The following is a 47423-nucleotide window of genomic DNA, read 5'->3' on the forward strand; positions in this document are numbered from 1 at the left end:
CCGCCCGCCCCCGGCCGCGCCCGGCCCGGCCCTGGCGGCCCCCTCTCCCCCTGCCCCCCCCCCCCCCCCCCCCCCCCCCCCCCCACTACACAAAGCCACAAAAAAAGCCCCGGCAGTGCCGGGGCTTTTCGTATCAGCGGTCCTTCTGGATCGCGTGCACCTTGTGCTGTTCGATGTACTCCTTGGACTGCTCGTCCAACTTGTCACCGAGCATGCGCCGCACGCTGACGAAAAACAGCGGAATCAGCAGCACGCCGATCACGGTGGCGAACAACATGCCGCCGATCACGCCGGTACCCAACGAGTGACGCGCATTGGCGCCGGCGCCGGTGGAGATCGCCATCGGCAGCACGCCGAGGATGAAGGCGAACGAGGTCATCAGAATCGGGCGGAAACGCAGATGCGCCGCCTCGATGGTCGCTTCACGCAGGGTCTTGCCGGCGGCACGCTGTTCCACAGCGAACTCGACGATAAGAATCGCGTTTTTCGCCGCCAGACCAATCACCGTCACCATGCCGATCTTGAAGTACAGATCGTTCGGCAAGCCGCGCATCAGTGAGAACACCACCGCACCGAGGATGCCGACCGGCACCACCAGCAGCACCGAGACCGGGATCGACCAGCTCTCGTACAGTGCGGCCAGGCACAGGAACACCACCACGATCGACAACACCATCAACAGCGTTGCGGCGTTGCCGGCGAGGATTTCCTGGTAGGACATGCCCGACCAGTCGAAGCCGAAGCCCACCGGCAGGTCGTCATGCACCAGCCGTTCCATGGTGTTCATTGCCTGCCCGGAGCTGCCGCCCGGTGCCGGCGCGCCGACGATGTTGACTGCCGAATAGCCGTTGTAGCGGTTCAATGCCGGCGGGGCATAGATCCACTCGGACTTGACCACCGCGCTGAGCGGGATCATTGCCGGTTGACCGGTTGCGTCCTTGCTCAGGGAACTCGGCACGAAATAGCTGTTCAACGATTCCGGGCCGGTGCGGTATGCCGCGTCGGCCTGCATGTTGACGCGCTTGATGCGGCCGCCATAGAAGAAGTCATTGACGTAGACCGGTGCCAGCATCATCTGGATGGCGGTATACACGTCATTGACCGACACGCCCATGGCCTGGGCCTGCACGCGGTCAACCTTCAACTGCAGCTGCGGTGCGTTTTCCAGCGTATTGGGACGTACGCCAACCAGTGACTTGTCCTGGCTGGCTGCACCCAACAAGGTGTTGCGCGCATCCATCAAGGCATCCTGGCCCGCACCGGCGCGGTCCTGCAGCCACATGTCGAAGCCGCCGAACTGACCCAGGCCCTGCACGGTTGGCAGGTTGACGAAGAAGATCTGTGCATCCTTGATGCCGTAGGCCTTCTTGTTCATTTTCTGGATGAACTCGGGTGCGGTTTCCTTGCGCTCGCTCCAGTCCTTGAGGCGGACGAAGGCCATACCCACGTTCTCGCCGGCACCGATGAAGCTGAAGCCGGTGATCTGCATCAGGCCTTCGAAGGCCTCTTCATCCTGCAAGGTGCCCAGCAGCTGATCGAACACGGCGCTGGTACGGGTCTTGGTGGCACCCGGCGGCAACTGCACGATGGCCAGTGCATAGCCCTGGTCTTCTTCAGGCAGGAAGCTGCCCGGCAGGCGGGTGAACAGGAAGCCGCACAGCACCAGCAGCAGGGCGAACACCATCAACCAGCGCGGGGCGTGCCTGATGACGCCACCAACGGTGCCGACATAGCTCTTTTCCAGCTTGCCGTAGTACTTGTTGAAGGTGCGGTAGACCCAGTTCGGGTTGTCGTTGTGGGTGGGCTTGAGGAAGGCCGCACACAGCGCCGGGGTGAAGGTCAATGCCAGCAGTGCCGAGAACGCCATAGCCATGGCGATGGTCAAGGCGAACTGCTTGTAGATCTCACCGGATGCACCCGGCTGCAGCGCAGACGGAATGAATACCGCCGCCAGCACCACGGTGATGGCGACCACGGCGCCGGTGATCTGGCCCATGGCTTTCTGCGTGGCCGGCTTCGGATCGAGCTTTTCCTCGGTCATGATGCGTTCGACGTTTTCGATGACGACGATGGCGTCATCGACCACGATGCCGATGGCAAGCACCATCGCGAACAGGGTCAGCTGGTTGATGGTGAAGCCGATGGCCAGCATGCCCATGAAGGTGCCGAGCAGGGCGACCGGGATGACCAGGGTGGGGATGATGGTGGCGCGGAAGTTCTGCAGGAACACCAGCATCACCAGGAACACCAGGATGATGGCTTCGACCAGGGTATGGACCACTTCTTCAATCGAGATGGTCACGAAGGTGGTGCTGTCGTACGGCGTGAACCAGCTCACGCCGGGCGGGAAGCTCGGGGCCAGCTCGTCCATCTTCGCGCGCACGGCTTCGGATACATCAAGCGCGTTCGCACCCGGCAGCAGCTGGATGGCGAATACTGCCACCGGCTTGCCGTTGTACTTGGTGTCGAAGCCATAGTTCGATGCACCGAAGGAAACCTTGGCAACGTCCTTGAGCTTGACCACGCTGCCGTCGTTGTTGGCACGCAGGATGGTGTTCTCGAACTCTTCCGGCGAGCTGTAACGGCCCTCGGCGGCAACCGTGGCAGTGAACGCCTGGCCGTTGGGAGCGGGGTCTCCGCCCACCGAGCCGGCAGCGAACTGCAGGTTCTGGGTGCCGATGGCGTTGTACACGTCAGTTGCCGACAGGTGATAACCCTGCAGCTTTTCCGGATTCAGCCATACGCGCATGGCGTACTCGGAACCGAACTGCTGGGTGCTGCCGACGCCGGGAACACGCGAAACCTGTTCCAGCACGCGCGCACCGACGATGTCGTTCAGCGCGTCGCGGTCTACCGTGCCGTCATCTGAACGCACACCGATGGCCATCAGGAAGCCGGCGTTGGCCTTGGCCACCACCACGCCCTGCTTGGTCACTTCCGAGGGCAGGCGCGGCGTCGCCAGCGACACCTTGTTCTGCACCTGCACCTGGGCGATATCGGCATCGGTGCCGCTATCGAAGGTCAGGGTGATGGTGACGCGGCCGTTCGATGACGAAGACGAACTGAAGTACATCAGGTTGTCGATGCCAGTCAGCTGCTGCTCGATCACCTGGGTGACCGATTTTTCCGCGGTGGACGCACTGGCGCCCGGGTAGTTGGCAGTGACCGTCACCTGCGGTGGCGCCACGCTGGGGTAGGACTCGATACCCAGGTTGAGGATCGAGATCACGCCGCCAAGCGAGATCAGGATCGCCACCACCCAGGCGAAGACGGGATGCTCGATGAAGAATTTAGGCATGACGGAGTCCCGTTATTCCTTCTTTGCCGCGGCTGCCGCAGGCGCGCCAGCGGCGGGCTTGGCGGCTTCGGGCTGCCATGGCTTGGCCGTGGCAGCTGCGCCTTCCTTGACCTTCTGCAAGCCCGAAACAATGATCTGGTCGCCAGCAGCCAGGCCGGAGGAGACCAGCCAGTTGCCGCCTTGCTGGTTGTCCAGGGTGACGTTCTTGCGCACGACCTTGCCGTCCTTGCCCACGATCAGCACGTAGCCGCCCTGGGTATCACGCTGCACAGCCGCCTGCGGAACCAGGAAGGCATTGTGGCGCTCGCCCAGGTTGGCCTTGAAGCTGACGAACGAGCCCGGCAGCAGGATGTGGTCCGGGTTGGGCAGCTGCGCACGCAGCGACACCGTGCCGGTGGCCGGATCAACCGTGGTCGAGGAGAAGTCCAAGGTGCCTTCGTGCGCATAGGCACTGCCATCAGGCAGGTTGACCTGCACGGTGGTCTTGCCGTCGCCGGCCAACGCCACCGCGCCCTTGTCCTGGGCTGCACGTAGCAGACTCAGTTCGTCGGCGGTCATCGAGAAGTTCACATACAGCGGATCGATCTGGTCGACGGTGGTCAGCAGGGTCACATCACCCTGGCCGACCAGTGCACCCTCGGTGACCTGCTGCTTGCCGGCCTGGCCGGCAATCGGGGCTGTGACGCGGGCATAGCCAAGATTGATGCGGGCGGTGGTGACGGCCGCTTCTGCCTGCTGCACGGCGGCGGCAGAGGAGCGCTCGGCGGCCTCGGCACTGTCCAGGTCGGATTTGGACACGTAGCTCTGCGGTGCCAGCGAGCGGGCGCGGTTGGCAGTGGCGCGGGCATTGGCATACGTGGCGCGGGCCGACGCCAGGGCGCCCTCGGCCGATGCCAGCGCGGCCTGCAACGGTGCCGGGTCGATCAGGAACAGCACCTGGCCTTCCTTGACCGCGCTGCCTTCTTCATAGACGCGCTTCTGCAGCACGCCGGCCACGCGGGCGCGGACATCGGCAGAACGGTAAGGCGACAGGCGGCCCACCAGTTCACGCTGCAGCGGCAGGGTCTGCGGCTTGGCGTCGACTACGCCAACCTCCTGCGGGGGCGGTGCGGCTTGCTCCTGCGGCTTTTTACAGGCTGCAAGGCTCAGTGTCGCTGCACAGGTGAGAGCGAGGAGACGGAGTGGGGCGGTCATCGGGAGAAACTCCGGGTGTTGTTTTTATTTGGAGCTGCGGCGGCTTCATACGTAGAAGCAAAAGCGCGTAGAAAGCCGTCAGTAGCAAATTCGGCCCAGCGGCGACGCTGCTGTGGATCATCGCGGTAGGGGGTGTGAAAACGCTGTCGTTCAAAATCCTGCCCGGCAATCATGCTGATCAACAGTTCGGCCATGAACTGCGGGTCGTCATGCTTGAGGCGACCGCGCTGCATTTCGGTTTGCATCCATTCAGCAACATGGTTGCGGAGCGCTTCGTTGCTCCCCAGGTACATGAACTGTGCTTCGTCGCGGAACTCATGGACGCTGGCGCCGATCAGCTGTGCGGTGCGGCGGACATTGGGCTTGTTGCGATGTTCAAGATAGCCGATGGCAAAGTCGAGCACTGTTTCGTGCAACGGCTTGTTTTCACACACAGATAACGCTGCGGTCGCGGTCGATACATGGAGCTGCATCGCTTGTCGCAACAGCTCGCGCTTGCTGCCGTAGCGGCTGTAGAGCGTCTGCTTGGAGCAACCCGCCGCCGCCGCTATGGAATCCATACTCAGGCGTATGCCTTGTTTGGCCAATAGCTCACGCACCGCTTCGAGCACGCGCTGGTCACGCCCGTCGGTTGGCGCGGAGGTGGCAGAGGGGGTTTGCATAAGCGGTGGACTATACCGTCCAGTTCAGAAACACCGCAATGTAATTCGTCTTTCACAGCGTCCGGTGAGCAAATGAGATTCAGGTGGCGGACATTGTCTGCTGCTCGCCTACCAACAAATCCGTGGCTTTCGCTACCGTTCGGCAGCAACTTGCGATGCAGATAATGCGGCCCTGCAGCAAGGTTCTTTTTGTTACCAGCGATACAATCGCGGTTTCTCCAAACGAGCAACACCCAAAGCTCTGCCATGAAATCGCAAAACAGTGCTGCCAAGTCCGTAAAGACGAAATCCAAACCAGCCGTGAAGCAGAGCATCGCCGACGCTGGCCTCTCGCTAGAACCGGTATTTGCAGCCTTGCGGAAGCGTTATCCCGCTGCGGCCGCACAGGCGCAGGCAGTGGCTTTTGCTACGGCGTTCTACAAGCGCATGGAAGCCGATGAGTTCACCCTGCACTCGGCCGATGATTGGGCGGTGTTGGCTGCGGGCATGCTCGAGTTCGCTCGCGCCCGCAAGCCGGGCAAGGCCAATGTGCGCGTGTTCAACCCGACGCTGAAGGCGGACGGTTGGGAGTCGGCACATACCGTGCTGCAGATCGTCAACGACGACATGCCATTCCTGGTGGACACGGTGACGCTGGCATTGGCCGAGCAGGGCATCGGTGTGCATGTATTGGGTCATCCGGTGATCAGCATTGCGCGCGACAAGGCTGGCAAGCTCAGCAGCGTGGGTGATGGCAAGCTGGAATCGGTGATGTTGCTGGAGATCGACCGCCAGCCGGCCGATGCACTGGATGCCGTTGCCAAGCGCGTCAGCGGCGCAGTGGAAGACGTGCGCGCCATCGTCAACGATTGGCAGCCAATGACCGACAAGGCTTTGGCATTGGCTGATGACCTGGGCAAGCGCACCCTGCCAGTGAGCAAGGAGTCGCGTGCCGAGGCGCAGGAATTCCTGCGTTGGGCCGCCGACAACCATTTCACCTTCTTCGGCTACCGTGAGTACAAGGTCGAGAAGAAGGGCAAGGAAGAAGTGCTGGTCGCACAGAACGGCACCGGCCTGGGCCTGATGCGCGGCAAGGACACGATGGTCGCGCGCCCGGTCAAGGGTTTGGCCGCTGAAGGCCTGAATGCCACCAGCAGCCTGCACGATGCACTGATCCTGACCAAGACCAATGCCCGTTCGCATATCCACCGCGGCGGCTACATGGACTACATCGGCGTGCTGGAATTCGACGCCAAGGGCAAGATCATCGGCGAGCAGCGTTTCCTCGGCCTGTTCACCTCCAGCGCCTACAACCGCCGCCCGTGGGAGATCCCGCTGGTGCGCCAGCGCTATGAGAACGTGATGGCGCGTTCGGGCCTGAGCCTGTCCAGCCACAGCGGCAAGGCACTGCGTCACATCCTGGAGTCGCTGCCGCGCGAAGAGCTGTTCCAGTCCAGCGAGGACGAGCTGTTCCGCACCGCCATGGGCGTGCTCGGCCTGCAGGAGCGCGTGCGCAGCCGCCTGTTCCTGCGCCGTGACAAGTTCAGCCGCTTCATCTCGGCGCTGGTGTTCCTGCCGCGCGAACGCTTCAACACCGACGTGCGCCTGCGCGTTGAAAACATGCTCAAGGACGCGCTGCACGGTGAGTACGTCGATTCCAGCGTGGTGCTGGGTGATTCGCCGCTGGCCCAGGTACACCTGATCGTGCGTCCCAAGGCCGGCGAAAGCCTGGAGCTGGACGTGGAAGGCATGGAGAAGCGCCTGGCCCACGTACTGCGCAACTGGCAGGATGACCTGCGCGAAGCGCTGGTCGGCAGCCATGGCGAAGGCGAAGGCCTGCGCATCGCCTCGCGTATCGGCAAGGCATTGCCGGCCGGCTACATCGAGGACTCCAGCGCTGAAATCGCTGCGGCCGACGTGGCCCAGCTGGACGCGTTGACCGGTCCGGACGATCTGCGCCTGAGCCTGCAGGCGATCCGCCGCGACGACGTCGACGGCCTGCGCCTGAAGCTGTATCGCCAGCTCAAGGACATCCCGCTGTCCGATGTGCTGCCGATGATGGAAAACATGGGCCTGCGCGTGATGGCGGAGCGCCCGTACAAGCTGATGGTCGACGATGCACCGGTGTACGTGCAGGACTTCGAAGTCGAGTCGGCCATCGGCACGATCGACCCGGCCAATGCCAATGCCGCCTTCAGCGACGCGTTCGCACGCGTCTGGCACGGCGATGCCGAGAACGACGGCTTCAACCGTCTGGTGCTGGGCGCCGGCCTGGACTGGCGCCAGGTGTCGATGCTGCGTGGCTACTGCAAGTACCTGCTGCAGATCGGCGTGCCGTTCTCGCAGGCCTATGTGGAAGGCACCTTCAACCGCTACCCGCTGCTGGCGCGCCTGATCGTGGAACTGTTCGAAGCCCGCTTCGAGCCGACCCCGTCGGCCGACAAGGCAGTGCTGGACGCGCAGCTGGCCCAGTTCAAGCTGCTGGCCGGTGACGACGCTGCCACCCTCAAGCTGCTCGACGGCGTGGTCAAGGCGCGCAAGAGCGACCGTGCCGCGCGCATGGCGCTGGTGCACGAGGTGCTGGTCAAGCTGCTGGACGGCGTGTCCAGCCTGGACGAAGACCGCATCCTGCGCAGCTTCATCGGCGTGATCGAAGCCACCCTGCGTACCAGCTACTACCTGGTGCGCAAGGACGGTGTGCGCGCCGATGGCGGCCCGGCCGACTACATCAGCTTCAAGTTCGACGCTGCCAAGGTGCCGGACCTGCCCAAGCCGCGCCCGTACCGCGAAATCTTCGTGTGCGGCCCGCGCGTGGAAGGTACCCATCTGCGCTTCGGCCCGGTGGCCCGTGGCGGCCTGCGCTGGTCGGACCGTCGCGAAGACTTCCGCACCGAGGTGCTGGGCCTGGTCAAGGCACAGATGGTGAAGAACACCGTGATCGTGCCGGTTGGCTCCAAGGGCGGCTTCTTCGCCAAGCAGCTGCCGGATCCGTCGGTGGACCGTGACGCCTGGTTCGCCGAGGGCGTGGCCTGCTACAAGCGCTTCATCAACGGCCTGCTCGACATCACCGACAACATCGTCAACAACAAGATCGTGCCGCCGCAGGGCGTGGTGCGTCATGACATGGACGATCCGTACCTGGTCGTCGCCGCCGACAAGGGCACCGCCACGTTCTCCGACACCGCCAACGGCATCGCCCGTGCGCACGGTTTCTGGCTGGACGACGCGTTTGCTTCCGGCGGCTCGGTTGGTTACGACCACAAGGGCATGGGCATCACCGCACGTGGTGCGTGGGAGTCGGTCAAGCGCCACTTCCGTGCACTGGGCCGCGACTGCCAGAAGCAGGACTTCACCGTGGTCGGCGTCGGCGACATGTCCGGCGACGTGTTCGGCAACGGCATGCTGCTGTCCGAGCACATCCGCTTGGTCTGCGCCTTCGATCACCGCCACATCTTCCTCGACCCGAACCCGACCGCTGCCAGCTCGTTCAAGGAACGCGCGCGCATGTTCAAGGTGCCGCGTTCGAGCTGGGCGGACTACGACAGCAAGTTGATCAGCAAGGGCGGCGGCATTTACCCGCGTTCGCTCAAGTCGATCGAGATCACCCCGGAAGTGCGTGAAGCACTGGGCATCGACGCCAGCATCAAGGCGATGAACCCGACCGACCTGATCAATGCCGCGCTGAAGGCGCCGGTTGACCTGCTGTGGAACGGCGGCATCGGCACCTACGTCAAGTCGGCAACCGAGACCAATGCCGATGTCGGCGACCGCGCCAACAACGGCCTGCGCGTCAACGGCGGCGAGCTGCGCTGCAAGATCGTGGGCGAGGGCGGCAACCTGGGCATGACCCAGCTTGGCCGCATCGAGGCCGCGCAGGTTGGCGTGCTGCTCAACACCGACTTCATCGACAACTCGGCCGGTGTGGATACCTCCGACCACGAAGTCAACATCAAGATCCTGCTCAACGACGTGGTGCGTGCCAAGAAGCTCACCGTGGAGCAGCGCAACAAGCTGCTGGCCTCGATGACTGACGAGGTTGGCGAGCTGGTGCTGATGGACAACTACCGCCAGAACCAGGCACTGAGCCTGATGGAGCGGATGAGCAGCAAGCGTCTGGGTTCCAAGCAGCACTTCATCCGTACGCTGGAGAAGCAGGGCCTGCTCGATCGCCAGATCGAGTTCCTGCCGTCCGACGCCGAGCTGTCGGCACGCAAGCTGCGTGGCCAGGGCCTGACCCGTCCGGAACTGGCGGTGCTGCTGTCGTATTCCAAGATCGTCGCCTTCCAGCAGTTGCTGGAGTCTGACATCCCGGAAGATCCGTACCTGTCCAAGGAGCTGCTGCGTTACTTCCCGCAGCCGCTGCAGAAGAAGTACGCCGACGCGATGGAGCGTCACCGCCTGAAGCGCGAAATCATCGCCACGGCCGTGACCAACCAGACCATCAATCGCATGGGCGCCACCTTCCTGATGCGCATGCAGGAAGACACCGGCCGCACCGTGGCCGAGGTCGCCAAGGCCTACACCATCAGCCGTGAAACGCTGGATGCACGTGCACTGTGGACGCAGATCGACGCGCTCGACGGCACCTTGCCGGAAGCGGTGCAGGTGGATGCACTGGAAGTGATCTGGAAGCTGCAGCGTTCGTTCGTGCGTTGGCTGCTGACCCGTCCGGGCGTGATGCCGGGTATCACTGCCGCGGTGGAGCGCTACCAGGGCCCGTTCAACGACATCCGTGTTGCTTCTGGCGTGCTGCCGGATTCGCAGCGCCCGGCCTATGAGGCCAGCGTTGTGGCATGGAAGGAGAAGGGCTTGCCGGCGGCACTGGCACAGCAGCTGTCCGAACTGCAGTTCCTGGAGCCGGCGTTCGACATCATTGAACTGGCGCGTCCGCGCAAGCTCAAGCCGGTGGACGTGTCCAAGGTCCACTTCCGCCTGGGCGAAGCCCTGCAGATGCCGTGGCTGTTCGAGCAGATCGACGCGCTGGAGGTCAACGGCCGTTGGCATGCGGTTGCCCGTGGCGTACTGCGCGACGAGTTGGCTGCGCATCAGCGTGCCTTGACCGGCCAGGTGCTGTCGATGAAGGGTGCGACTGCCGAGGCCAAGGTGGCTGCGTGGTTGAGCCGTGATGACAGCGGCCTGCGCTTCACCCTGGCAATGCTGGCCGAGCTGGCCGAGCAGAAGACGCTGGACTACCCGACGGTGTCGGTGGCGGTGCAGCGTTTGGGCCAGTTGGCGGCGCACGGCGCTTAAAGCGTCTGGTGTTTTGGTTTGCAGAACGGGCCCTTTTGGGCCCGTTCTTTTTTGGTGAAATCAAGAGCTATCCCCTCTCCCCAACCCCCGCTTCGCGCCCCGGCCCTTGCGCTGGCGCAAGGGCGTTCGAGCAGCAGCGAACCAGTGGTTCGCAGCCTGCTGCTCTTACCCCGCAAGGGGAGAGGGGCTAGTGCACCGCGAGCGCAAGCATCCTGCGCAATTGCAGCGTTAGCCCCTCTCCCCTCGCGGGAGAGGGGTTGGGGAGAGGGGGGCTATCACTCCACCCATCAGTTACCAAGCCAACAAACGCACCCGCCGACACACCGGCAGGTTATCCTCGCTCTCCAAGCCGAACCGAAAGACGCGCCCGTGTCCCCCCGAATTGCTTTCCTCGCCAGTACCGTCGAGGCCGCACAGCAGGCTCGTACCGCCCTGGCAGCCCGTTACGGGGACCACAGCCCGGAAGAGGCCGATGTGATCTGCCCGCTGGGTGGCGACGGTTTCATGCTGCAGACCCTGCATCGCCATGGCAGCAAGGGCAAGCCGGTATTCGGCATGAAGCTGGGCACGGTTGGCTTCCTGATGAATCACCATCGCGAAGACGATCTGATCCAACGCCTGGCCTTGGCCGAACCGGCGCACCTGCGCCCGCTGGAAATGATCGCGCTGACCGAGTCCGGTACCACCACCGGCTCGTTGGCTTACAACGACGTGTCGATGCTGCGCCAGACCCGGCAGGCCGCGCATATCGGTATCGATCTGAACGGTCAGCAGCGGGTAGAAGAGTTGATCTGCGACGGCGTGCTGGTCTCCACACCTGCCGGCAGCACCGCCTACAACTACTCCGCGCACGGCCCAATCCTGCCGCTGGGCTCGAACACCATCGCGCTGACGCCGCTGGCCCCGTATCGCCCACGTCGCTGGCGTGGTGCCATCCTCAAGGCCGAGACCGAAGTGCGCTTCCGCGTGCTCGATCCCTATAAGCGTCCGGTCAGCGTCACCGCCGATTCGCACGAAACCCGCGATGTGGTGGAAGTAACCATCCGCGAATCGCGCGAGCGCCAGGTGACCTTGCTGTTCGACCCCGAGCACAACCTCGAAGAGCGCATCCTGAGCGAGCAGTTCATGGTGTGAGGGCGGGGATCGGGGCTGGCGCGATTCGGGATTGGGGGAAGCGCGCCGCTTCCGGGTAGACTGGGTCCCGTTCCTTGACCGTATTGGGTTCATCGTCCATGGGTGACAACACTCCCCGGCTGCTTACCGTCGCGGTTACTTCGCGCGCTTTGTTCGATCTGGAAGAAGGCCATGCCTTGTTCGAACGCGAGGGGCTGGAGGCTTACGCGGCCTACCAGCGGGCACACGAGGATGATGTGCTCAAGCCCGGTGTTGCCTTCCCTGTCGTGCGCAAGTTGCTGGCCTTGAATGACGGCGCGCCGCTGGAAACCCCGCGCGTCGAGGTGATCCTGCTGTCGCGCAACTCGGCCGATACCGGCCTGCGTATCTTCAATTCCATCCAGCACTACAAGCTGGATATCGTGCGCGCCACCTTTACTGCAGGTGAGCCGACCTGGCCTTACGTCAAGCCGTTCGGCACGGATCTGTTCCTGTCAGCCAATCCGGACTCGGTGCGGCGTGCCCTGGTCAATGGCATTGCTGCAGCCACCATCCTGCCGCAGTGCGCCCAGGACGTGGCCACCGCCTCGGCGGCGGCAACCGATACCGGTCGCTCCAAGACCCAACTGCGCATCGCCTTCGATGGTGATGCGGTGATCTTCGGTGATGAGAGCGAGCGCATCTCGCGCGAGCAGGGCGTGGAGGCTTTTGGCCGCCACGAGCGCGAGCGCGCGCATGAGCCGCTCAGTGGTGGCCCGTTCCGTAACTTCCTGTCCGCACTGCACGCCTTGCAGGCGGCGTTCCCGCCGGGCGAGTCGGCACCGATCCGCACCGCGCTGGTAACCGCGCGTTCGGCACCTGCGCACGAACGCGTGATCCGCACCCTGCGGGAGTGGGGCGTGCGGCTGGATGAAGCGCTGTTCCTCGGTGGCCGCCACAAGGGCCCGTTCCTTGAAGCCTTCGGTGCCGATATCTTCTTTGATGATTCGCAGCACAACATCGACAGTGCGCGTCAGCATGTGGCCGCTGGTCATGTGCCGCATGGTGTGGCCAATCCGGATTGAACCGGTTGTTTGTAGGAGCGGCGTGAGCCGCGAAGCTGGTGGCAAGACCGAATGTTTGCTGCCTGCAATTGCAGCCAATGCCGCTTCAGCAACATTTTTGGCTTCGCGGCTTACGCCGCTCCTACAAATGCGTCGCATGCTAGGATGAAGCCGCTTTCGCGGGTTCCAAGCTGAACCAGCGGTAATCCTGCCGCGCCCTGATCTGCACGAATGCAGCAGATCCCTCCCGCACAGCACCCACCCGGTGATCCAGGGGCGGGGCCTGTCCCCGACCGGTAGCGTCAACGTACCTGCCATTCCCTTTCGCGCTGCCTTGCGTGGCGGCCGGGTGTTTCGCGCGCCGCGCGGGACCGGACGCATTGTCTCTCCTGCACGGCGCATATCGCGCCCTTGCGCAGTGCCGTCGCGTTTACGCGATTGCAGCTACACAGGAGAAACAACCCGAATGACCATGCGTATCGCCATTCTTGGAGCCGGCCCGAGCGGCCTGGCGCAACTTCGTGCCTTTGAATCCGCCCGTCGAGGTGGGGCTGAAGTGCCAGAGATCGTCTGCTTTGAAAAGCAATCGGATCTCGGCGGGATGTGGAACTACACATGGCGTACCGGGCTGGATGCTTATGGCGAACCCGTGCATGGCAGCATGTACCGCTACCTCTGGTCGAACGGCCCAAAGGAAGCGCTGGAGTTTGCCGACTACAGTTTCGAAGAGCATTTTGGCCGCCCGATCGCCTCCTATCCGCCACGCGCCGTATTGCGCGACTACATCATGGGCCGCATCGAAAAGAGCGGCGTGCGTGATCAGATCCGCTTCAACATGGCCGTGCAATGGGTCGACTACTCGGAGGAGACCGAGCGCTTCACCGTTACTGTGCGTGACCTGAAGAAGGATGAGTTGCTTACCGAGGAATTTGATCGGGTCATTGTTGCCACGGGCCATTTCTCCACCCCGAATGCGCCGTTCTTCGAGGGCGTGGATCGCTTCCCGGGGCGCGTGCTGCATGCGCATGACTTCCGTGATGCCTGCGAGTTCGCCGACAAGGACCTGCTGCTGGTGGGTAGCAGTTACTCGGCCGAGGACATAGGTACGCAGTGCTACAAATATGGCGCAAGGTCGGTGACCTTCAGCTACCGCAGCGCCGCTACCGGTTATGACTGGCCGGCGGCGTTTGAAGAAAAGCCCTTGCTGCAGCGCGTGGAGGGCAACACCGCGCACTTCATCGATGGCAGCAGCAAGGACGTGGATGCGATCGTGCTGTGCACTGGGTACCAGCATCATTTCCCGTTCCTGCCCGATGCATTGACCTTGCGCACCCGCAACAGGCTGTACCCGGGTGATCTGTACAAGGGCGTGTTCTGGATCGACAACCCCAAGCTGATCTATCTGGGCATGCAGGACCAGTACTACACCTTCAACATGTTCGATGCGCAGGCCTGGTATGCGCGCGATGTGATCCTTGGCAGGATCACGCTGCCGGCGAGCAATGCAATGCGTGCAGACAGCGAAGCCTGGCTGGCGCGTGAGGAGGCGACGACTTCGGCGGCGCAGGACATCGACTTCCAGACAGAGTATGTGCGCGATCTGCTCGATGCCACCGACTATCCGGACTTCAACGTCGAGGCCGTGGCCACGCTGTTCAAACAGTGGAAGCACGACAAGAAGAAGGACATCCTTGGCTATCGCAACTACAGCTATCGATCGGTGCTGACCGGCACGCTGGCACCGCTGCATCACACCCCTTGGATGCAGGCGATGGATGATTCGCTGGAGGCTTTCCTTGCCGACAGCGTCATCGAGGAGCAGCCGCGCAGGATTGCCTGATGGAGATGGCGCCGGTCAGCCCGGCGCCTGTCCCAGTGGCAGCAGGATATTGGTCAGTCGCCAGCGCAGCCCCTGGCGACTGAGCACGAATACGACCTCACGCCCGTCTTCCAGATGGGTCGTGGCGGTGTAGCGCGACAGCGATTCGTAATGACCGGTGGTGTTGGCCAGCGGCTTGGCCGGCGAGGGCGGTGCCCAGGTGTCGCCGCCGACGGTATCGCCGATGGCTCGCTTCCACAGGCTGTCCCCCTGCAGCAGGGCGGCAATGCCCAGGGGGGTGACGAAGGTGTCGACACCTGCGCCGGTGAGGTTGCCGGCCACGCCAAGCGCGACCTGGCCGAACAGACTCGACTGCATGTCGCTGCCGGCGCGGCGCACGATGTAATCGTTGATCTGCGCCTTGATGTTGACCCGCACCGCGCCGAAGTCGACGTGTCGCGCCAGCTTGCCGGTGTCACGCTGTTCGATCGCCTGGCTGATGCCGCGGATCGCCAGATAGGGGCCGCCGATCACGTAGGCGGCCAGCAGCACTGCGATGGCGATGGCGGTGGCGAGTATCCACTTCTTCATTGCGTTGCTGTCCTCGATATCAGGAATGTGCGGGGATGCTGGCTTCGGCCCAGCGGCGCAGCATCACCAGGGTTTCGGCCCAGGCCTGGCTGCAGAAGCCCAGGTACTCGCTGTCGCCATTCCAGCCCAGGTGATGGAACTCGAGCACGGTCATCGGCTCGCCTTCGTGCGGCAGGCCGCGCCAGGCGCCAGGGCTGGCGCGGCGTGACAGGTCGAAGCGGATTTCGGTACCGGTCCAGGCCGAGGCCGGACTTTGCGGCGGGTGGCGGCTGATCACTTCCCAGCGGATGCAGCGCTCGGGAATGATCTCCAATACCTTCAGCGCGACCACGCCGTGGCCGGAGCCGGGGTTGTGGCTGATCACGGTGTCGCCATCGATCACGGACTGCTGGTGCGCAATCCACCATTGGCTCAGCCCCTCGGCCGTGGCCAGTCCGGCGTATACGGTGGCCAGCGGGGCATCGATCCAGACTTGCAGGTGGATGCTGGTCATGGCGGCTTCCTGTCGAAGGTTGCCGCCAAGCGTGCCGCAAACCAGGTTGGTTTGCGTGAAGCCCGCGCCAATCAGAATTCCAGGTCCAGCGCAGCGCACAGGTAGTCGACGAACGGGCCGAGTGCGGCAAGGTCCTTGGCCAGGGTCTGGCGCAGGCGCGGGCCGGTCATCACCTCGTCGTCCAGCGAACGCCACAGCACCCAGTTGCGGTGCTTGAGGTCGTCGATGAACTCGAAGTCGGCCGGGAAGCCGCGCGGTGGCCGTACCAGCTTCTCGCTGCTCTCGAACTCGTAACGCTTGCGCGTGGCCGGCGCATGCGCGGCGGCCTTCCAGCTGCCGGGGTTGTCGAGGATGAACTGGCGCAGACGGCGCTGCACGTCCGGTTCCGGGTGCCAGATGCCGGCGCCGACAAAGCTCTCGCCGGGCGCCAGATGGATGTAATACGACGGCGCTGGCACCTGCTTGCGGCGCTCATGGAACAGGCGTGCACCCTGCCAGGTCTTGTACGGTGCCTTGTCGTGGGAGAAGCGCGAATCACGGTAGATGCGGAACAGCGAGCCGCCAACCGTGCGCGGGTCAGCCTGGAAATGGGTGCTGACTTCGCTCAGGTCCGGCTGCAGGTCGGTGATCAGGCGCAGGAACGGCTGCCGTACATGATCCTCGTACTGCTGCTTGTGTTCGGCAAACCAGGTCTTGTCATTGTGGCGGGCCAGCCCGCGCAGGAACTTGAAGCTGGCATCGCTGAAATATTGGGTCATGGTGTGTCCTGCAGGGTATGGCGCCACTGGTCCAATGCATCCAGCAAGGCCAGTGAGGCCGGGTTGTCCTTGTGTTCTTCGCGCAATTGGGCGATCTGCGCGATGTACTCGGGCAAGGTCTGCTCGGCCAGGCCGGGGGTGGTGAAGCGTTGCTGACGATACGCATCCCAGCGTGAGCGCGCGGTGGCGTCCAGGGTTTGCGGGTGGTTGCGGGCGCGGTAGCGGAACAGCAGCTCGGGCAGGCGCGGGTCGCGGAAGCGCTGTTCCAGCTCGGCCAATGCGTCCGGCGGTGCAGTGCGCACCTTGCTGAGCAGGCCCTTGTCGCCTTCAGCCAGGAAGCCGTCATACAACGAGGCATCGGCGTCGATCGGACCGTCGTTTACGCGCTCACGCGCGAACACCTGGCGCGCCTTCTCGGCCAGTTGCGGGCCAAGTTCGCGCAGCTTTTCTGCCTTGGCTTCAATTGCCGCAGGATCAATCTGCAGGCGCTCGAAATCAGCCTCGCGCAGGTGATTCCAGGCAACCAGCGCCGGCACCTTGTTGAGGTGGACTTCCTTCAGCGGAATCCGTTGCTGGCCTTCGGGCAGGTCGGCCGCGCGGGTATACAGGCGTGCGGTGATTTCTTCGACCGACAGCTCCAGCAAGGGCTCGATATCGCCTTCCAGGTCGAACACGATCACCCGGTTGTTGATGTGCGGATGACGTGCCAGTGGCAGCACAGGTGCGGCGCACAGGCGGCTGGCCGGATAGCGCATCGAGATGTGCAGCACCGGCTCCATCGCCACCACGTCGAGCAGGCTGCCGACATAGCGCTTGTCGCGCAGGCGCAGTGCGTAGTCCCACATGCGCGGTTGCGCCTCACGGAAGCGCCGGGCCATGCCGATGGTGGCGTAGACGTCGGATAGCGCTTCGTGGGCGTCGCCCTCGCGCACATCATTGGCCAGCGCCAGGTGTTCGAGCTTGAAGGAAGTGGCGCCATCTTCGCGCCTGGGCCAGTTGATGCCGTCCGGGCGCAGCGCGTGAACCAAACGCAGCATGTCGAGCAGGTCCCAGCGCGAATTGCCGCTGCGCCATTCACGCTCGTAGGGATCATGGAAGTTGCGGAACAGGCCGTAACGCACGAACTCATCATCGAAGCGCAGGGTGTTGTAACCCAAGGTGCAGGTCTGCGGCTTGCTCATCAACTCGTTGATGCGGGCGAAAGCCTCTGCCTCGCTGACACCTTCGGCCAGCGCATGCTGCGGGGTGATGCCGGTGATCAAGGTGGCGACCGGCGAGGGCAGCAGGTCGTCGGCCGGCTTGACGTAGAAGCTGACCGGCTCGTCGATGATTTTCAGGTTGGCATCGGTGCGCACCGCGGCGAATTGGGCGATGCGGGTGCGGCGCGGGTCCTGGCCGAAGGTTTCCAGGTCGTAGAACAGGAAGCTCTCGGCCATCAGTGTGCTCCTTCCAGCACCGGCAGCCGAGCATGGACGATCTGCTCCAGCGCGGCCCAGTCGATGTTGTCCAGCGAGTCGTGGCCGGCGGTGGCGTCGGCAAGGATGGTCTGCTGCAGACGGGTGCGTTCAAGCGCGACTGCATACGGCGTGTGCAGGAAGGTGACCATCGTGTAATGCGGCACGAAACGGGTTGGCCAGCGTGCCTGCAAGGCGTGCTCCAGCTCGCGCTGCAGCAGGTAGCTTGGATCGGCGACGCGGTCGCGCATCTCAAGATAGTTGTCCAGGGCCATCTGCTGGATGGCGGCGGCATTGGGTTTGCGCTCGGCTTCAAACGCGGCGAAGGCTTGTTCGGTGCCTGGATGCTCGGCCAGGCAGCGCGCCAGCACCACACAGTCCTCGAACGCGCAATTCATGCCCTGGCCGTGGAACGGCACCATCGCATGCGCGGCATCGCCAATCAGCACCGCCTTGCCGCGCTGATGCCAACGTTCCAGGTACAGCGTGCCCAGCAGGCCGGGCGGATGCTGCTCCCAGTCGGCGCGCAGGTCCGGTATCAACGGCAGCGCATCAGCGAAGTCGCGCTGGAACAGCGCCTCCGCCTCGGCACCGTTGCGCACCGTTGCGAAGCTGGGCTCGCCCTCGTTGGGCAGGAACAGGGTGACGGTGAAGGTGCCTTCGTCATTGGGCAGGGCGATGCACATGTAGTTGCCGCGCGGCCAGATGTGCAGGGCATTGGCTTCGATCTGGAAGCTGCCGTCGGCCGCGGGCGGAATCTCCAGCTCCTTGTACGAATGATCGAGGAACTCGATGCGCTCGCCCAACGGCAGCTTGCGGTTCATTGCTGCACGCAGCGCGGAGCCGGCGCCATCGGCACCGATCAGCGGCGTGTTGAAGTGGATGTCGTGCGGCTGGTCGTCGCGGTCATCGATGAAGCGTGCATAGCCTGCATCAAAGTCAACGGTGTGCAGGCGACGGTGGAAATGCACGGTCGCACCGGCTTCTTCGGCCAGTTGCAGCAAGGTGGTGTTGAGGTCCTTGCGATGCACAGACCAGATCACTTCGCTGTCATCACGGCCGTAACGCTGCAGGTCGGGCGCGCCTTCGCGCGGGTGCACCATGCGCCCACGCATCATCACCGCCTTGGCCATCACTTCGTCTTCGACGCCGGCCTGGCGCAGGGCATTGCGGCCGCGTTCGGCAAGCGCAAGATTGATCGAGCGACCGGACTCGTAATCGGCGATACGCGGATCGCCGCGACGTTCATAGACAGTGATCTTCCAACCCTGCCGCGACAGCAGGATTGCGAGTAGTGAGCCGGCCAGGCCGGCGCCGATCAGGGTGAGGCTGCGTGAGGTGGGGGTGTTCAAGTCACAGTATTCCGTTGGTCAGACGCCAGCCCAGGTTTCCACTTCATCGACGAAGCGGTAGACATCGCTGTAGCGGTTGTACAAAGGCGTGGGCGAGATGCGGATGACGTCGGGTTCGCGCCAGTCACCGAGCACGCCGACCGACTGCAGGTACTCGAACAGCGAGCGCCCCTGCGCACGGCCGCCGGCCACGCGCAGCGACAGCTGGCAGCCACGGCGTTCCGGTTCGGCCGGGGTGATGATCTGCAGCACGTGGTCCAGGCGCGCACGCACCATGGTTTCCAGGTAGCCGGTGATCTTCAGTGACTTGGCGCGCAGTGCAGCCATGCCGGCCTCGTCGTACAGCGCCAGTGATGCACGCAGCGGGGCAAGGCCGAGTACCGGGGGGTTGCTCAGCTGCCAGCCTTCGGCGCCGAGTTCGGGCACGAACTCCGGCGCCATCTGGAAGCGGGTGGCCTGCTCATGGCCCCACCAGCCGGCGAAGCGAGGCAGCGAGGTGTCGTTGGCATGGCGTTCGTGTACGAAGGCGCCGGCAACCGCGCCGGGACCTGCATTCAAGTATTTGTAGTGGCACCACACCGCGAAATCGGGTGCGACATCGTGCAGGTTCAATGGCACGTTGCCGACCGAGTGGGCCAGATCGAAACCGATGTTGGCGCCGTGCGCGCGGGCGAGGCGGGTGATTGCGTCCAGATCGAACACCTGGCCGGTGCGGTACTGCACGCCCGGCCACAGCACCAGTGCGACGCGCTTGCCGTGTTCGCTGATGGCCTGCTCGATGGCCTGCATCGAGATGGTGCCGCTGGCTTCGTCCGGCTGCACTTCGATCAGGTCGGTGGCCGGGTTGAAGCCATGGAAGCGGATCTGTGCCTCGACCGCGTGGCGGTCGGTCGGAAAGGCGCCGGCTTCCATCAGGATTGCCGGGCGCTCGCTGCTGGGGCGGTAGAAGCTGACCATCATCAGGTGCAGGTTCACGCTCAGCGTGTTCATCGCGACGACTTCGTGCGGCAGCGCGCCGACCACGCCGGCCAGCGAATCGCGTACCAAACGGTGATAACTCAACCACTGCGTCGGCCCGGTGAAGTGGCCCTCGACAGCGATGCGGCCCCATTGATCCATCACCTCCTGCACCATCGCCTGCGCACCGCGCGGCTGCAGGCCCAGCGAGTTGCCGACGAAATAGGTTTGATCAGCACCTTGGTGCTGAGGAATCAGGAACTGGCCGCGCAGGTGGCGCAGCGGGTCGGCGGCATCAAGCGCGGTGGCGTGGGCAGGTGACAGCGTTTCGTTCATCGGTGCGGACACGTCGAGGATGTAGCCGCAGTGTAACCGCGCCCGGCCACTCAGACCTCGGGCGTGGCTGGTTTGGGTAGCGGATGTACAGCCCCGCATTGTGTGCAGGTACGGTGTTCGGTCGATGCGTGGAACCGGTCGAAGACCTTCGGCAGATCGGTCTCGATGTTCTTCAGGTGGAAGAACTCTTCGTAGATTTTGTGATTGCACTGCTGGCAGAACCACATGAAGCCATCGAGCTCGTGGTCCAGGCGCTTGCGCTCGACCACCAGGCCGATCGAACCGGGCATGCGCTGCGGCGAATGCGGCACGCGGGGTGGCAGCAGGAAGATCTCGCCGGCGCGGATAGGGATGTCGCGTACTGCGCCATCTTCCTGTACGCGCAGCACCATTTCGCCTTCCAGCTGGAAGAACCATTCCGGGCCCTCGTCCCAGTGGTAGTCGTTGCGGCTGTTGGGGCCGGCAACCACCATGACGATGAAGTCACCGTTCTCGATCATCTTGTTGCCTACGGGAGGCTTCAGGAGATGGCGGTGTTCTTCGATCCAGCCGAGCAGGTTCAGGGGTAGGGGGAGCATGCGGGGCCTGTTTGGTGAGGATGGCAGTTTCCTTCTCCCTGCGGGAGAAGGTGCCCGAAGGGCGAAGCTTTTGAACTTCCTTCTCCCCTCGGGAGAAGGTGCCCGAAGGGCGGATGAGGGCCGGTTGTGCCTTGAGCGCGGACCTACCCTCACCCCAACCCCTCTCCCGCAGGGAGAGGGGCTTTCAATCTCAATGCCTTTTGCCCTTCCGCGGCACGAATGACAAGGCCTTCTCATACGCAGGCTGCAGCTCTTCCGGTGCGCCCACATCAATGCCCATCTCGCTGACGCGACCGTCGCGCAGGCTGTAGACCCAGCCGTGCACCATCAGCTTCTGGCCACGGGCCCAGGCGTCCTGCACGATGGTCGAGCGGCAGGCGTTGACCACCTGCTCGATCACGTTCAACTCGCACAGGCGCGCGTGGCGCAGCTCCGGGTCGTCGATCTGCGACAGGATGTCGTCGTGCTTCTGTGCGACATCTCCGACGTGACGCAGCCAGTTGTCAGCCAGGCCTACGCGCACATGGTTCAGTGCTGCATGCACGCCGCCACAGCCGTAATGGCCAACGATCAGGATGTGCTTGATCTTGAGCTGGTCTACCGCGTACTGGATCACGCTCAGGCAGTTCAGGTCGGTGTGCACCACCACGTTGGCGATGTTGCGGTGGACGAAAATCTCGCCTGGCGCCATGCCGATGATCTGGTTGGCCGGGACGCGCGAGTCGGAGCAACCGATCCACAGGTATTCCGGGCTCTGTTGCTTGGCCAACTGATGGAAGAAGTCGGGATCTTCCTTCTCGATCCGGTCCGCCCATTCGCGGTTCTTCTGCAGCAGGTTATGGATGTCTTTCATGGTGAAGCTTCCCTTGCGATCTTGAGGGGGAGGGCGCTGCTGCGCGTTTGCACGGCAGCGTCGCGGGAAACGGGGCGCGGCTCAGGCATTGGGCTGGTCACCGCGCTCACTGCGGTAGAGCTGCATCCACTGCGCCAGTTCGCAGGCCTCTGGCGTGGCCAAGGCCTGCAAGGCCGCGATCACCGCCAGCTGGTTTGCCTGCGGGTGGTTCTGGCTCAGTTTCAGTTTGATCTGGACCTGCTGCACGTCCAGGCGGAAGCCTACGATGGCGCGCAGCGATGGGGCGTGATCATCCAGGCTGGCATCAAACTGCCAGTCCTGGCCGACGCTGGCCTCGAAGAAGTTGCTGGTGTCCGACAGCAGCTGCGCCAATGCCGCCGTGTCATCGAAGCTGTGCAGTTCGCCGACAAGTTCAGCGGCAGCGTAGTTCCAGGTGGGGACGCGCGCCGCGCTTTCCTTGTCCGGATACCAACTGGCCGAGACGTAGCCCTGCGGGCCGTTGACCAATACCTTGGCGCGGCCGAGCTGGCGGGACTGTTTGTTGGCCCTGGCCCAATGGCCGATCAGCTCGACTTTGTCCCCGTCGCGCCGATAAAGCACCGGCACGCGGGTCAGTTCGGGCAATCCATCGCCGCCGGTGGTCAGCAAGGTCACGAACGGGTCGCGCGCCAGCAGGCGATCCAGCCAGAGCAGCTCGGTCTCGACGAAGGCGCGCTGGGCGAACACGAAAGGCCGCTTAGACCCGGGTGCCGAGCAGCTGCACCATGCGCTCGCGCAGCGTGTCGTCGTCGCCCTGCGGTGGGCTCACTTCGTGCAGCGAGAAACCACGATGCAACGCGTCTTCTTCGTCCAGGCCATCAAAGGCGACGAACTCGGCGTCAAACAGCTGTGCGCGGGCAGTGTCTTCACTGTCATAGCTCAGCGTGTTGCCATCGCTGTCCAGGATCTCGGCGGTGCCGCCCGGACGGACCCGCAGGCGTGCCCAGATCAGGGTGCCGCCGAGTTGTGCCAGCCACCACTGGTCGGGAATGTTCTCGAAATCAGTCATTTCAGTACCTGCGAAAAAAGCCACAACAGCAGTGCCATGCCCAGTCCGCCGAGCATCACCAGCAAGGCGATGCGGGCGGGTGTGGCCAACCCGGACAGCGAGCGGTCGGCGATGCCGGTGAAGCCGCGGCCCAGCAGCCAGCGCAGGCACTCTGGTTTGAGAAAGGCGCCGGCACCGAATTCGGTGGCCAGCGCCGGATGCCGGTCGCGGATATGGACCAGCGTCAATGGCCAGAAAATCAGGAAGGCGCTGAGGCCGGCAATGGCCACGCCAACGAAGCAAAGAGCGAAGAACAAGGTCAACGGCACCGCCTCCTGTTACTGGATCAGATGAATCAGAACTCCGCCGAACCCGGTGCGCGCGGGTAGGGGATTGCATCCCGGATGTTGGACAGGCCGCAGACGTAAACCACCAGACGCTCGAAGCCCAGGCCGAAACCGGCATGCGGCACCGAGCCGTAGCGACGGAAATCGCGGTACCACTGGTAGTGCTCCGGATCCAGGCCGAACTGCGCCATGCGTGCGTCGAGCACGTTCAGGCGTTCTTCGCGCTGGCTGCCGCCGATGATCTCGCCGATGCCCGGGGCCAATACGTCCATCGCGGCGACGGTCTTGCCGTCGTCGTTCAGGCGCATGTAGAAGGCCTTGAAGTGTTCCGGGTAGTTGGTGACCACGACCGGGCGGCCGACGTGCTCCTCGGTCAACCAGCGCTCGTGCTCGGTCTGCAGGTCCAGGCCCCATTCGACCGGGTAGTCGAACTTCTTGCCGGACTTCTGCAGCAGGCTGATCGCGTCGGTGTACTCGATGCGCTCGAACGGTGCGTTGACGAAGGCTTCCAGACGGGTGATGGCGTCCTTCTGCACGCGCTCGGCGATGAAGGCCATGTCGTCGGCACGCTCGTCGAGCACGGCGCGGAACAGGTACTTCAGGAATTCTTCGGCCACGCGCGCGTTTTCGGCCAGGTCGGCGAAGGCGATTTCCGGCTCCACCATCCAGAATTCGGCCAGGTGGCGGGTGGTGTGGCTGTTCTCGGCGCGGAAGGTCGGGCCGAAGGTGTAGACCTTGCTCAGTGCCAGACAGTAAGCCTCGACGTTGAGCTGGCCGGACACGGTCAGGAAGGTTTCCTTGCCGAAGAAGTCGCGGCTGAAGTCGATTTCACCGTCACCGGTGCGCGGCAGGTTGGCCATGTCCAGCGTGGATACGCGGAACATCTGGCCGGCACCCTCGGCATCGGAGCTGGTGATGACGGGCGTGCTGATCCAGTAGAAGCCGTTCTCGTGGAAGTAACGGTGCACGGCCTTGGACAGGCAGTCGCGGATACGGGTGACCGCACCGAACAGGTTGGTGCGCGGGCGCAGGTGCGCCACTTCGCGCAGGAACTCTGGCGACATCGGCTTGGGCTGGATCGGGTAGGTCAGCGGATCTTCGACCCAGCCGACGATTTCGAGGCTCTGCGCCTGGATTTCGAAGCTCTGGCCCTTGCCCTGCGACTTGACCAGGGTGCCGGTGGCGATCACCGAGCAGCTCGGGGTCAGCTTCTTGATGTCTTCGAAATTGGACAGCGCTTCGGTGGCCACGACCTGGATCGGGGCAAAGCCCGAGCCATCGCTGACGTTGACGAAGGCCAGTCCAGCCGAGCCGCGCACCGTGCGGACCCACCCGCGGACTGTGACTTCTCCGCCTTCCGGGAATTTCCCGGCAAGGGCGTGTGCAACGCTGACCACCGTCATGACTTGAATCCTCTGTTGATCGACTCGATCTGTGAATGCGAGATTTTAGCGGTTCAACGCCCGGGCAGGCGAGCATTTATCCACGCTTGCAGTCCGCCGGGCCGCCCACATCTATAATTGGACCGTAATTCTGCTGGAGTCGCCCCACCATGGCTGTTCATCTGACCCCCATCGCCCATTCCCGCGTGCAGCGCTTCGTCAGCGGCACCCCGGGTGCGCTTGGCCTGCGTTTTGGCGTGACCCGTACCGGTTGCTCGGGTTGGGGCCACATCACCGACCTGGCCAAGGATGAGCGTGAGGGCGATACCGTGTTCGAGCAGGACGGCGTGCGCATCTACGTGGACGCGCAGAGCCTGCCGCTGGTGGACGGTACCGAAATCGACTTCGGCAAGCAGGGCCTGAGCGAGACCTTCACCTTCAAGAATCCCAATGCAGCGGCCGAATGCGGCTGCGGCGAGAGTTTCACTACCGACGATATGCACCGCTGAGCAAGGCGGCAGTTGCTGGATTGTGGGAGCGGCGTAAGCCGCGAAGCAGGTGCGGTGTCGAGGCCGGCAAGGTTCGGCGCAAAGGACGCCTTACCCTGTAGAGCCGAGCCATGCTCGGCTGAAGCGTTCCCGGTGGCGCGGGATTCTGCATAAGGCCTCTGCCGAGCATGGCTCGGCACTACAGGTTGGCGTTGCCAGGAAATCCCCTGCCGAGCATGGCTCGGCACTACGTCAGTCGGTGGCCAATTGCGCGGATGCGCCCTGACGGCGCTGCAGCGCCACCGCAATACCCCACAGCAGCAGGCCTAACGCAGCGGTTGCTGCGCCCACATAGCCGGTGGAGGCGTGGCCATAACCTGCGCCGATTGCCATACCGCCCAGCCACGGGCCCAGCGCATTCGCGGTATTGAAGGCGGCATGGTTGGAGGCGGCGGCCAGGGTCTGGGCCTCGCCGGCCGCGTCCATCAGGCGGGTCTGCAGGGCGACGGCCAGCGCGCCCATCGTGCCCACGGCGATGATCGCCGGCACCATTGCCCAGGCCGAGTTCGCGGCCAGCGGGAACAGCATCAGCACCACTATGGACCATGCCAGCAGCACGCCGGCGGCGCGAAACTGCAGCCGGTCGACCAGCTTGCCGCCGGCAACATTGCCGATGATCGCGCCGACGCCGAACAGGCCGACCGCGACCGGCATCCAGCGCTCGTTGACGCCGGTGACGTTGACCAGAGTGGGGGCCAGATAGGTGAATACGCAGAACATGCCGGCAAAGCCGATCGCGCCGATGGCCAATGCCAGCCATACCTGGGTGGTGTTGAAGGCGCGCAGCTCGCGCATCGGCGAAGTGCGAATCTCATTGGGGTCTGCCGGCAATTGCCGGGCGACCATCGTCACTGTGGCGAGGGCGAACAGGCTGACCAGCACGAAGGCGCTGCGCCAATTGAACTGCTGGCCCAGCCAGGTGGTGAGCGGATTGCCGAGCAGGATGGCGATGGACAGGCCCAGCAGCACCTTTGAAACGGCTGCGCCACGCTGTTCCGGTGGGCTGATCGAAGCGGCAACCAGCATGGCCACGCCGAAGTACGCGCCATGCGGCAGGCCGGCGACGAAACGCGCCAGCAGCATCGTGTGATAGCTCGGGGCCAGTGCACTGGCCAGGTTGCCGATGGCGTAGAAGCCCATCAGCCACAGCAGCAGGCTGCGGCGGCGCAGGCTGGCGCCGGCAAAGGCCAGTAGTGGTGCGCCGACCACCACGCCGATGGCGTAGGCGCTGATCAGGTGACCGACCTGGGCTTCGCTGATTGCCAGGCCGCGGCTGATTTCCAGCATCAGGCCCATGCTGGCAAATTCGCTGGTGCCGATGGCAAAACCGCCCAGTGAGAGCGCAATGAGAATGAAAGTGCGCTGGCGCGGCGTCAGCTGCGCTGCCAGGGAGAGCGTGGAATTCACGTCGGGCGGTCCGGGGAGGGCGTGGAATCGGTTACATAGTGTACTGTTGCGACGCAGCATCCGCAGCCGCCGAGGTCTGCTCCAGTGCCGGATACTGTGTTGCACGGGCCGGGGCAGCTTGCCTCCAGTTCACTTCCAGTGGATAATGCCCGGCTTCCTGCGCTCCAAGTGCAGGATTCCTTGCCCCACCGCGATACACAGCGGGGGGCTGTCCAGCCCGTCAGGGCTATATCCGAAAGGTATAAAAACATGAGTCGTCATTACGAAGTCGTGTTCCTGGTCCACCCGGACCAGAGCGAACAGGTCCCCGCCATGATCGAGCGCTACAAGGCGCTGGTCGAAGCCGGCAACGGCACCATCCACCGTCTGGAAGATTGGGGCCGCCGTCAGCTGGCTTACCCGATCCAGAATCTGGTGAAGGCTCACTATGTTCTGCTGAACATCGAAGCCGACCAGGCAGTTCTGAACGAACTGACCGAGAGCTTCCGCTTCAACGACGCCGTGCTGCGCAACCTGGTCATCAAGCGTGACGAGGCTGACACCGAGCAGTCGCTGATCATGAAGAGCAAGGACGAGAAGGGTGACAAGCCCGAGCGTGGCGAGCGCCGTCGTCGTGACGACGAAGAAGGTGCATCTTCCAACAATGACGAAGCCGGCGACGACGCCGCTTCTGCTGAATAAGGAGCACTTTCATGTCCAAGTTCTTCCGCCGCCGCAAGTTCTGCAAGTTCACCGCTGAAGGCGTGAAAGAGATCGATTACAAGGATCTCAACACCCTGCGTCAGTACCTGACCGAGAACGGCAAGATCGTTCCGAGCCGCGTGACCGGCACCAAGTCCAAGTACCAGCGCCAGCTGGCCACGGCCGTCAAGCGCGCCCGTTTCCTGGCCCTGATCCCGTACACGGACAACCACGACGTCTAATCCGATTTTTCGGAAGAACCCGCACTCGCTGCGGGTTCTCGACAGGAAATCCGGCCTTGGCCGGATTTTCCGTACCCACCGTCCTATTCGGACAGCAAGCGTTGCGGGGCCATTGGCGCCGCTAACGAATAACGGAGCTACACCATGAAGCTGATTCTTATCCAGAAAGTGACCAACCTCGGCGGCCTGGGCGACCTGGTTGACGTGAAGCCGGGCTACGGCCGTAACTTCCTCGTGCCGCAGGGCAAGGCCGTTCCGGCCACCGCCAGCAACATTGCCGAGTTCGAAGCCAAGCGCGCCGAGTACGAAGCCAAGGCCCAGGCCTCGCACAACGATGCCGAAGCCCGCGCTGCCAAGTTCGAAGGCGCCAGCGTCACCATCGGTGCGCACGCTTCGACCGAAGGCAAGCTGTACGGTTCGGTTGGCCCGCGCGATATCGCTGAAGCCTTCACCGCTGCCGGCCTGGAGCTGAGCAAGAGCGAAGTGATCCTGGGCGAAGGCGCTTTCCGCAACGTTGGCGAGTTCGACGTCATCGTCAAGCTGCACGCCGATGTGGAAACCACCGTCAAGGTCATCGTCGAAGCCGACGCCTGATCCTGCCGGACTGGTTGTAAAGAACGGGCGCCGCAAGGCGCCCGTTTCTTTTGGCTGGCCGGTGGGTCTGACCACCGGCGGCCATGGGTGTCGCTATACTCGGTTGCCAGTGCCGTGCTTTGGCTGTTGAATTCCACGGAATATCAATGACTTGAGTACGGGAAGGGAACCTCCGGAACCTCATTCCGGGTGTCGGCAGTTGCTGCCGGTATCCGCCAACAGCCCGATTCCATGCGTCTATCCACGATCAAGCTCTCCGGTTTCAAGTCGTTCGTCGATCCCACGACCTTGCACCTGCCGACCAATATGACCGGCGTCGTCGGTCCGAACGGCTGTGGCAAGTCCAACATCATCGATGCGGTGCGCTGGGTGATGGGCGAGAGCTCGGCCAGCCGCCTGCGTGGCGATTCGCTGACCGACGTGATCTTCTCCGGCTCGGCAGGACGCAAGCCGGTGTCGCAGGCGACGGTGGAGCTGATCTTCGACAACGCCGACCACACCATCTCCGGCGAGTACGCCTCGTTCAACGAGATCTCGGTCAAGCGCACGGTCAGCCGTGATGGCAGCAGCAACTATTACCTGAACGGCACCAAGTGCCGCCGCCGCGATATCACCGATCTGTTCCTGGGCACCGGGCTTGGCCCGCGCAGCTACTCGATCATCGAGCAGGGCATGATCAGCCAGATCATCGAGGCGCGCCCGGAAGATCTGCGCGTATATCTGGAAGAAGCCGCCGGTATTTCCAAGTACAAGGAACGCCGCAAGGAAACCGAAACCCGCATCCGCCACACCCGCGAGAATCTGGATCGGCTCAACGACCTGCGCGAGGAAATCGGCAAGCAGCTCGAACACCTCAAGCGCCAGGCGCGGCAGGCCGAGCAGTACCAGGCATTGCAGGAGGAGCGGCGGATCAAGGATGCCGAGTGGAAGGCGCTGGAGTACCGTGGCCTCGACGGCCGTCTGGGGGGGCTGCGCGAGGCCCTGTCACGCGAAGAGACCAAGCTGCAGCAGTTGATCGCCGAACAGCGTGATGCGGAAACCCGCATTGAAACCGGCCGCGTGCGCCGCGAAGAGGCGGCCGAGAATTTGAACAAGGCGCAGGCCGATGTCTATCAGGTGGGCAGCACCCTGGCGCGGCTTGAGCAGCAGATTCACCACCAGCGGGAAATGGCGCAGCGCCTGCACAAGGCGCGCGATGAAACCCGCCAGGCGCTGGCTGAGCTCGGCCAGCACATCAGTGGCGATGAGGCCAAGCTGATCGTGCTTCGCGAGTCGGTCGAGAACGCCGAGCCGCAGCTGGAGCAGCTGCAGGAAGACAACGATATCCGTCAGGAGGCGCTGCGCGAAGCCGAGGCCAAGCTTGCCGATTGGCAGCATCGCTGGGAAGCGCATAACCGCAATACCTCAGAGGCGACCCGCTCCGGCGAAGTAGAGCGGACCCGTGTGGATTACCTGGACAAGCAGGTCCTCGAAGCCGACCGCCGCCGCGAAGCATTGCAGGCAGAGCGCGCCGGTCTGGATCTGGATGCGCTGGCCGAAGCCTTCGAGCAGTTGCAGCTGGAGCACGAGACCCAGAAGACCGCGCTGGAAACCTTGAACGAGCAGGTCGAGCTGCGCAAGGAATCAGTGGCGGCGCTGCAGGAGCAGCAGCGTGCCGGGCAGTCGGAGCTTGCCGATGTGCGCAAGCAGGCGCAGTCCGCGCGCGGTCGGCTGTCCTCGCTGGAGACCTTGCAGCAGGCCGCACTCGGCCAGGAGCAGGGCGCGGCGGCAGCATGGCTGAAGGCGCGCGGGCTGGATTCGGCCGCACGCGTTGGCGAGCGCATCACCGTTGAGGGCGGCTGGGAAAATGCGGTGGAGAGCGCGCTCGGTCAGCTGATCGAGGGCGTGCTGGTGGATGCACCGGAGGCCTTGGTGGATGCGCTGGCCGAGCTGGGCGAAGGGCGCATCGCGCTGGTTGCCGACGCAGATGGCAAGGCTGACTTTGCGCCGACCTCGTTGGCGGCAAAAGTACAGGGGCCGTTGGCCATCCGTCGCCTGCTGGGGCATCTGCACGGCGCTGAAGACCTGGCGCAGGCGCAGCAACTGCAACGAACGCTCGGCGACAGCGAATCGGTGATCACCCGCAACGGTGAGCGTCTGGGCCAAGGCTGGGTGCGCATGTCGCGTTCCGGTGCCGCGGAGCAGGGCGCGCTGTTGCGCGAGCGCGAGATCGTCACCTTGCGCGAGCAGATCGAATCCCTGCAGGAGCGTGAGGCTGCGTTGGAGCAGCAGCTGGCTGGCTTGCGTGAGCAGTTGTTGGCTGCCGAACAGCAGCGCGAAGACGTGCAGCGCTCGTTGTATCAGGCGCATCGCGCTGGGTCCGAGCTGGCTGGGCAGCTGCAGAGCCAGCAGGGCAAGTTGGAATCCACGCGCACGCGCATCGAACGTATCGAAAGCGAATTGGCGCAGCTGCTGGAAACCCTGGACGCCAGTCGCGAGCAGGCCACCGAGGCGCGCCTGCGTCTGGATGAGGCGGTGTCCAGCATGGGCGACCTGGAATCTGCCCGGCACGCGCTTGAAAGCGAGCGTGGGCAGATGAGCGAGGCCCGCGATCAGGCCCGTGATGCGGCACGCAATGTGCGCGACAGCATGCATGCGCTGGCCTTGACGCTGGAGTCGCAGCGTACCCAGATCAGCTCGCTGAGCCACGCGCTGGAACGCATGGGCAGCCAGCGTGGTCAGCTCGATTCACGCCTTGGTGAGTTGCATTCGCAACTGGATGAGGGCGATACGCCGGTCCATACCCTGGAAGCCGAGCATCAGAACGCATTGGCCGAGCGCGTCCGCGTGGACCGTGTGCTGGCCGAGGCGCGGACCTTGCTCGATGGTATCGATCACGAGTTGCGTGGATTGGAGCAGACCCGTCATCAGCGCGATGAACAGTCGCTGGCCCAGCGCGAGCGCATCTCGCAGCGCAAGCTCGATCAGCAGGCCTTGGTGCTCAGCGCCGAGCAGCTGTCGGCAGCGGTGGAGAAGGCCGGCTTTGTGCTGCAGGACGTGATCAACACCTTGCCAGAAGACGCGCGCTTGTCGGACTGGGAATCGACGGTGCACCAGATCGACGGCCGCATGCGTCGTCTGGAGCCGGTCAACCTGGCAGCCATCCACGAGTACGGCGAGGCCTCGCAGCGCTCGGAATACCTGGAAGCGCAGAACGTCGACCTGAATACCGCGCTGGAAACCCTGGAAGACGCCATCCGCAAGATCGACCGCGAAACCCGTGGCCGCTTCAAGGACACCTTCGACCGCGTCAATTCGGGTGTACAGGCCTTGTACCCGCGCCTGTTCGGCGGTGGCCATGCCTATCTGGAGCTGACCGGTGAAGACCTGCTCGACACCGGTGTGACCATCATGGCGCGGCCGCCGGGCAAGCGTGTGTCCAATATCTCGTTGCTGTCCGGTGGTGAGAAGGCGATGACCGCGGTGGCGCTGGTGTTTGCGATCTTCCAGCTCAACCCGGCCCCGTTCTGCCTGCTTGACGAGGTGGACGCGCCGCTGGACGAGGCCAACGTCGGCCGCCTGGCCAATATGGTCAAGGAAATGAGCGAGAAGGTGCAGTTCCTGTTCGTCAGTCATAACAAGGCGACGATGGAGGCTGCGCACCAATTGTCGGGTGTCACCATGCGCGAACCCGGTGTCAGCCGGCTGGTCAGTGTTGACCTGGAAGAGGCTGCCCGATTGGCGGGCGCGGCCTGACGTGCCATCCTTTAACCACCTGAACGATTAACCCGGAGACTGCAACGCATGTCTGACATGGCACTGTTGCGTATCGGCATTCTGGTTGCCGGCGTTTTGCTGGTGGCGGCCATTTTCTTTTTCAGCCGGCCCAAGCGGCTGGCCCAAGGCAAGCGCAAGGAGCCAGCGAACACTGAGCAACCGCGTCGCGAGCCGGTGCTGGGCAGTGCCGAAGGTGCTGCTGGTGCTGAGCTGGGCGAGGGTGCTGCGTCGGTTGACGGCGTAACCCAGCCCGAGCTCGGCTTGCCTGATGTGGATGAAGGCAATCCCAGTGAACTGGGCAAGCGCCCAACCCAGGATTTCGACAAGATCGTTTCGCTGTACGTGGCTGCCCGCTCCGGGCAGGTGCTGCGTGGCGAGGACATCGTGGTAGCGGCGGAAAAGACCGGCTTGGTCTTTGGCTACATGAATGTGTTCCACCGTCTGGTGGAAGGGCATTCCGAGCGCGGCCCGATCTTTTCGATGGCCAGCATCATGAAGCCGGGTAGCTTCGACATGGGCAACATCCGCGAGATGGAAACCCCGGCGATTGCCTTCTTCCTGACTTTGCCGGCGCCGATGACGGCGCTCGATGCCTGGGAAAAAATGCTGCCGACCGTGCAGCGCATGGGTGAACTGCTGGACGGCGTGGTGCTGGATGACAGTCGCAATGCCCTCGGTCGCCAGCGTATCGCGCATATCCGCGATGACCTGCGTGCGTATGACCGCCAGCATCAGGCGCCTCCTCTGACCAAATCGCCGCGTTGGTAAAGCCTTAAAAGCTACCCCCCCCCAACCCTCCCCTGGCTACGCCAAGGGAGGGAGCGTGGCTTTTTCCCCTCCCTTTGCCGCAGGCAAGGGGAGGGCCGGGGAGGGGTGCTGTTCGCAGCAAGCATCAATCACAAGCACCCCGCTTTTACCGCGCCAACACTCCGCGTAGGTAAAATTGCCGCATGAATCAAAATACCGCCGCCACCCAGCGCATCAGCGAACTTCGTCGTCAGCTGGCCGACGCCTCGCGTGCCTATCACGAGCACGACGAACAGATCATCCCGGACGTGGAATACGACCGGTTGATGCGGGAGCTGGAAGCACTCGAAGCTGCGCATCCGGAACTGGACAGCGCCGACTCCCCCAGCCACCAGGTCGGTGGCAAGCCGTCATCGCGATTCCCGGAAGTCGTTCATGCAGTGCCGATGCTCTCACTGGGCAACGCCTTCACCGATGCCGAAGTGCATGACTTCGTGCGCCGCATCGATGAACGACTGCATCGCCGCGAACTGGTCTTCTCCGCCGAGCCCAAGCTGGATGGCCTGGCCATCAACCTGCGCTACGAGAATGGCGTATTCGTACAGGGCGCGACCCGTGGCGACGGTGCCACCGGTGAAGACGTCAGTGCCAATCTGCGCCAGATCAAGGTCATCCCGCAGCAGCTGGCAGGCCAGGGTTGGCCGGAAGTGCTGGAAGTGCGTGGTGAGGTCTACATGCCGCGTGCCGACTTCGAACGTTACAACGAGCAGGCGCGCCTGCATGGCGGCAAAGTGTTGGCCAATCCGCGCAATGGCGCGGCCGGTTCGCTGCGCCAGCTTGATCCGAAGATCAGCGCGCAGCGACCGCTGAGCTTCTATGCCTATGGTCTGGGTGAAGTGTCCGGTGGCGAGCTGCCCGAGACGCATTCGGCGACCTTGGCACAGCTGGCGCAGTGGGGTTTCCCGGTCAGCGATCTGTGCAAGGTGGTGCAGGGCGCTGAAGGTCTGCTGGCGTACTACCGCGATATCGGTGAGCGCCGCGACAGTCTTGCCTATGACATCGATGGCGTGGTCTACAAGCTAGACGACCGTGCAGGCCAGCAGGAAATGGGGTTCGTCGCACGCGCACCGCGCTGGGCGATCGCGCACAAATTCCCCGCGCAGGAACAGACCACCACGGTTGAAGCCATCGAGATCCAGATCGGTCGCACCGGTGCAGCGACGCCGGTTGCACGGCTGAAGCCGGTGCACGTGGCTGGTGTCATCGTTACCAATGCGACCTTGCACAATGCCGATCAGATCGCGCGCCTGGACGTGCGTGTCGGTGATTCGGTGATCGTTCGCCGTGCTGGCGATGTGATCCCTGAAGTGGTCAGCGTGATTGTTGATCGCCGTCCTGCTGGCACGACGCCGTGGCAGATGCCGCGTGCCTGCCCGGTGTGTGGTTCGGAGATCGTGCGCGAGGAAGGCGAGGCCGCATGGCGCTGCTCGGGTGAGTTGAGCTGCCCGGCGCAACGCAAGGAAGCCATTGCCCACTTCGCCTCGCGCAAGGCGATGGATATTGATGGCTTGGGTGACAAGTACATCGAGGTGTTGGTGGATGCCGGCATCGTGCGCGGCGTCGCCGACCTGTATGCACTCAATCGCGATCAGTTGCTGGTGCTGAAACTAGCGCTGGATGCCGATTCGCCGGAAGCGCTCGCGTCGCAGCTCGGCCAGCATCTGCAGCCGGAAGGCAGTGGCGAGACGCTCAATCGCATCCTCAAACTGGATGCGAGCGACGCCTCCTGGCGCGCACAGGCCTTGTCGGTGCCGGCCAGTTTTGAGTGGAACACCAGGAAGATCGCCACCAAGTGGGCCGACAACCTGATCGCCGCGATTGCCGCCAGCCGCAACACCACGCTGGAGCGCTTGTTGTTTGCGCTGGGCATCGAGCATGTGGGCGAGAGCACGGCCAAGGCGCTGTCGGCCTGGTTTGGTGATCTTGAGTTGATCCGTCATCTGCCGTGGCCGATGTTCAAGCGCGTGCCGGATATCGGTGGCGAAGTTGCCCGCTCGATTGGCCACTTCATGGCGCAGCCGGGCAACCAGCAGGCTATTGATGCATTGTTGGAGCGTGGCGTGCAGATCAGCGATACGCACGCGCCCAATGCAAAACTGCGCGCCGATCTGAACCTGGCGACCTTGTTGGCGGATCTGGAGATTCCCAAGGTCACGTCGGTCCGCGCGCGGCAGTTGGCCGAAGCGTTCCGCTCCACGGCGGCGATCCTGGATGAGGAGGCACACAACTTCATGACCGCTGGTCTGCCGGCGGAAACCGCCAATGCGCTGGTCGCATGGTTGAACGTTGATGCCAACGCGCAGCTGTTCAGCGCTGCTGGCGCAGCATTGGAGCGATTGCTGGCGATCACGCCGATGGAGCAGCAACAGGTTGCTGGTGTGCTCGAAGGCAAGACGGCAGTGTTGACCGGCACGTTGACGCAGATGGGCCGCGACGAGGCCAAGGCCAGGCTGGAGGCCTTGGGCGCCAAGGTCGCAGGCAGCGTCTCGAAGAAGACCAGTTTCGTGGTGGCCGGTGCCGAAGCCGGCTCCAAGTTGGACAAGGCAAATGAGCTCGGCGTGGAAGTGTGGGACGAAGCACGTCTGCTCGCTTTCCTTGCCGAGCATGGAGAACAGGCGTGAGTGATATCAATGTGCGTGTTGCGCAGGCAGCCGACTTCCCGCAGCTGATCGCGATGGTTCGTGACTTCTATGTGGAAGATCAGATTCCCTATATCGCCGAACGGGTCGAGCCCGGTCTGCGGACGCTGCTGGAGCAGTCAAGCTGTGGTGCGGCGTTGCTGTTGCTGGATGGCGACAGCGTGGTGGGTTACATCACTCTGGGCTGGTGCTTCAGCGTCGAGCAGGGTGGTCGTTTCGTTTTGCTGGATGAGCTGTATCTGGGCCCGGCTGCACGTGGTCGTGGCTGGGGTCGGCAGGCCTTGGCGCTGGCCCGGGACTGGGCCGCAGGGCAGGGCGCGGCGGTGATCCGGCTGGAAGTGAACCACCACAATGCCAAGGCCAAGTCGTTGTACATGTCGGCTGGCTACCGCGACGATGAGCGCGACATCTTGACCTTGTCACTGGACGGGCACTCCGGGCGTTTGCACTCGTGATCGAGGCCCTGCGTCAGCGCGCACGCCTGAATGCATTGATCCGCGGCTTTTTTGCCGCGCGTGATGTATTGGAAGTGGAAACGCCAATCATGTCGGCTGCCGGCAATACCGAGCCGAACATCGAGGGCTTCCATACCCGATTCAGCGGCCACGTCGATGCCGGTTCGCCGCAGCGCTGGTTGCGCACCTCGCCGGAGTATCCGCTCAAGCGCCTGCTGGCTGCCGGTGTGGGTGATTGTTATGAGCTGGGACGGGTGTTCCGCAACGGCGAGGCCGGTGGTCGCCACAATCCTGAGTTCACCATGCTGGAGTGGTATCGGGTCGGTTGGGATCATCATCGGCTGATCGATGAAACCATTGCGCTGGTTCAGGAGGCATTGACGATGGTGCGGCGTCCGCCAGCATCGGTGCGCATCGTCAGCTATCGTGACCTGTTCATGCAGGCAGTGGCATTGGATCCGTTCCTGGCTGACGAAGCGCAGCTGCGCGCGGGTCTGGGCGAGGTCGGTATTCAACCCGATGGCCTGACACGCGATGACTGGTTGGATCTGCTGATGAGCCATCGCATCCAGTCGCAGTTCGCAGTCGATGCCATCACCGTGATTCATGATTGGCCGGCCAGCCAGGCTGCGCTGGCCAGGATCCGTCCGGGCACGCCGCCATTGGCTGAACGTTTTGAGCTTTATCTGGGCCCGGTTGAACTGGCCAATGGCTACCACGAGCTGAACGATGCGGTTGAGCAACGTCAGCGTTTCGAGCGTGATCTGGCGATTCGAGCGGCGCGCGGAGCTGAACAACCACCCTTGGATGAGGCGTTTCTTGCGGCATTGCCAGCGCTGCCTGCCTGTGCCGGGGTAGCGGTTGGCGTGGATCGATTGCTGATGGCCTTGGCTGGCACGCCGCGCATTGGCGATGTATTGGCATTTGATTTCGCCAATGCCTGATGCTGGTTTGCGCTCGATCATGGATCTGCCCATCGGCGGCGACGATGATAATGCTTTGCTCACAATGACTCAGGCAGTGTGTGACCATCGGAACCCATCATGACCGAACAGGGGAGCGTCTGATGAAGCGGGTCTGTGGCTTGCTGCTATTGCTGGCGCCGACAGTGCTGGCAGCCCAGGAATCTGCGCCATCAGCGACGGACCGGCAGGTGGTGCGCTGCGAATCAGGTGAGCAGCTGCGGACGTTCTGCGCCATGGATACCAGTGCAGGCGTGCAACTGGTTCGGCAGCTGTCCAGGCGTGACTGCATCCGTGAGACCAGTTGGGGTGTTGAAGGCGGTGCGGTTTGGGTGAGCCAGGGCTGCAGTGCTGAATTTGCCCGGCCGCAGGCTTCCAGTCGCACGACCCGGCGCGTGGTGCGTTGCGAGTCAAAGGGGCGGACGGAGGTTTGCCCGGTGGTGCTGCGCGGTGCGCCTGTGCGCCTGTTGCGACAGCAGTCGGTGCTGCCGTGCCGCGAAGGGCGCAGCTGGGGATATAGCGGCAAGGAAATCTGGGTCAGTCGCGGTTGCCAGGGGGTGTTCGAGGTTGGTGCCGAGGACGGTTCGGGCTTTGTCGATACCCCGCGCAGGGTGACCTGCGAGTCCAAGGGGGAGCTGCGGCGCGAGTGCGGTGTCAGTGTGACCCGTCGGGTGACCTTGGTGGAGCAGCTGTCCAAAGCGGCCTGCCGGGAAGGTGACAGCTGGGGCTGGGACCGCAATGGAATCTGGGTGGACAAGGGCTGCCGCGGCGAATTTTCCGCCGATTGAGCAGGGCTGGTTGATTCAAGGTTATTGGTCCGCGCCGGGCAGCGCCGATTACAATGGCCGGATGAACGATACCCCCGCCATTGATTACGCCCGTTACGACCATATCCGCCCGATCCGCTGGACCGGCGAGGCCCTTGAGTTGTTGGATCAACGCAAACTGCCGTTCATCGTCGAGCACGTGCTGTGCCATGACAGCGATGCGGTTGCAGCGGCAATCCATGCCTTGACCGTGCGCGGTGCGCCCGCCATTGGTATCGCCGCGGCTTGGGGTGTGGTGCTGGCTGCGCGCGAAGTGCAGGCTGATGACGGTGCGGCCGCGTTGCAGCTGTTGGCGCCGGCCCTGGATCGACTCAATGCCTCGCGTCCTACCGCCGTCAATCTGGCGTGGGCGCTGGCGCGCATGCGTCGCGCTTTGGCCGCTGCCGGCTCGGATTGGAAGCTGGCCGCCGCGCTTGAGGCGCAGGCCATCGCCGATGAGGACCTCGCTGCCAATCGCCGCATGGGTGCCCTGGGCGCAGCGTTGATCGCGCCGGGGAGTGGCGTGCTGACCCATTGCAACACCGGCTCGCTGGCAACCGCCGGCTTTGGCACCGCCTTGGGCGTTATCCGCGCTGGTGTGGCGCAGGAGCGTGTTGCGAAGGTGTTTGCCGGTGAGACCCGGCCGTGGTTGCAGGGTGCGCGACTGACCGTCTGGGAGCTGCAGCAGGACGGCATCGATGCGACCTTGATTGCTGATTCGGCGGCTTCGCACCTGATGAAGACCGGTGCGGTGCAATGGGTGATCGTCGGCGCTGACCGTATTTGTGCCAATGGCGATACCGCCAACAAGATCGGCACCTACCAGCTGGCCATTGCCGCGCGCCATCACGGCGTGAAGTTCATGGTGGTTGCGCCGTCTTCAACCGTGGACATGGGCACTGCCCATGGCGACGAGATCGAGATCGAGCAGCGCGACCCGGGTGAGCTGTTCGGTGTGGGGGGTGTGCGCACCGTCGCCGAGGGCATTGCTGCCTGGAACCCGGTGTTCGACGTGACCCCGGGCGAGCTGATCGACGCCATTGTCACCGAACGCGGCGTGATCCTGAAGCCGGACCTGGCCATCATGGCCGCCGCGTTCTCCAGCTAACCGGTAGTGCCGAGCCATGCTCGGCAGAAGCGTATGAAGGTAGTGCGAGCCATGCTCGGCAAGGGGTTTGTCGGTTAAGGCCTCGGCCGAGCATGGCTCGGCGCTACAATGAGCCCTTTGGCTTGGCGGCTTACGCCGCTCCTACATAGGCCGCCGGCAAGGCGCCTGCCGAGGATGGCTCGGCACTATCCTCCGGCTGCCCCTAAGTTCCTGATTTCTTCCGGTAAAAGCCCCGCAAATGGCGGCGAAAAACCGGCCTTTGTGATAGACTCCGCAGGTTGATCCGAGTTTCCGGCAGGGTGGCCCGTCATGGTGCCGCCAGCGGACAGGATCGCTACCTGACAACGGAACCCGAATGGCAGAAGACGCCAAGGAAATCATCCAGGTCAACCTGGAAGACGAGATGCGCAAGAGCTACCTCGATTACGCAATGAGCGTGATCGTTGGCCGTGCACTCCCCGATGCCCGCGATGGCCTCAAGCCAGTTCATCGCCGCGTCCTGTTTGCGATGAATGAGCTGGGTGCTCACAGCAACAAGGCGTACTTCAAGTCGGCGCGTATCGTCGGTGACGTGATCGGTAAGTACCACCCGCACGGCGATCAGTCGGTCTACGACGCGCTGGTGCGCCTGGCGCAGCCATTCTCGCTGCGTTACATGCTGGTGGACGGTCAAGGTAACTTCGGCTCGGTCGACGGCGACTCGGCGGCAGCAATGCGTTACACCGAGGCACGCATGTCGCGCCTGACGCATGAGTTGATGGCCGATATCGACAAGGAAACCGTCGATTTCCAGCCCAACTACGATGAAAAGGAACTGGAGCCGACGGTCATGCCGACCCGGTTCCCGAACCTGCTGGTCAATGGTTCGGCCGGTATCGCGGTGGGCATGGCGACCAATATCCCGCCGCACAACCTCTCTGAAGCCATCACCGCGTGCATCGCGCTGATCGACGATCCGTCGATCGATGTCGATGGTTTGATGGAATACATCCCGGGCCCGGATTTCCCCACCGCCGGCATCATCAATGGTACCGCCGGCATCATCGCCGGTTACCGCACCGGCCGTGGCCGCGTGCGCATCCGTGCCAAGGCTGATATCGAAGTGGCTGACAACGGCCGCGAGTCGATCATCGTCACCGAGATTCCGTACCAGGTGAACAAGGCGCGGTTGATCGAGAAGATCGCCGAGCTGGTCAAGGAAAAGAAGCTCGAAGGCATCAGCGAGCTGCGCGATGAGTCCGACAAGGACGGCATGCGCATCTACATCGAAATCAAGCGCGGCGAGTCGGCCGAGGTTGTGCTCAACAACCTTTACCAGCAGACCCAGATGGAGTCGGTGTTCGGCATCAACATGGTGGCGCTGGTCGATGGCCGGCCGAAGCTGTTGAACCTCAAGGAAGTGCTGGAGGCGTTCATCCGCCACCGCCGTGAGGTTGTGACCCGTCGCACCATCTTTGAACTGCGCAAGGCGCGTGCGCGTGCGCACGTGTTGGAAGGCCTGACCGTCGCCTTGGCCAACATCGATGAAATGATCGAGTTGATCAAGACCTCCGCCAACCCGGCTGAGGCCAAGGAGCGCATGCTCTCCAAGGTATGGCAGCCGGGTCTGGTGGGTGCGCTGCTGGGTGCCGCCGGCGCCGAGGCGTCGCGTCCGGAAGACCTGCCCAAGGGTATTGGCCTGGTCAATGGCAACTACCAGCTCAGCGAAGTGCAGGCCACGCAGATCCTGGAAATGCGCCTGCACCGCCTGACCGGGCTGGAGCAGGACAGGCTGACCGAAGAGTACAAGCTGCTGCTGGAAACCATCGCTGGCCTGATCCGCATCCTGGAGAACCCGGATGTGCTGCTGCAGGTCATCCGCGAAGAGCTGGAAAGCGTGCGCGCCGAGTTTGGCGATGGGCGTCGTACCGAGATCCGTCACAGCGAAGAAGATCTGGATATTCTCGATCTGATCGCGCCGGAAGACGTGGTGGTAACGCTGTCGCGTGCAGGCTACGTCAAGCGCCAGCCGGTCAGTGCCTACCGCGCACAGCGCCGCGGCGGCCGTGGCCGCAGTGCCGCAGCGACCAAGGACGAGGATTCGATCGAGCAGCTGTGGCTGGTCAACACCCATGACACCTTGTTGACCTTCACCAGCTCGGGCAAGGTGTTCTGGTTGCCGGTGCATCAGTTGCCGGAAGCCGGCTCCAACGCACGCGGCCGACCGATCATCAACTGGATCGCGCTGGAGAATGGCGAGCGTGTGCAGGCGGTGTTGCCGGTGCGCGAGTACGACGACAATCACTTCGTGTTCTTTGCAACCCGCAACGGTACGGTCAAGAAGACGCCGCTGAGCGAGTTCGCGTTCCGTCTGGCGCGCGGCAAGATCGCCATCAACCTGGACGAGGGTGATGCGCTGGTTGGCGTCGGCCTGACCGACGGTGAGCGTGACATCGTGCTGTTCGCCTCCAATGGCAAGACCGTTCGGTTCGGCGAGGACAAGGTCCGCTCGATGGGCCGTACCGCAACCGGCGTGCGCGGCATCAAGATGCCCAAGGGCGAGGAAGTCGTCAGCCTGATCGTCGCTGAAAGTGCCGGCGGCGTTGAGGATGAGAGCGAAGACGACAACGGCGTCGAGGAAGTGGCAGCGGATGGCGGCGAGATTGTCGAAGCTGCAGATGATGCTGGCGTGCAGTACATCCTGACCGCGACCGAAAACGGCTACGGCAAGCGCACCCCGCTGGCGGATTACCCGCGCAAGGGCCGTGGCACCCAGGGCGTGATCGGCATCCAGACCAGCGAGCGCAACGGTAAGTTGGTCAGCGCGGTGTTGCTGGGTACTGGCGATGAAGTGCTGTTGATTTCCGATGGTGGCACCCTGGTACGTACCCGTGGTTCGGAGATCTCGCGCGTCGGCCGTAACACCCAGGGCGTGACCCTGATCCGTCTGTCCAAGGGCGAGAAGCTGCAGGCGGTTGAACGCCTGGATGCGTCGCTCGAGGCTGAGGACGAGGCGCTGGAAGACGATGCCGCAGGAGCCCTGGAAACAGTCGCACCGGCAGCGCCGGAAGTCTGATTTTTCGGGGTTTGAGGTTTGGAAAAGCGCCGGCATGCCGGCGCTTTTTTTGTGCGGGCTTCGACCTCCTTTATCGGCCAGAAGCCTCAAACCCCGAGTCAAATCCCTGCGACTAATGTCGCAGCGACATTTCGTCCCAGCTGTCCGACTCTCTACCAGCAACATCCTTGGAGAGGGAGAGGCCCCAGATGTACCAGGATCTTGGTCGTAACCAGGCCAACTACACCGCGTTGTCGCCGTTGAGCTTCCTGCGCAAGGCGGCAACCGTGCATCCGCGGCGCTTGGCGGTCATTCACGGTGAGCGCCGTCTGGACTGGGCGCAGGTCTACCAGCGCTGCCGTCGGCTGGCATCGGCGCTAAAGCGCCTGGGCATCGGCAAAGGCGACACCGTCGCCGCACTGTTGCCCAATACCCCGGCAATGATCGAATTGCATTTTGGTCCGGCGATGCTGGGCGCGGTCTTGAACACGCTCAATACCCGGCTGGATGCACAGACCCTGGCGTTCATGCTGGATCACGGCGAAGCCAGGGTCATCTTCAGCGACCGCGAATTTGCACCGTTGATGGAGCAGGCGCTGGCGCTTTGCAAGTGTCCGCCACGGGTCATTGACGTCGATGATGCGGGGATTGAAAGCGGCCAATTCATCGGTGAGATCGAGTACGAGGCGCTGCTGGCTACTGGTGATCCGGAGTTCGCATTCGAACTGCCGAGCGATGAGTGGGATGCCATCAGTCTCAACTACACCTCCGGCACCACCGGCGATCCAAAAGGTGTGGTCTATCACCATCGCGGCGCGTACTTGAACGCGGTTGCGAACATCATTGACTGGGGCATGCCGCAGCATCCGGTATATCTTTGGACGCTGCCGATGTTTCACTGCAACGGGTGGTGCTTCCCATGGACCATGGCGGCGGTTGCCGGCACCCAGGTTTGTCTGCGTCGGTTTGATCGCAAGCGGGTGCTGGAGTTGATGCGCGAACATGGCGTCAGTCACTATTGTGGCGCGCCGGTAATCCACGCCGCGCTCGCGGCCGCGCCGGAAGAAAGCAAGCAGGGCCTGGTCGGGATCAAGGGACAGGTCGCAGGCGCGGCGCCACCAGCAGCAGTGCTGGAGGAGATGGAGCGCATGGGGGTGGAGATCACCCACGTCTATGGCCTGACCGAGGTCTATGGCCCCGCCTCGATCTGCCAGCCGCAGGCCGAATGGGCGCAGTTGCCGATTGCCGAGCGTGCCGAGCTCAACAGCCGCCAAGGCGTAGCCTGCCTGTTGCAGGAAGACATGCAGGTACTGGATCCGGATACCCTGCAACCAGTGCCGTGGGATGGGGTCAGCGTTGGCGAGATCATGTTCCGCGGCAACATCACCATGCAGGGCTACCTGAAAAACCCACGTGCTACGGCGGAAGCCTTCGCCGACGGTTGGTTCCATACCGGTGACCTCGCCGTGGTCTATGCCAATGGCGCGGTGAAAATCCGCGACCGCTCCAAGGATGTGATCATTTCCGGCGGTGAGAACATCTCCTCACTGGAAGTGGAAGATGTGCTGTGCCGACACCCGGCAGTATTGGCAGCGGCGGTGGTCGCGCGGCCTGATCCCAAGTGGGGCGAAACGCCTTGCGCCTTTGTCGAGTTGAAGGAGCGCTCGAAGCTTGAGGCAACAGAGGCGATCGCACATTGCCGCCAGCACCTGGCCAGCTTCAAGCTGCCGCGTCGCTTTGTTTTCGGTCCGTTGCCACGCACGGCGACCGGCAAAGTGCAGAAGTTCAGCCTGCGTGATGTGGCCAGGGAGCTGGTCGACCTGGAATGATGCTGCGGACACGCCGGAAGGACGCGTAGTGCTGAGCCATGCTCGGCAGGGGCTTTACCGGTAGCGCCCAAGCCGAGCATGGCTCGGCACTACTGGTAAAGCATCAGCCGTGCATGGCTCGGCTCTACAGGTGCGATTCGCCTCGTATCGCGGGCGTTGACTCAGTGCGGTGTCCGCACCATGCGTTCAAGCAGGTGTTCGACGATGCCAGCCGGGTTGGCGGTGCGGCCTACATGGGTCACCGAGGTCTGCACCACCGAGCTGCGTTTGGCAGTCAGGAAGTGGAAGCGGGCGCGCGGTGGCAACTGTGCAATTGGTCCTGCGCCGGGTTCGCCACGGCAGATCGCGACGATCGCATCCAGCCACGGCTGCACTGCGGCCTGATCCAGTTGCGGCGCAAACGCCTGCAGGCGCGCGACATCAATTTCAATGGCGGCTTGCAGGTGGCCTGCACTCGGGCAGGAGACGATCACGCCTACATTGATGAACTCCTCGCGCTCCACCCGCGGTACCACGCGGATGATGGCGTAGTCATAGGTATGCAGCGTGGGCACGAATGGCCTCCTGTACGAAGGCTTCGCGCAATTGCAGGCGGCGCTTCAGATAGCTGGCGTAGGCCGAACGGTAGGCGGTCACATCGGCAAAAGCGGGCTCGTTCTGCAGCCAGCTGTCCGGGATCTGCGCGACGATGCCGTCGATGACCGCGTCGGTCAGCAAGGGCGCCAACGCTGCGTCGGCTTCAGCAATGCGGCTGGCGAACGGCAGCAATACATGGTCCTTTATCAACACGAACGGCTTGCCACAGGCTTCGCCGGCGTTCTCCCAGTCGTGATGGAAGTACAGCGCCGCGCCGTGATCAATCAGATACAGCTTGCGGTGCCAGACCATCAGATTGGGATTGCGCGCGGTGCGATCGACGTTGCTGGTATAGGCATCAAACCAGACGATGCGCGAGGCCAGCTCGGCATCGGGTTGCATCGCCGCAGGATCGTAGTTGATCGCGCCGGGCAGGTAGTCGCTGCCCAGGTTGGTGCCTTCGCTGGCGCGGATCAGGTCCTGGATTTCCGGGTCGGGCTCGGTGCGGGCAAATTCGCGGTCAAGTTCAACCAGGGCGATGTCCGGCATCGGCAGGCCCAATACTTGGGCAAGCCGGCCAACCACCAGCTCGGCGATCAGTGCTTTGGGGCCTTGGCCGGCACCACGGAACTTGATGACATACATGCCATCGTCATCGGCTTCGATCACCGCTGGCAGTGAACCGCCTTCGCGCAACGGTGTGATGTAGCGGGTGGCGTGAACGGTTTTCACGGGAATGCGCAGTCTGGAAGAAGGGCAAGCCTAGCGCAAAGCCGGGCGGCCCGGTGGCAGTCGCGGTGGCTCATTGCCGGCCTTGCTTGCGCCCAGGCGGTGAGGGGGCATGCCGCAGCCCGGCGTGGTAAGGCTTGAAATCAACGTGTGGCTTGCTGGATCGCATGGCTGCTGCCGCTGCGATTGTTGCTCTGGGAGGGACTGGCAATCACCCGGTTGCGTCCCTCGTGCTTGGCTTTGTAGACGGCAAGGTCTGCGCGTTCCAATGCGTTTTCCAGATCGTCTGCTGCTGTCACCAGAGTGACGCCGAAACTGGCGGTCATGGTCTGCTTCGCCGGGGAACAGTGCATCTGGCTGAGTCCGATGCGGATACGTTCAGCGATCCGGATGGCGGTCGGCAAATCGGCGCAGCGCAACAGCAGCACGAACTCCTCACCGCCGAAACGCGCGACCAGATCGCCCGGGCGGACCATCTGCTGCAGCAGTACGCCGACCTGACGCAGCACGTTGTCGCCGGCTGCGTGGCCCCAGGTGTCATTGACCTGCTTGAAATGGTCGACGTCGCAGGCAAGCAGTGCCCAATGGTTGGCGGGAGCGTGTTGCAGGCGCTGGTTGGCGATCTCGAAGAAGGCGCGGCGGTTGAGCAGCATGGTGAGAGGGTCGTGGTTGCGCTCATGGCGCAGTTCTCCCATCAGTTGCTGTGCCAGCCCGCCGAGCAGTAGAAACAACAGCCACAGATTGAGCAGCAGGTTGAAGGCCAACATCCATAGCCACAGACCGGAGCGCGGCAAGCCGCTGCTGGTGAACCAGCCGGCCAGCAGCCAGGCCAGCAGCGGCCGCAGAATGGCGTACACCACCAGCAGCAGGTAGGTCCGGCGCAGCAGGCGTTCGAAGAGCGTGTCCGCTTGCAGGCGCCCAAACAGCGTCGGCAGTGCCAGTGCAAGCAGCAGCCCTATGCCGAGGTTGAGGGAGACGATGCGCGCGCCCAGAACGTCACTGATCCTGGAGAAGCAGAACAATGCAAGCAAGGTGATCATGCTGATGATCAATGCGGCCGGTACCGGCACTTTGCCGCCGGATCTGAGCGCGAAGCCCTGCGCGGTGGCCCAGCTGCCCGCACAGTACAAGGCACCGGTCAGCACCGACCAGGTTGCCAGCTGGGCGTTGTCCATCAGGATCTGCGCGGCCAGTGGAAAGGCGGTGCAGATATAGCCGCCAGCTAGCCATAGCAGGTAGCGGTGCTCGCGCAATGAACGCCAACCGGCCAACAACGCCAGTCCCAGCAGCAGGGAGGTGGCGGGGACCACAAGCGGGAAGTACTGTTCAGCGGTGGCGCTCAAGGGTCAAGCCACGTTCGGCGATTTGGACAGGCGAGGGTGCAAAGTATATGGGCAGGCAGGCGACATACGATGGCTGGCGCAGTACCTGCGTGGTTTTCCCTCGGCGGCGTGCCGGAGCAATGACAAAGGGACTGATGGGCCTGCTGGCGGCATTGGCGTTGGCATCCTGCAGCACACTGCCATCGCCCCCGCCGGGGCCGGCACCGGCTGTGGTGCAGGATCAGATCGTCAGGCACATTCCGCCAACCGTCCCTGACCGCCTTGGCTGGGCAGGTGATATACGCGCGGCTTTCGACGCGCAGCGCATCGAGCCTTCCGTCGAGAACATCTGCGCAACACTGGCCGTGATCGAACAGGAGTCTGGTTACCACGCCAACCCCGAGGTGCCCAATCTGCCGCGGATTGCCAGAGGCGAGATAGATCGCCGTGCCGCGGCCATGCACATACCGAAGCTGCTGGTGGATGCAGGACTGAAGGTGAAGGGCAGTGAGGGACGCAGTTACGGCGAGCAGCTGGCGCGGGTGCGCAGCGAGCGCGACCTGAGTGAGCTGTACGAGGAGATCATCGGCCGCGTGCCGTTGGGGCAGCGCTTGTTTGCCGGCAAGAATCCTGTGCAGACCGGTGGCGCGATGCAGGTCAGCATTCCGTTTGCGCAGGCCAATGCGCAGGACTACCCATACCCGGTCGGGCGCAGCATCCGCGATGAAGTGTTCACCCGCCGCGGGGGCGTGTACTTCGGCATCGCACATCTTCTCGGCTACCAGACGCCCTACACGCAAAAGGTGCATCGGTTCGCCGACTACAACGCAGGCCGCTACGCCAGTCGCAATGCCGCATTCCAGAACGCGGTGAGCAGTTTGACCGGTGTGTCATTGGCGCTGGACGGCGATCTGCTGGTGCCGGATGCGCCCATCGACAAGCCGGGCCAGACCGAGCTGGCAGTGCGCAGGCTGGCGCCGCGGCTGGGCATGGATGAGCGTGCGATACGTCATGCGCTTGCACAGTCGGATCGCTTGGAATTCAGTAGCAGCGCGTTGCATTCGCAGGTGTTTGCACTGGCCGATGCACGCGCTGGCAAGGCCTTGCCGCGCGCCTTGATCCCCGGCATCCGCCTGGACAGCCCCAAGATCACCCGCGAGCTGACCACCGAATGGTTTGCCAACCGGGTAGACAGCCGCTACCGCCAATGCCTGCAAAGGTAGTGCCGAGCCATGCTCGGCAGCGGCGTTAACGATAAGCAGATTGTAGGAGCGGCGTAAGCCGCGCAGCTGGCCCCAACAAAAATGCACGGATAACGGTAATAGGACGGAACATCCGCTTCGCGGCGTAAGCCGCGCCTACAAACAGCGTATAGTTAACGCCCCTGCCCCGCCAGGGGGGGGCCGAACATTTGAGGCCATGGGGGGTGCGGCGGTCGAACC

36 protein-coding genes and 1 pseudogene are annotated in these 47423 nt (G+C 63.5%); 18 read left to right on the forward strand and 19 right to left on the reverse strand.

Going from position 1 to position 47423, the window contains the following annotated elements; all coding sequences use genetic code 11:
• Window positions 1-133: 133 nt before the first annotated feature.
• From ACVOL0_RS08920 to ACVOL0_RS08930, 3 genes and pseudogenes are all read right to left on the reverse strand, one after another.
• Window positions 134-3298, reverse strand: coding sequence for a multidrug efflux RND transporter permease subunit (locus tag ACVOL0_RS08920; RefSeq protein WP_481548787.1), 3165 nt, complete (start codon window positions 3296-3298; stop codon window positions 134-136).
• Window positions 3299-3325: 27 nt separating this feature from the next.
• A pseudogene (locus ACVOL0_RS08925) lies at window positions 3326-4492 on the reverse strand (efflux RND transporter periplasmic adaptor subunit); the annotation flags it as partial.
• Window positions 4489-5154 (reverse strand): TetR/AcrR family transcriptional regulator, encoded by a 666-nt coding sequence (locus ACVOL0_RS08930; protein ID WP_481548788.1) that lies wholly within the window; start codon window positions 5152-5154, stop codon window positions 4489-4491. The gene ACVOL0_RS08930 and the pseudogene ACVOL0_RS08925, both read right to left, overlap by 4 nt.
• A gap of 246 nt (window positions 5155-5400) precedes the next feature.
• Here ACVOL0_RS08930 and ACVOL0_RS08935 point away from each other — a divergent pair, with 246 nt between their 5' ends.
• From ACVOL0_RS08935 to ACVOL0_RS08950, 4 genes are all read left to right on the forward strand, one after another.
• Window positions 5401-10383 (forward strand): NAD-glutamate dehydrogenase, encoded by a 4983-nt coding sequence (locus ACVOL0_RS08935; protein ID WP_481548789.1) that lies wholly within the window; start codon window positions 5401-5403, stop codon window positions 10381-10383.
• A gap of 369 nt (window positions 10384-10752) precedes the next feature.
• Window positions 10753-11517, forward strand: coding sequence for an NAD kinase (locus ACVOL0_RS08940; RefSeq protein ID WP_481548790.1), 765 nt, complete (start codon window positions 10753-10755; stop codon window positions 11515-11517).
• A gap of 98 nt (window positions 11518-11615) precedes the next feature.
• The gene (locus ACVOL0_RS08945) at window positions 11616-12560 is read left to right on the forward strand and encodes a 5'-nucleotidase (protein ID WP_481548791.1); all 945 of its coding nucleotides are present in this window, start codon (window positions 11616-11618) and stop codon (window positions 12558-12560) included.
• A gap of 445 nt (window positions 12561-13005) precedes the next feature.
• Window positions 13006-14379, forward strand: a complete 1374-nt coding sequence (locus ACVOL0_RS08950; RefSeq protein WP_481548792.1) for an NAD(P)-binding domain-containing protein — start codon at window positions 13006-13008, stop codon at window positions 14377-14379.
• 15 nt (window positions 14380-14394) lie between these two features.
• On the opposite strand, the gene ACVOL0_RS08955 is transcribed toward ACVOL0_RS08950, so the two are convergent.
• The 12 genes from ACVOL0_RS08955 to asnS all read right to left on the reverse strand — a co-directional run bounded on the left by ACVOL0_RS08955 (window position 14395) and on the right by asnS (window position 24507).
• Window positions 14395-14949: a DUF2939 domain-containing protein gene (locus tag ACVOL0_RS08955; protein ID WP_481548793.1), complete on the reverse strand. Its 555-nt coding sequence runs from the start codon at window positions 14947-14949 to the stop codon at window positions 14395-14397.
• Window positions 14950-14968: 19 nt separating this feature from the next.
• On the reverse strand, window positions 14969-15442 hold the full coding sequence (locus tag ACVOL0_RS08960; protein WP_481548794.1) for an SRPBCC family protein: 474 nt from the start codon (window positions 15440-15442) through the stop codon (window positions 14969-14971).
• Window positions 15443-15513: 71 nt separating this feature from the next.
• Window positions 15514-16200 carry a DUF2461 domain-containing protein gene (locus ACVOL0_RS08965; RefSeq protein ID WP_282266112.1) on the reverse strand — a complete coding sequence of 229 codons (687 nt, stop codon included), beginning with the start codon at window positions 16198-16200 and terminating at the stop codon, window positions 15514-15516.
• Window positions 16197-17636, reverse strand: coding sequence for an exodeoxyribonuclease I (gene sbcB, locus ACVOL0_RS08970; RefSeq protein ID WP_481548795.1), 1440 nt, complete (start codon window positions 17634-17636; stop codon window positions 16197-16199). Before sbcB ends, ACVOL0_RS08965 begins: the two co-directional genes overlap by 4 nt.
• Window positions 17636-19006 (reverse strand): FAD-dependent oxidoreductase, encoded by a 1371-nt coding sequence (locus ACVOL0_RS08975; RefSeq protein ID WP_481548796.1) that lies wholly within the window; start codon window positions 19004-19006, stop codon window positions 17636-17638. The genes sbcB and ACVOL0_RS08975 overlap by 1 nt, the downstream gene beginning before the upstream one ends.
• Window positions 19007-19024: 18 nt before the next feature.
• A complete protein-coding gene (gene kynU / locus ACVOL0_RS08980) occupies window positions 19025-20299 on the reverse strand; it encodes a kynureninase (RefSeq protein ID WP_481548797.1) in 1275 nt (424 codons plus the stop codon).
• 50 nt (window positions 20300-20349) lie between these two features.
• Complete coding sequence (locus tag ACVOL0_RS08985; RefSeq protein ID WP_481548798.1) at window positions 20350-20877, reverse strand: 3-hydroxyanthranilate 3,4-dioxygenase; 528 nt, start codon at window positions 20875-20877, stop codon at window positions 20350-20352.
• 190 nt (window positions 20878-21067) lie between these two features.
• Window positions 21068-21730 carry a carbonate dehydratase gene (can, locus tag ACVOL0_RS08990; protein ID WP_313169969.1) on the reverse strand — a complete coding sequence of 221 codons (663 nt, stop codon included), beginning with the start codon at window positions 21728-21730 and terminating at the stop codon, window positions 21068-21070.
• A gap of 81 nt (window positions 21731-21811) precedes the next feature.
• Window positions 21812-22456, reverse strand: a complete 645-nt coding sequence (locus tag ACVOL0_RS08995; protein WP_481548799.1) for an FMN-binding negative transcriptional regulator — start codon at window positions 22454-22456, stop codon at window positions 21812-21814.
• Window positions 22457-22466: 10 nt separating this feature from the next.
• Window positions 22467-22778: a hypothetical protein gene (locus ACVOL0_RS09000; protein ID WP_481548800.1), complete on the reverse strand. Its 312-nt coding sequence runs from the start codon at window positions 22776-22778 to the stop codon at window positions 22467-22469.
• The gene (locus ACVOL0_RS09005) at window positions 22775-23080 is read right to left on the reverse strand and encodes a hypothetical protein (RefSeq protein ID WP_481548801.1); all 306 of its coding nucleotides are present in this window, start codon (window positions 23078-23080) and stop codon (window positions 22775-22777) included. The genes ACVOL0_RS09000 and ACVOL0_RS09005 overlap by 4 nt, the downstream gene beginning before the upstream one ends.
• Before the next feature lie 32 nt (window positions 23081-23112).
• Window positions 23113-24507, reverse strand: coding sequence for an asparagine--tRNA ligase (gene asnS / locus ACVOL0_RS09010; protein ID WP_481548802.1), 1395 nt, complete (start codon window positions 24505-24507; stop codon window positions 23113-23115).
• A gap of 149 nt (window positions 24508-24656) precedes the next feature.
• Here asnS and ACVOL0_RS09015 point away from each other — a divergent pair, with 149 nt between their 5' ends.
• Window positions 24657-24995 carry a HesB/IscA family protein gene (locus ACVOL0_RS09015; protein WP_481532009.1) on the forward strand — a complete coding sequence of 113 codons (339 nt, stop codon included), beginning with the start codon at window positions 24657-24659 and terminating at the stop codon, window positions 24993-24995.
• Between the two features lie 231 nt (window positions 24996-25226).
• Here the strand turns inward: ACVOL0_RS09015 and ACVOL0_RS09020 are convergent, their stop codons facing one another.
• Entirely contained in the window at window positions 25227-26441 is a 1215-nt protein-coding gene (locus ACVOL0_RS09020) for an MFS transporter (RefSeq protein WP_481548803.1), read from the reverse strand.
• A 249-nt stretch (window positions 26442-26690) separates the two neighbouring features.
• On the opposite strand from ACVOL0_RS09020, the gene rpsF reads away from it, so the two are divergent.
• The 12 genes from rpsF (at window position 26691) to ACVOL0_RS09080 (ending at window position 43354) form a co-directional block, all read left to right on the forward strand.
• Window positions 26691-27122, forward strand: coding sequence for a 30S ribosomal protein S6 (rpsF, locus tag ACVOL0_RS09025; RefSeq protein ID WP_282266085.1), 432 nt, complete (start codon window positions 26691-26693; stop codon window positions 27120-27122).
• An 11-nt stretch (window positions 27123-27133) separates the two neighbouring features.
• Window positions 27134-27364 (forward strand): 30S ribosomal protein S18, encoded by a 231-nt coding sequence (gene rpsR / locus ACVOL0_RS09030; RefSeq protein ID WP_002804494.1) that lies wholly within the window; start codon window positions 27134-27136, stop codon window positions 27362-27364.
• 144 nt (window positions 27365-27508) lie between these two features.
• Entirely contained in the window at window positions 27509-27958 is a 450-nt protein-coding gene (gene rplI, locus ACVOL0_RS09035) for a 50S ribosomal protein L9 (protein WP_481510371.1), read from the forward strand.
• Window positions 27959-28189: 231 nt separating this feature from the next.
• Window positions 28190-31693 carry a chromosome segregation protein SMC gene (gene smc / locus ACVOL0_RS09040; RefSeq protein WP_481548816.1) on the forward strand — a complete coding sequence of 1168 codons (3504 nt, stop codon included), beginning with the start codon at window positions 28190-28192 and terminating at the stop codon, window positions 31691-31693.
• Window positions 31694-31741: 48 nt separating this feature from the next.
• On the forward strand, window positions 31742-32482 hold the full coding sequence (gene zipA / locus ACVOL0_RS09045; RefSeq protein WP_481548804.1) for a cell division protein ZipA: 741 nt from the start codon (window positions 31742-31744) through the stop codon (window positions 32480-32482).
• Window positions 32483-32664: 182 nt separating this feature from the next.
• Window positions 32665-35142 carry an NAD-dependent DNA ligase LigA gene (gene ligA, locus ACVOL0_RS09050; protein WP_481548805.1) on the forward strand — a complete coding sequence of 826 codons (2478 nt, stop codon included), beginning with the start codon at window positions 32665-32667 and terminating at the stop codon, window positions 35140-35142.
• Window positions 35139-35615 (forward strand): N-acetyltransferase family protein, encoded by a 477-nt coding sequence (locus ACVOL0_RS09055; RefSeq protein ID WP_481548806.1) that lies wholly within the window; start codon window positions 35139-35141, stop codon window positions 35613-35615. The genes ligA and ACVOL0_RS09055 overlap by 4 nt, the downstream gene beginning before the upstream one ends.
• Window positions 35612-36559, forward strand: coding sequence for an EF-P lysine aminoacylase EpmA (epmA, locus tag ACVOL0_RS09060; RefSeq protein ID WP_481548807.1), 948 nt, complete (start codon window positions 35612-35614; stop codon window positions 36557-36559). Before ACVOL0_RS09055 ends, epmA begins: the two co-directional genes overlap by 4 nt.
• Window positions 36560-36681: 122 nt before the next feature.
• Window positions 36682-37365: a DUF3011 domain-containing protein gene (locus ACVOL0_RS09065; protein ID WP_481548808.1), complete on the forward strand. Its 684-nt coding sequence runs from the start codon at window positions 36682-36684 to the stop codon at window positions 37363-37365.
• 61 nt (window positions 37366-37426) lie between these two features.
• Complete coding sequence (gene mtnA, locus ACVOL0_RS09070; protein WP_481548809.1) at window positions 37427-38491, forward strand: S-methyl-5-thioribose-1-phosphate isomerase; 1065 nt, start codon at window positions 37427-37429, stop codon at window positions 38489-38491.
• A 355-nt stretch (window positions 38492-38846) separates the two neighbouring features.
• Complete coding sequence (gene gyrA / locus ACVOL0_RS09075) at window positions 38847-41546, forward strand: DNA gyrase subunit A (protein WP_481548810.1); 2700 nt, start codon at window positions 38847-38849, stop codon at window positions 41544-41546.
• A gap of 188 nt (window positions 41547-41734) precedes the next feature.
• Window positions 41735-43354, forward strand: a complete 1620-nt coding sequence (locus ACVOL0_RS09080; RefSeq protein WP_481548811.1) for an acyl-CoA synthetase — start codon at window positions 41735-41737, stop codon at window positions 43352-43354.
• A 161-nt stretch (window positions 43355-43515) separates the two neighbouring features.
• Here the strand turns inward: ACVOL0_RS09080 and ACVOL0_RS09085 are convergent, their stop codons facing one another.
• The 3 genes from ACVOL0_RS09085 to ACVOL0_RS09095 all read right to left on the reverse strand — a co-directional run bounded on the left by ACVOL0_RS09085 (window position 43516) and on the right by ACVOL0_RS09095 (window position 46002).
• Window positions 43516-43908 (reverse strand): DUF3037 domain-containing protein, encoded by a 393-nt coding sequence (locus ACVOL0_RS09085; protein ID WP_481548812.1) that lies wholly within the window; start codon window positions 43906-43908, stop codon window positions 43516-43518.
• Complete coding sequence (locus ACVOL0_RS09090; RefSeq protein ID WP_481548813.1) at window positions 43886-44662, reverse strand: HipA family kinase; 777 nt, start codon at window positions 44660-44662, stop codon at window positions 43886-43888. The genes ACVOL0_RS09085 and ACVOL0_RS09090 overlap by 23 nt, the downstream gene beginning before the upstream one ends.
• A gap of 140 nt (window positions 44663-44802) precedes the next feature.
• Entirely contained in the window at window positions 44803-46002 is a 1200-nt protein-coding gene (locus ACVOL0_RS09095; protein WP_481548814.1) for a GGDEF domain-containing protein, read from the reverse strand.
• A 119-nt stretch (window positions 46003-46121) separates the two neighbouring features.
• Here ACVOL0_RS09095 and ACVOL0_RS09100 point away from each other — a divergent pair, with 119 nt between their 5' ends.
• The gene (locus ACVOL0_RS09100) at window positions 46122-47204 is read left to right on the forward strand and encodes a DUF1615 domain-containing protein (protein ID WP_481548815.1); all 1083 of its coding nucleotides are present in this window, start codon (window positions 46122-46124) and stop codon (window positions 47202-47204) included.
• Window positions 47205-47423: the final 219 nt, after the last annotated feature.

The organism is Stenotrophomonas sp. STEN021, from assembly GCF_056760175.1.

Coding starts and splice junctions, on each gene's coding strand:
- smc (WP_481548816.1), top strand. CDS start 28,190: ATGCGTCTATCCACGATCAAGCTCTCCGGTTTCAAGTCGTTCGTCGAT.
- ACVOL0_RS09015 (WP_481532009.1), top strand. CDS start 24,657: ATGGCTGTTCATCTGACCCCCATCGCCCATTCCCGCGTGCAGCGCTTC.
- ACVOL0_RS09080 (WP_481548811.1), top strand. CDS start 41,735: ATGTACCAGGATCTTGGTCGTAACCAGGCCAACTACACCGCGTTGTCG.
- rpsF (WP_282266085.1), top strand. CDS start 26,691: ATGAGTCGTCATTACGAAGTCGTGTTCCTGGTCCACCCGGACCAGAGC.
- mtnA (WP_481548809.1), top strand. CDS start 37,427: ATGAACGATACCCCCGCCATTGATTACGCCCGTTACGACCATATCCGC.
- ACVOL0_RS09000 (WP_481548800.1), bottom strand. CDS start 22,778: ATGACTGATTTCGAGAACATTCCCGACCAGTGGTGGCTGGCACAACTC.
- zipA (WP_481548804.1), top strand. CDS start 31,742: ATGTCTGACATGGCACTGTTGCGTATCGGCATTCTGGTTGCCGGCGTT.
- can (WP_313169969.1), bottom strand. CDS start 21,730: ATGAAAGACATCCATAACCTGCTGCAGAAGAACCGCGAATGGGCGGAC.
- ACVOL0_RS08955 (WP_481548793.1), bottom strand. CDS start 14,949: ATGAAGAAGTGGATACTCGCCACCGCCATCGCCATCGCAGTGCTGCTG.
- asnS (WP_481548802.1), bottom strand. CDS start 24,507: ATGACGGTGGTCAGCGTTGCACACGCCCTTGCCGGGAAATTCCCGGAA.
- ACVOL0_RS08930 (WP_481548788.1), bottom strand. CDS start 5,154: ATGCAAACCCCCTCTGCCACCTCCGCGCCAACCGACGGGCGTGACCAG.
- rplI (WP_481510371.1), top strand. CDS start 27,509: ATGAAGCTGATTCTTATCCAGAAAGTGACCAACCTCGGCGGCCTGGGC.
- ACVOL0_RS08965 (WP_282266112.1), bottom strand. CDS start 16,200: ATGACCCAATATTTCAGCGATGCCAGCTTCAAGTTCCTGCGCGGGCTG.
- ACVOL0_RS09100 (WP_481548815.1), top strand. CDS start 46,122: ATGACAAAGGGACTGATGGGCCTGCTGGCGGCATTGGCGTTGGCATCC.
- ACVOL0_RS08945 (WP_481548791.1), top strand. CDS start 11,616: ATGGGTGACAACACTCCCCGGCTGCTTACCGTCGCGGTTACTTCGCGC.
- ACVOL0_RS08935 (WP_481548789.1), top strand. CDS start 5,401: ATGAAATCGCAAAACAGTGCTGCCAAGTCCGTAAAGACGAAATCCAAA.
- kynU (WP_481548797.1), bottom strand. CDS start 20,299: ATGAACGAAACGCTGTCACCTGCCCACGCCACCGCGCTTGATGCCGCC.
- ACVOL0_RS08950 (WP_481548792.1), top strand. CDS start 13,006: ATGACCATGCGTATCGCCATTCTTGGAGCCGGCCCGAGCGGCCTGGCG.
- rpsR (WP_002804494.1), top strand. CDS start 27,134: ATGTCCAAGTTCTTCCGCCGCCGCAAGTTCTGCAAGTTCACCGCTGAA.
- sbcB (WP_481548795.1), bottom strand. CDS start 17,636: ATGGCCGAGAGCTTCCTGTTCTACGACCTGGAAACCTTCGGCCAGGAC.
- ACVOL0_RS09065 (WP_481548808.1), top strand. CDS start 36,682: ATGAAGCGGGTCTGTGGCTTGCTGCTATTGCTGGCGCCGACAGTGCTG.
- ligA (WP_481548805.1), top strand. CDS start 32,665: ATGAATCAAAATACCGCCGCCACCCAGCGCATCAGCGAACTTCGTCGT.
- ACVOL0_RS08960 (WP_481548794.1), bottom strand. CDS start 15,442: ATGACCAGCATCCACCTGCAAGTCTGGATCGATGCCCCGCTGGCCACC.
- ACVOL0_RS08920 (WP_481548787.1), bottom strand. CDS start 3,298: ATGCCTAAATTCTTCATCGAGCATCCCGTCTTCGCCTGGGTGGTGGCG.
- ACVOL0_RS08985 (WP_481548798.1), bottom strand. CDS start 20,877: ATGCTCCCCCTACCCCTGAACCTGCTCGGCTGGATCGAAGAACACCGC.
- gyrA (WP_481548810.1), top strand. CDS start 38,847: ATGGCAGAAGACGCCAAGGAAATCATCCAGGTCAACCTGGAAGACGAG.